This is a genomic window from Luteibacter mycovicinus (genome assembly GCF_000745235.1).
GTDB lineage: Bacteria > Pseudomonadota > Gammaproteobacteria > Xanthomonadales > Rhodanobacteraceae > Luteibacter > Luteibacter mycovicinus.
This window is the reverse complement of sequence record NZ_JQNL01000001.1, coordinates 4569979-4625266: the sequence shown is the minus strand read 5'-3', so window position 1 is coordinate 4625266 and position 55288 is coordinate 4569979. Positions and strand designations below refer to the sequence as shown.

Below are 55288 nucleotides of genomic sequence, written 5' to 3'. Positions count from 1 at the left end.
GCGAGCTGGCCGTGGTTTCCCAAGTACCCGAGCATATTGAAGCCAGCTCCGCCTGGGTGGTGGAGATTATTGCTTCCCCAGTGGATGCGCTTCATTTCTTCGTTAGCCCGCCAATGACGAGCCAAATGCAGGAGCCAGTAACCACGACGGCTATTGCGAGGAACGATGTAGAAAGGCGTGCTAAACGCTGCACCGGAACTTGCACGAATTTGACCGGTCATCAGCGTCTGGATGGCACGCCGCCAGGCGAGGTCACCGTCATGTCCGGCACCTGTCTGCTTGATCGCCAGCAGCTGTTCCGCCGTAATTGCTTTCCCCAGGCCTGTGCGTTGCAACGCGGGATTGAGTTTGTCGATCATCTGCTCGGACAGGAAATTGATCAGATTATCGATCATCCAGGTGAGGAACACCTCTGCATACGGAAGTTCCGTGAAAATTTGCTTGACGGCGTCGAGATTGACTTGGCTCCAGCCGTATTGGTCGAGGATGAAAACGCTCCGGCCGTTGCGCCGCTGCCGATCCTGGATGTCCTTCAGAATGCCTGGAAGCGCTCGATGAAAATCGTTTCCATGAATCGTGACTCGCGTATCTAATGAGTTCGTCAGTGAGCTGTCCGCTATCAGCTTCCGGAAACGCACATGTCGATCGATTTTGTTCGACCAAATGGACATGAGCGTCAATGACGTAGGGCGTACGGATACCGCGCTGCTTCCGGTCCATAGCAACTAGTGCGCGCGCCTCTTGAAGTGCCTCCAGCAGCACTATCGGAGAGCCACTCACTTGTTCGCCCGATTCCGTGCGATACCGGCCGCCGCCAGCAAAGCCGTCAACAAGAGTGACGCGAATCCCCTCACTGCGCGGGTGCTGCGCAAGAATTCGCAGGTAGTTGATCAAATACGCTCGCAGCACGTCGTGCTTGGCGCGACTATGGTCCTCTATAACGGGCAACGCTCCATCGAGCGACCACTCGTAGCCCCTTTTGCCATGACAGGTCATCCTCCTGATTATCCCCAAGAATGCAGCGTAGCAGGCATTTCATCCCATGTGCGACCGTTCAGAAGACGGCCATTCTTGGACTTTGCACGCCGCATTCCGTCCGCCCCCCAGCCACCCCATTGCTTGAAGAAGAAGGCAACTTTCTGCTTCTTGCACTGGACGCGCACGGATTCGGCCCACTCAGGAGCCATGGGACGTGCCTTAGGCCCTGACTCGCCGCCGACGATGACCCAATGAATGTCCGAGAGATTGAGTGCACCTAAATCCTCTAACAGAGGCTCGATGGACAAAAACCGAATGCGCGCATTGATGCTGCGTAAGTGATCGATTCGAGGCAGTCCATGCTTTCTATTTCAACCGATACTCCTAGCCAAACGTTGTCAGGCACAGCGCGTGCTTTGAAGAAGCGCGCCATTCGAGCAGCGCGCTTGGTCAGCACTTGAAAAGAGTGATGTGGTGTCCGTGCCATGACATCCACGATGCGCTCGATATAGTCATCTGGGACCTTTTCATGGAATAGGTCGGACATGGAATTGACAAAGTAAATCGTGGGCTTCTTGCGGCGCAGTGGCTCCTCAAGGCGTTGAGGCATCAAGGTCAACGCGAAACCGTTCTCGTAGCCCGGTGTGCCCATGGCCTCCAGACGGCGGGCGAGCGTCTCCGCATAACAATGCTTGCAGCCAGCCGATAACTTGGTGCAACCCGTAATCGGATTCCACGTCTGCTCGGTCCATTCGATCTTTGACGTCGTGGCCACAAAAAGTGTCCCTCCTCGAGAACTATGCCCAATTGGCGTCGCAATGCCTGAGACCACAGAATAAACGTCAGCGCTCGCTCGGCCAACGACCCGTTATCCGTTGTTTGCAGAATCAAGCAAGTACACGGCGGGATTATCTGCGACACCTGAGTCTGGTAGTACCCCATCACGCTAGACACCGCACGGTGCTCGGTCATCGCCATGATTGCCTGCAATGGCACCCCTTGGCGGCTCGCCTTGATCGCGAACCCCGAGCGCAGACTATGCCGCCAAAGTTGCCTTCCAGTCCCCAGCTTGGCGCGCCGCTGCACGATCTCGCCCACCGCGGCCGGTGAGAGGCGGGGCCGACGGGCTGCTTCCACAATCGCCGAAAAATCGCTCCCTCGGTGATGCCGGCGGTGACCAACCAAACCTCCAGGCCTGGGCGGCGCGATCCAAGACGGGCTTGTCCGGGGGCGACGTCGCGGTTATGCGGCTTGTTGCGTCGTGCTGTGTTCTAGCCGGTAGATGAATCCTGTGGGCCGATGCGGCGTAGGTCGCGCAGGTCGGCCGCCGCTACCTCGCTGCGTCGCCGGCCGCCACTGGACAAGGCGAAGCAGAGTACGGCGCAGTCGCACAAGCATTCCAGGCTGTCGTCGCAAGTCGCCAGCATCGACTCCAACTCAGCCAAAGTGATCGCCGTCTTCTTGCGCGGTCGCTCGCCGCGCTTGACTTCCGCCGAGCGGCCCGGCTCAGTACCATGCGAATGGCCGACTGCTCGCACGGGTTGATTAGCTGCTTGAGCCGTGCGCCGTCGACAGCAGCGCCACCCGATGACCGACGGTGGCAAGTACCCAAGGGCCCAGCTTAGCCTGAGGCCAGCGGCCACCAAGGACAGGTGACGACAACGGAGCCATGAAGACACCGCGAGAATGAATTCGCAATTTGACATAATATACATTATGCGAATACCTGAAAAGCTTCGCAGGCAATTGACACGCCCCACGCGCATGCTGTACCGCCGACAGAAAGGAAGACCTGATGCCCTCGGCTACATGGCAACTTGAACCCGGAGAACTGATCACCCCTCAGGGTCGACACATACCACTGCGCGAGATCCTGAACTGGGCCATGGCGCGACACGATGGCCGACAGGACATCCAAACCGACAAATGGAGAGGATGGCGGATCGTACAGCAGTACCTCGTTCCACCGGGACGCACGATGGCGGACGGCGGAATCCACATCAACGCGATAAAGTCGCTATTGTTCCACGACGACCAAGAGCAGGTTTTGCGGCATTGGATGAGGCATGAAGAAAGACCCGGCCAGCGATGGCCGGGTCTTCTTCGTTGAATGGTCGAGAGCGTATCCGCAGGGGAAACCCCTGCACCCCAGACCTTCGGTTGCCCGGGCGAAGCGACAAATCGATTTGCAGTCTCGCCCGGGCGACCGAAGGACGCTCAGTCACCGACGACGATACAGCCACCGCTTGACGAGTACCCCCGCGACGACGCAAGCGACAGTACAAATCACCCGATAACCCACGTGACTCCAATTCACTTGGACGCACCAGCGCGCAGCGGAAGCGGCGCCGGGATACCGTCCGGAACGACCCCAGCGACCGCCGTAGCGAGCGCCGGACGCCTCTGGCGTGGAGGGCTTGACGCCATCGCGCGATGCGTGTCGTCCTTACGCCGCTCTGGCTTAAACGGGTCATAAGCCGGGCCGTTCTTCGCTACGTTCAGACAGATATCGAGGGCCAGCGTGTAACGCGTGCCCTGCTCCGTGATGCAGTGGCAATCCGAATCGTCGCCTTTCGCCACGCAATAGACCTGGGATGCGTGGTGACCTGCTGGCCGTCGTACAGCGCGCGCTCCAAGGCTGGCTAGGGATACGCGGCATCTGCTGCTCGACGTACTCACCAGCTGTCTTCGGGGCCTTTGAAACCTGCGCAGACGGCTTGGACGGGGAGACTGCAGGCACGGGCTTGACATCCTCCTTCTTCGTCCCCGTGCCCGCGAGCACTTCGCCGTGGCGAAACACGTAGATGCCAACCCCAACGACCAGAACGAACATGGCGATCGACACGACAGCGGCGATGCGACCCTTCACCTGCGCCCACGGGCGCTTGGCCCGTTTCGTGTGCATCGTGGCCGACTTGTAGAACGGGTAAAGGTGAGCCGGTACTTCCATTCCTTGAACTCACCCAACATGCGCAAGGCGCTGTCCTGCACGTCGTCGTGAGCCTCACGCCATTCGTACCTCAACGCGCTCGCTTTCGTGTGCGCGACAAGATGGATATGGACGTTCACCAGCTTTCGGATGTTCGCGTGTAGAAACGTTGGGTGCTGCGTCATCAACACGATATCGATGCCATCGTGACGATGCGTCTCCATCTCGATGATCGCCTGCGACGGATCGCCACCACGAGACGCGCGCCAATAGCGCTGCGCCTCGTCCACCACGACAAGCGAATCCTTCTCGCAGTGCTTGTGCCACTCAAGGACGCCAGCGTCGTCGAGAGGAAGCACGCCCGGATAGCACTGCCCGTCGATGTTCGCCGAGTAGATCAGACGCCCTGCCTTCTCCTTGCCCCACTGCTCGATCAACTCCATCGCGGCGAGGGTCTTGCCGGAACCGGGGTGCCCGTTAACAGGTAAATCATGACTTGGGTCCTATCGCTTGAGAATCATTCGACTACCCGCCGCCGAGGCGAACGCCGACAAAATAATCGTGATTGACCGATCAACGTTGAGGTATGCCATCCACGCAACGGTGTCCGCCGACAACCCGCGAAAGCCGACTGAATCGCCGACAACGCGGGCTCTACGATAAATTTCTGCGACCCGAACTGGATGCCGAGGAACAGCAACGCAGTGAGCAACCACTGCCCTGCCCTCGTGAAGAAAAGTCGCGACAACGCTGCGCCGCACACTTCAATCAACGGGATAAGAAACGCAGGCACCGTCAGCTCCCCTTAACCGATTTGCCGATGATCACAGCGGCAACGATGTATGCCGCGACCAATGCCCACGCGGCCAGCAATGCTGCCGTGTCGCAAATGCCCGGGCCACCCATAAGATCGTGATCGAGAAACATGACGGGCTTTACAGGGCACGGCCGCGCCCCCCCAGCCAGCCCGCATCGTTAAGCTGCACGGGAGCATCGTCGCCGTTGTCGATCAAACTCGACACATCCGGGTCGCCGCCCTCCTTCCCGCTGTCCTTATTGCCCCCTTGGATCTCTGCCTGAATTCCAAGCGACTGGCACCGCTGACGCTGAGCCTCTACCGCCATCGTGGCAAGCAACGGGTCGCCAGCGGTAGCAGGACTCGCGCCGCACGCAGCTTCCGTATATGCGTCGTCGCACAGCTTGCCCGCCGTGCAATCACCATCACCGTCACCGTCGCCGTCACCGCCACCGGTCCCGTTACCCGGCGTAGTCGTTCCACCACCGGGCGTGGTTGAACCGCCGTTGCCGCCTGTCCCCGTCGTGGTTCCCTGATACGTCCCGGTCGTGATCGTGATGCCACCGCCAACACCGGAGCCGGAAAAGGAGCCGCTACCCGTCTGCTGCTGCTGAGGGTCGGACACAGGAGGGTTAGGCGGCGTAGGCGGCGGCTGGCCGGCGTCGCCTGCGCAGGAAGCCGCAGAACCGTTGACAGCGCAGCCGGACGGCTGCTGAGGGGGTGCACCACCACCCGGATCGGTCGGCCGCTCACGCACGTTTGCGCGCCCGAACTGCTGACCGAGCAGAACTGATTCGAATTGGGGTCGTAACAGGAACCGCCGCTGCACACCTGAGCGGAGAAGACGCCGGAGGCGGGGGCGTACTGTCGCTAGAACAGCTATTTCCGGTAGGCGAAAACGTGCCGAGCGAGCGACCGATGCCGCTTCCGGGAACACTGACCGTAATAGTGCCGGGCTGCTGGGTGAAAACGAACTCGCAAGAGTCGGCGCATACCGTCGAACCCTGCGAATAGCCGGAATCCCAGACGCTACCGCTAGGCGACGCGTGCGACGCGCACTGATTGGCGGGCGGAACCACTGGGCAACTAACGCGACCTACCACATACGACGCGTCGACCCAAGCATCGTTGTTGTCTTTCTGCTGATACTTAAGATCCACTTCGACGGACGTCGAGTTAATCCGCCTCGTGACGCACTGCACGTTACGGTAGGCACTGTTACCGTTCATTTCCGCTGCGTTAGCGCGCACGCCGACTGGTAACTCTGCAAACTAGGACACGTCGGCGACCAATCGTCTGCGGATACAGACGCAGAGAACAGCGCTAACAAACACCCCGCAATCGTCAGCGCGTAACCGCTGCGCCGAACATAATCCACGCGGCCAAAATAATGTATCCCGTCATACGGGAGCACCTCGTTTGAGAGGAGAAGGGGGCGGCGACGGGGTTCAGCAAGCTGGACCCGCGTGCCGACGCCGCCCCTCCTGACTGAAAGGCGGGCCACCGCGCGCAGGAAGGCAAGAATGGCCCGCATGGATCACGCGCCCCGGCGCGGCAGCTTCGACGACTTGATGCCGATGTAGCCGGACGTGAACGCGACCGAGATGGTGACCGCGACCACAACGCAGCAGCGATCTTGGCGACATCGGCGGTGGGATCGTACGCGTCGCCGTCGGCGGCATACGCGCTACCCCCGATGCGACCATCAGGAACGCGGTGGCAGCGAGCATGCGAACGCGGGGGTTCTTGGCGAGACGATTCTTCGTGGTCTTGACGAGCTTGAGCATGGTTTTCTCCTGAAATGGGCGCCGGAATGGCGTCCCCTGATCGATCACATTCCGCGCCTGGGCAACTTAGAGACAGCGATGGCAACGAGACCTGAAAAGATCGCGATACCAAGGGTCTGTCCCGCTTCCGACGACATCGGCGGGATTAACGTCGGCGGAGGCATCCACGCGGTCTGCGTGCATGTGGAGGTCGCTGCGTCGAACTGGACGCAGGTCAGGTACATCCCTGCGCCCACGTCCATCACGCAGCCTGCGAACGTGCAACCGGCTTAGCCGGGACGAAATCGGGAAAGATCACGAGGCGACCATCGACGATCTTCGGCTCGCTCGCCTCGATGGTGTAGTCACCCGGCTCGCGAGCGAACGAGGCCTTCGACGGGTCGAAATACACCTCAAACTTCTCGTAACCGCCGTCGGCGTCAACGAGCCGGGCGCTCTGGAAACCGTGATTTTTGCCCTGCTGTTTCTTATTCGGGACGAGCTTGATCTCGGCGGTGAAACGAACGATACGCTTGGACATAACTGACTCTCCTACGACGTTTGGACGTCTACTTGACTTGGCCGGAAGTGGCCGGTTTTCCGGTCCGAGACCGGGCTAAAACGGTGCTGCGAACGGATGCGCGTCGAGCGCGACGGCTCGACCGAATGGGTTTTCGCCGACCCACTTGGGAGGGCGTCGCGGGTGAGGAACGAGGAAACGAGGTCGCCGAGATCCGTGGTGTCGTCCGCGATGCAGGCGAGGTAGTTCAGCAAGCCGCCGTACTGGCGCTTGCAATGCCGCATCGCGTTTTGAAGGTTCGCCTTGGCGCGGACAACGCTGGACTTGATGCGGCACATCACAGCGCTGACCCACGAGAGCGCCGGGTAGCGGCCGACCAGAAACAGAGCGGGTTCGACCAACACGTCGAGCGGAATTTCATAGCCCTTGCGGTGATAGAAACGACCTTCCCAGCGGACCCACTCAGCGTATTCCTCACGTCGCGGTAGCCCTGCTCCCTACCCTTCTCGTACACCACCAATTGGCTGCGACCGGTGGGCTTGCCGATGTACATCGTCATGCCACTACCGTCGTTCCAGCCCTGTACATTGGACGCAGGAGGGCGACCGCCGTCACGAATTCGCCCAGGTCGTACAACTCCTTGGCAAGCTCGAGACCACGCTCACCCTTGTAATCATCGTGAGCGACATCGACCCGCGTGATCTTGGCGGCGATGGTGTCGAGCATTTCACGGACTTGTGACCACGCCACGTCGTGGTCAAGCCCGCTTCAACGAGGGCGCATGCTGCGCCCGTCATCTCCACGGACACCGTTCCGCGCTGATTTTCGCCACCCCAACAGACGTCGCGCAAGCACTGCCGTCAGGCGTGAGAAGAACCACGTGATGCGCGTAGCCGCGACGGCCGCCCTTCATGCGGGCTCAACGTGGATACCGGACTTCGGTGCCAAGGTACGAACGAACCGCTCGGCGGACCAGATCATCGCATCGCCTTCGGTCTCTGACCCGAAGACGTAACCGGCGCCTGCGCTGAAACGAAGGAAGTCGATATTGGCAGCTACCTGCGAACGCTTCGTAGGGAGCGCCTTCTTCGCGTTCAGGTACTTTGATCCCCTGTTAGCCGACGGGATCACCGGCGCTTCGCGCCGGATCACAGGTGGTCCCCGAAAAGCACGAGCAGCACGCCACCGACGACGTACGTGAAAAACACGCAGACCTTGACCACACCGCGAGCGTTCACAGGCCAGCCTCCAGCAACTCACGCTCGCGAGGGACGAGGTGGGCGTAGGGCCCCTGCCCCACAGCGCTATACGCGCCTCACGAACACGGCGACGGTCGTACGACGAGAGGCCGGGGTACGTCGAGTGAGGATCGACAGGCACGGATGACATGCCACCCGGTAGCAAACCATGCTTCGTGATGGACTCGACCGGCCCGGGAATAACGACCGGTCGAGACGTGTAGTAGTGGCCGGTTAGGCTCGAAAGCCTCTGGAAGTCCGCGTAAGCGCATATCAGGCCTCGTCGCCGGTTTCGTACGGCATGCCGCGATGCCCGCAAGCGGGGCACTCCGTGTCACTCCACTCAAACTGCTCGCGCTCGATATCCGCGCCGCAGTCCGTGCATTCGATATGACGGTGCTTCTTCTCCAGCTTGTCGAAGAAGTTTTCAGTGTCCCACTCACGCTGGCGTTTCTCGTCCCACGGTTCGTTAGGCTCGACGTCATCGGTCTCACCGGCAGCGCCGACGTAGCCGCATTCGTCGCACTCGACTTCGCCAAACGGCTCGTCCGGCTCGACCTGGGCGCCGCACTTCTGGCAGTACGCCGCCATACCCTTCGAATCGAGATAGTCCGCATAGGTGCCAACGCCTGAGCCGTGGCGCGGGACCTTCGAAGAGATGATCGAGATGAGGCCCGACGTCCACGCAACCGAAACGACGACGGCGGTGACAGCCGCGGCGGCGATCAGCCTGACGCCAGTGGTCGAAAGAGCCTGCAATGCGTCCCCATCGACGATCACAGCCAGCCCTCGGCGACCAGCTGAGCGCGGTGATCGGCGTATGCGCGCCACGCGACGAACGCCCGGGCACATGAGACGGTGAACAGGAAAATCCCGGCCGAAAGGACGAAGGCAAGCATGACGGGCCCTCCCCTCACGACTTGGCGATGCGGAACGCGGCCAGCGCAGTGCGCTCGGCGGCTTCGGCATGGATGGAGGCGCACTCGAAGTCCTGCGCGTCCAGCGAAACCAGCTCCATGCGGAGGGCGGTTTCACAGTCCTCGGCGAGCGAAACGATGCACTCGCGGGCGAAGTTGTCGATCATGGCTGGCCCCTGAACGGGTAACACGTCCCGTTATGGGTCGGCACGTTACACTGCCCGTGTTACCTACGTCAACACAGGGTGTTTTATGTCCGCCACGCACGATCTCATGGACAGGGTTAAGGAGCGCCGGGGCCTTACGTCTGACTCGGCGCTAGCACGCTTGCTCGGTGCAACACAAGCGACGGTGAGCACTGGCGTCAGGGAACGCGGCATCCCCAGCCGCACTACATCGAAAGATGTCTAACGCTCTCGGCGAAAGGGCAATCGTATGGGCACTGCGCATCCAAGCAGAACGAGACGCCAAGGTAGACCCCACGAACTCAAAGGTGTGGCTTCGATGGGCTGACGAGATCGGGAAATCGGCAGCGGCCATCCTCCTAGTATTCGGTTTAGCCGTCTATACGCCTAAAGCGTCTGCATTTAGCGGTGAAACACCTGTTTTACAGAACGTTGGCCTATATACATTATGCGAATACCTGAAAAAGCTTCGCAGGCAATTGACACGCCCACGCGCATGCTGTACCGCCGACAGAAAGGAAGACCTGATGCCCTCGGCTACATGGCAACTTGAACCCGGAGAACTGATCACCCTCAGGGTCGACACATACCACTGCGCGAGATCCTGAACTGGGCCATGGCGCGACACGATGGCCGACAGGACATCCAAACCGACAAATGGAGAGGATGGCGGATCGTACAGCAGTACCTCGTTCCACCGGGACGCACGATGGCGGACGGCGGAATCCACATCAACGCGATAAAGTCGCTATTGTTCCACGACGACCAAGAGCAGGTTTTGCGGGCATTGGATGAGGCATGAAGAAAGACCCGGCCAGCGATGGCCGGGTCTTCTTCGTTGAATGGTCGAGAGCGTATCCGCAGGGGAAACCCCTGCACCCCAGACCTTCGGTTGCCCGGGCGAAGCGACAAATCGATTTGCAGTCTCGCCCGGGCGACCGAAGGACGCTCAGTCACCGACGACGATACAGCCACCGCTTGACGAGTACCCCCGCGACGACGCAAGCGACAGTACAAATCACCCGATAACCCACGTGACTCCAATTCACTTGGACGCACCAGCGCGCAGCGGAAGCGGCGCCGGGATACCGTCCGGAACGACCCCAGCGACCGCCGTAGCGAGCGCCGGAGACGCCTCTGGCGTGGAGGGCTTGACGCCATCGCGCGATGGCGTGTCGTCCTTACGCCGCTCTGGCTTAAACGGGTCATAAGCCGGGCCGTTCTTCGCTACGTTCAGACAGATATCGAGGGCCAGCGTGTAACGCGTGCCCTGCTCCGTGATGCAGTGGCAATCCGAATCGTCGCCTTTCGCCACGCAATAGACCTGGGATGCGTGGTGACCTGCTGGCCGTCGTACAGCGGCGCGCTCCAAGGCTGGCTAGGGATACGCGGCATCTGCTGCTCGACGTACTCACCAGCTGTCTTCGGGGCCTTTGAAACCTGCGCAGACGGCTTGGACGGGGAGACTGCAGGCACGGGCTTGACATCCTCCTTCTTCGTCCCGTGCCCGCGAGCACTTCGCCGTGGCGAAACACGTAGATGCCAACCCAACGACCAGAACGAACATGGCGATCGACACGACAGCGGCGATGCGACCCTTCACCTGCGCCCACGGGCGCTTGGCCGTTTCGTGTGCATCGTGGCCGACTTGTAGAACGGGTAAAGGTGAGCCGGGTACTTCCATTCCTTGAACTCACCCAACATGCGCAAGGCGCTGTCCTGCACGTCGTCGTGAGCCTCACGCCATTCGTACCTCAACGCGCTCGCTTTCGTGTGCGCGACAAGATGGATATGGACGTTCACCAGCTTTCGGATGTTCGCGTGTAGAAACGTTGGGTGCTGCGTCATCAACACGATATCGATGCCATCGTGACGATGCGTCTCCATCTCGATGATCGCCTGCGACGGATCGCCACCACGAGACGCGCGCCAATAGCGCTGCGCCTCGTCCACCACGACAAGCGAATCCTTCTCGCAGTGCTTGTGCCACTCAAGGACGCCAGCGTCGTCGAGAGGAAGCACGCCCGGATAGCACTGCCCGTCGATGTTCGCCGAGTAGATCAGACGCCCTGCCTTCTCCTTGCCCCACTGCTCGATCAACTCCATCGCGGCGAGGGTCTTGCCGGAACCGGGTGTGCCCGTTAACAGGTAAATCATGACTTGGGTCCTATCCGCTTGAGAATCATTCGACTACCCGCCGCCGAGGCGAACGCCGACAAAATAATCGTGATTGACCGATCAACGTTGAGGTATGCCATCCACGCAACGGTGTCCGCCGACAACCCGCCGAAAGCCGACTGAATCGCCGACAACGCGGGCTCTACGATAAATTTCTGCGACCCGAACTGGATGCCGAGGAACAGCAACGCAGTGAGCAACCACTGCCCTGCCCTCGTGAAGAAAAGTCGCGACAACGCTGCGCCGCACACTTCAATCAACGGGATAAGAAACGCAGGCACCGTCAGCTCCCCTTAACCGATTTGCCGATGATCACAGCGGCAACGATGTATGCCGCGACCAATGCCCACGCGGCCAGCAATGCTGCCGTGTCGCAAATGCCCGGGCCACCCATAAGATCGTGATCGAGAAACATGACGGGCTTTACAGGGCACGAACCGCGCCCACCCAGCCAGCCCGCATCGTTAAGCTGCACGGGAGCATCATCGTCGCCGTTGTCGATCAAACTCGACACATCCGGGTCGCCGCCCTCCTTCCCGCTGTCCTTATTGCCCCTTGGATCTCTGCCTGAATTCCAAGCGACTGGCACCGCTGACGCTGAGCCTCTACCGCCATCGTGGCAAGCAACGGGTCGCAGCGGTAGCAGGACTCGCGCCGCACGCAGCTTCCGTATATGCGTCGTCGCACAGCTTGCCCGCCGTGCAATCACCATCACCGTCACCGTCGCCGTCACCGCCACCGGTCCCGTTACCCGGCGTAGTCGTTCCACCACCGGGCGTGGTTGAACCGCCGTTGCCGCCTGTCCCCGTCGTGGTTCCCTGATACGTCCCGGTCGTGATCGTGATGCCACCGCCAACACCGGAGCCGGAAAAGGAGCCGCTACCCGTCTGCTGCTGCTGAGGGTCGGACACAGGAGGGTTAGGCGGCGTAGGCGGCGGCTGGCCGGCGTCGCCTGCGCAGGAAGCCGCAGAACCGTTGACAGCGCAGCCGGACGGCTGCTGAGGGGGTGCACCACCACCCGGATCGGTCGGGCCGCTCACGCACGTTTGCGCGCCCGAACTGCTGACCGAGCAGAACTGATTCGAATTGGGGTCGTAACAGGAACCGCCGCTGCACACCTGAGGCGGAGAAGACGCCGGAGGCGGGGGCGTACTGTCGCTAGAACAGCTATTTCCGGTAGGCGAAAACGTGCCGAGCGAGCGACCGATGCCGCTTCCGGGAACACTGACCGTAATAGTGCCGGGCTGCTGGGTGAAAACGAACTCGCAAGAGTCGGCGCATACCGTCGAACCCTGCGAATAGCCGGAATCCCAGACGCTACCGCTAGGCGACGCGTGCGACGCGCACTGATTGGCGGGCGGAACCACTGGGCAACTAACGCGACCTACCACATACGACGCGTCGACCCAAGCATCGTTGTTGTCTTTCTGCTGATACTTAAGATCCACTTCGACGGACGTCGAGTTAATCCGCCTCGTGACGCACTGCACGTTACGGTAGGCACTGTTACCGTTCATTTCCGCTGCGTTAGACGCGCACGCCGACTGGTAACTCTGCAAACTAGGACACGTCGGCGACCAATCGTCTGCGGATACAGACGCAGAGAACAGCGCTAACAAACACCCCGCAATCGTCAGCGCGTAACCGCTGCGCCGAACATAATCCACGCGGCCAAAATAATGTATCCCGTCATACGGGAGCACCTCGTTTGAGAGGGAGGAAGGGGCGGCGGCGACGGGGTCCAGCAAGCTGGACACCCGCGTGCCGACGCCGCCCCTCCTGACTGAAAGGCGGGCCACCGCGCGCAGGAAGGCAAGAATGGCCCGCATGGATCACGCGCCCCGGCGCGGCAGCTTCGACGACTTGATGCCGATGTAGCCGGACGTGAACGCGACCGAGATGGTGACCGCGACCACAACCGCAGCAGCGATCTTGGCGACATCGGCGGTGGGATCGTACGCGTCGCCGTCGGCGGCATACGCGCTACCCACCGATGCGACCATCAGGAACGCGGTGGCAGCGAGCATGCGAACGCGGGGGTTCTTGGCGAGACGATTCTTCGTGGTCTTGACGAGCTTGAGCATGGTTTTCTCCTGAAATGGGCGCCGGAATGGCGTCCCCTGATCGATCACATTCCGCGCCTGGGCAACTTAGAGACAGCGATGGCAACGAGACCTGAAAAGATCGCGATACCAAGGGTCTGTCCCGCTTCCGACGACATCGGCGGGATTAACGTCGGCGGAGGCATCCACGCGGTCTGCGTGCATGTGGAGGTCGCTGCGTCGAACTGGACGCAGGTCAGGTACATCCCTGCGCCCACGTCCATCACGCAGCCTGCGAACGTGCAACCGGCTTAGCCGGGACGAAATCGGGAAAGATCACGAGGCGACCATCGACGATCTTCGGCTCGCTCGCCTCGATGGTGTAGTCACCCGGCTCGCGAGCGAACGAGGCCTTCGACGGGTCGAAATACACCTCAAACTTCTCGTAACCGCCGTCGGCGTCAACGAGCCGGGCGCTCTGGAAACCGTGATTTTTGCCCTGCTGTTTCTTATTCGGGACGAGCTTGATCTCGGCGGTGAAACGAACGATACGCTTGGACATAACTGACTCTCCTACGACGTTTGGACGTCTACTTGACTTGGCCGGAAGTGGCCGGTTTTCCGGTCCGAGACCGGGCTAAAACGGTGCTGCGAACGGATGCGCGTCGAGCGCGACGGCTCGACCGAATGGGTTTTCGCCGACCCACTTGGGAGTGGCGTCGCGGGTGAGGAACGAGGAAACGAGGTCGCCGAGATCCGTGGTGTCGTCCGCGATGCAGGCGAGGTAGTTCAGCAAGCCGCCGTACTGGCGCTTGCAATGCCGCATCGCGTTTTGAAGGTTCGCCTTGGCGCGGACAACGCTGGACTTGATGCGGCACATCACAGCGCTGACCCACGAGAGCGCCGGGTAGCGGCCGACCAGAAACAGAGCGGGTTCGACCAACACGTCGAGCGGAATTTCATAGCCCTTGCGGTGATAGAAACGACCTTCCCAGCGGACCCACTCAGCGTATTCCTCACCGTCGCGGTAGCCCTGCTCCCTACCCTTCTCGTACACCACCAATTGGCTGCGACCGGTGGGCTTGCCGATGTACATCGTCATGCCACTACCGTCGTTCCAGCCCTGTACATTGGACGCAGGAGGGCGACCGCCCGTCACGAATTCGCCCAGGTCGTACAACTCCTTGGCAAGCTCGAGACCACGCTCACCCTTGTAATCATCGTGAGCGACATCGACCCGCGTGATCTTGGCGGCGATGGTGTCGAGCATTTCACGGACTTGTGACCACGCCACGTCGTGGTCAAAGCCCGCTTCAACGAGGGCGCATGCTGCGCCCGTCATCTCCACGGACACCGTTCCGCGCTGATTTTCGCCACCCCAACAGACGTCGCCGCAAGCACTGCCGTCAGGCGTGAGAAGAACCACGTGATGCGCGTAGCCGCGACGGCCGCCCTTCATGGCGGGCTCAACGTGGATACCGGACTTCGGTGCCAAGGTACGAACGAACCGCTCGGCGGACCAGATCATCGCATCGCCTTCGGTCTCTGACCCGAAGACGTAACCGGCGCCTGCGCTGAAACGAAGGAAGTCGATATTGGCAGCTACCTGCGAACGCTTCGTAGGGAGCGCCTTCTTCGCGTTCAGGTACTTTGATCCCCTGTTAGCCGACGGGATCACCGGCGCTTCGCGCCGGATCACAGGTGGTCCCCGAAAAGCACGAGCAGCACGCCACCGACGACGTACGTGAAAAACACGCAGACCTTGACCACACCGCGAGCGTTCACAGGCCAGCCTCCAGCAACTCACGCTCGCGAGGGACGAGGTGGGCGTAGGGCCCCCTGCCCCACAGCGCTATACGCGCCTCACGAACACGGCGACGGTCGTACGACGAGAGGCCGGGGTACGTCGAGTGAGGATCGACAGGCACGGATGACATGCCACCCGGTAGCAAACCATGCTTCGTGATGGACTCGACCGGCCCGGGAATAACGACCGGTCGAGACGTGTAGTAGTGGTGCCGGTTAGGCTCGAAAGCCTCTGGAAGTCCGCGTAAGCGCATATCAGGCCTCGTCGCCGGTTTCGTACGGCATGCCGCGATGCCCGCAAGCGGGGCACTCCGTGTCACTCCACTCAAACTGCTCGCGCTCGATATCCGCGCCGCAGTCCGTGCATTCGATATGACGGTGCTTCTTCTCCAGCTTGTCGAAGAAGTTTTCAGTGTCCCACTCACGCTGGCGTTTCTCGTCCCACGGTTCGTTAGGCTCGACGTCATCGGTCTCACCGGCAGCGCCGACGTAGCCGCATTCGTCGCACTCGACTTCGCCAAACGGCTCGTCCGGCTCGACCTGGGCGCCGCACTTCTGGCAGTACGCCGCCATACCCTTCGAATCGAGATAGTCCGCATAGGTGCCAACGCCTGAGCCGTGGCGCGGGACCTTCGAAGAGATGATCGAGATGAGGCCCGACGTCCACGCAACCGAAACGACGACGGCGGTGACAGCCGCGGCGGCGATCAGCCTGACGCCAGTGGTCGAAAGAGCCTGCAATGCGTCCCCATCGACGATCACAGCCAGCCCTCGGCGACCAGCTGAGCGCGGTGATCGGCGTATGCGCGCCACGCGACGAACGCCCGGGCACATGAGACGGTGAACAGGAAAATCCCGGCCGAAAGGACGAAGGCAAGCATGACGGGCCCTCCCCTCACGACTTGGCGATGCGGAACGCGGCCAGCGCAGTGCGCTCGGCGGCTTCGGCATGGATGGAGGCGCACTCGAAGTCCTGCGCGTCCAGCGAAACCAGCTCCATGCGGAGGGCGGTTTCACAGTCCTCGGCGAGCGAAACGATGCACTCGCGGGCGAAGTTGTCGATCATGGCTGGCCCCTGAACGGGTAACACGTCCCGTTATGGGTCGGCACGTTACACTGCCCGTGTTACCTACGTCAACACAGGGTGTTTTATGTCCGCCACGCACGATCTCATGGACAGGGTTAAGGAGCGCCGGGGCCTTACGTCTGACTCGGCGCTAGCACGCTTGCTCGGTGCAACACAAGCGACGGTGAGCAACTGGCGTCAGGGAACGCGGCATCCCCAGCCGCACTACATCGAAAAGATGTCTAACGCTCTCGGCGAAAGGGCAATCGTATGGGCACTGCGCATCCAAGCAGAACGAGACGCCAAGGTAGACCCCACGAACTCAAAGGTGTGGCTTCGATGGGCTGACGAGATCGGGAAATCGGCAGCGGCCATCCTCCTAGTATTCGGTTTAGCCGTCTATACGCCTAAAGCGTCTGCATTTAGCGGTGAAACACCTGTTTTACAGAACGTTGGCCTATATACATTATGCGAATACCTGAAAAAGCTTCGCAGGCAATTGACACGCCCCACGCGCATGCTGTACCGCCGACAGAAAGGAAGACCTGATGCCCTCGGCTACATGGCAACTTGAACCCGGAGAACTGATCACCCCTCAGGGTCGACACATACCACTGCGCGAGATCCTGAACTGGGCCATGGCGCGACACGATGGCCGACAGGACATCCAAACCGACAAATGGAGAGGATGGCGGATCGTACAGCAGTACCTCGTTCCACCGGGACGCACGATGGCGGACGGCGGAATCCACATCAACGCGATAAAGTCGCTATTGTTCCACGACGACCAAGAGCAGGTTTTGCGGGCATTGGATGAGGCATGAAGAAAGACCCGGCCAGCGATGGCCGGGTCTTCTTCGTTGAATGGTCGAGAGCGTATCCGCAGGGGAAACCCCTGCACCCCAGACCTTCGGTTGCCCGGGCGAAGCGACAAATCGATTTGCAGTCTCGCCCGGGCGACCGAAGGACGCTCAGTCACCGACGACGATACAGCCACCGCTTGACGAGTACCCCCGCGACGACGCAAGCGACAGTACAAATCACCCGATAACCCACGTGACTCCAATTCACTTGGACGCACCAGCGCGCAGCGGAAGCGGCGCCGGGATACCGTCCGGAACGACCCCAGCGACCGCCGTAGCGAGCGCCGGAGACGCCTCTGGCGTGGAGGGCTTGACGCCATCGCGCGATGGCGTGTCGTCCTTACGCCGCTCTGGCTTAAACGGGTCATAAGCCGGGCCGTTCTTCGCTACGTTCAGACAGATATCGAGGGCCAGCGTGTAACGCGTGCCCTGCTCCGTGATGCAGTGGCAATCCGAATCGTCGCCTTTCGCCACGCAATAGACCTGGGGATGCGTGGTGACCTGCTGGCCGTCGTACAGCGGCGCGCTCCAAGGCTGGCTAGGGATACGCGGCATCTGCTGCTCGACGTACTCACCAGCTGTCTTCGGGGCCTTTGAAACCTGCGCAGACGGCTTGGACGGGGAGACTGCAGGCACGGGCTTGACATCCTCCTTCTTCGTCCCCGTGCCCGCGAGCACTTCGCCGTGGCGAAACACGTAGATGCCAACCCCAACGACCAGAACGAACATGGCGATCGACACGACAGCGGCGATGCGACCCTTCACCTGCGCCCACGGGCGCTTGGCCCGTTTCGTGTGCATCGTGGCCGACTTGTAGAACGGGTAAAGGTGAGCCGGGTACTTCCATTCCTTGAACTCACCCAACATGCGCAAGGCGCTGTCCTGCACGTCGTCGTGAGCCTCACGCCATTCGTACCTCAACGCGCTCGCTTTCGTGTGCGCGACAAGATGGATATGGACGTTCACCAGCTTTCGGATGTTCGCGTGTAGAAACGTTGGGTGCTGCGTCATCAACACGATATCGATGCCATCGTGACGATGCGTCTCCATCTCGATGATCGCCTGCGACGGATCGCCACCACGAGACGCGCGCCAATAGCGCTGCGCCTCGTCCACCACGACAAGCGAATCCTTCTCGCAGTGCTTGTGCCACTCAAGGACGCCAGCGTCGTCGAGAGGAAGCACGCCCGGATAGCACTGCCCGTCGATGTTCGCCGAGTAGATCAGACGCCCTGCCTTCTCCTTGCCCCACTGCTCGATCAACTCCATCGCGGCGAGGGTCTTGCCGGAACCGGGTGTGCCCGTTAACAGGTAAATCATGACTTGGGTCCTATCCGCTTGAGAATCATTCGACTACCCGCCGCCGAGGCGAACGCCGACAAAATAATCGTGATTGACCGATCAACGTTGAGGTATGCCATCCACGCAACGGTGTCCGCCGACAACCCGCCGAAAGCCGACTGAATCGCCGACAACGCGGGCTCTACGATAAATTTCTGCGACCCGAACTGGATGCCGAGGAACAGCAACGCAGTGAGCAACCACTGCCCTGCCCTCGTGAAGAAAAGTCGCGACAACGCTGCGCCGCACACTTCAATCAACGGGATAAGAAACGCAGGCACCGTCAGCTCCCCTTAACCGATTTGCCGATGATCACAGCGGCAACGATGTATGCCGCGACCAATGCCCACGCGGCCAGCAATGCTGCCGTGTCGCAAATGCCCGGGCCACCCATAAGATCGTGATCGAGAAACATGACGGGCTTTACAGGGCACGAACCGCGCCCACCCAGCCAGCCCGCATCGTTAAGCTGCACGGGAGCATCATCGTCGCCGTTGTCGATCAAACTCGACACATCCGGGTCGCCGCCCTCCTTCCCGCTGTCCTTATTGCCCCCTTGGATCTCTGCCTGAATTCCAAGCGACTGGCACCGCTGACGCTGAGCCTCTACCGCCATCGTGGCAAGCAACGGGTCGCCAGCGGTAGCAGGACTCGCGCCGCACGCAGCTTCCGTATATGCGTCGTCGCACAGCTTGCCCGCCGTGCAATCACCATCACCGTCACCGTCGCCGTCACCGCCACCGGTCCCGTTACCCGGCGTAGTCGTTCCACCACCGGGCGTGGTTGAACCGCCGTTGCCGCCTGTCCCCGTCGTGGTTCCCTGATACGTCCCGGTCGTGATCGTGATGCCACCGCCAACACCGGAGCCGGAAAAGGAGCCGCTACCCGTCTGCTGCTGCTGAGGGTCGGACACAGGAGGGTTAGGCGGCGTAGGCGGCGGCTGGCCGGCGTCGCCTGCGCAGGAAGCCGCAGAACCGTTGACAGCGCAGCCGGACGGCTGCTGAGGGGGTGCACCACCACCCGGATCGGTCGGGCCGCTCACGCACGTTTGCGCGCCCGAACTGCTGACCGAGCAGAACTGATTCGAATTGGGGTCGTAACAGGAACCGCCGCTGCACACCTGAGGCGGAGAAGACGCCGGAGGCGGGGGCGTACTGTCGCTAGAACAGCTATTTCCGGTAGGCGAAAACGTGCCGAGCGAGCGACCGATGCCGCTTCCGGGAACACTGACCGTAATAGTGCCGGGCTGCTGGGTGAAAACGAACTCGCAAGAGTCGGCGCATACCGTCGAACCCTGCGAATAGCCGGAATCCCAGACGCTACCGCTAGGCGACGCGTGCGACGCGCACTGATTGGCGGGCGGAACCACTGGGCAACTAACGCGACCTACCACATACGACGCGTCGACCCAAGCATCGTTGTTGTCTTTCTGCTGATACTTAAGATCCACTTCGACGGACGTCGAGTTAATCCGCCTCGTGACGCACTGCACGTTACGGTAGGCACTGTTACCGTTCATTTCCGCTGCGTTAGACGCGCACGCCGACTGGTAACTCTGCAAACTAGGACACGTCGGCGACCAATCGTCTGCGGATACAGACGCAGAGAACAGCGCTAACAAACACCCCGCAATCGTCAGCGCGTAACCGCTGCGCCGAACATAATCCACGCGGCCAAAATAATGTATCCCGTCATACGGGAGCACCTCGTTTGAGAGGGAGGAAGGGGCGGCGGCGACGGGGTCCAGCAAGCTGGACACCCGCGTGCCGACGCCGCCCTCCTGACTGAAAGGCGGGCCACCGCGCGCAGGAAGGCAAGAATGGCCCGCATGGATCACGCGCCCCGGCGCGGCAGCTTCGACGACTTGATGCCGATGTAGCCGGACGTGAACGCGACCGAGATGGTGACCGCGACCACAACCGCAGCAGCGATCTTGGCGACATCGGCGGTGGGATCGTACGCGTCGCCGTCGGCGGCATACGCGCTACCCACCGATGCGACCATCAGGAACGCGGTGGCAGCGAGCATGCGAACGCGGGGGTTCTTGGCGAGACGATTCTTCGTGGTCTTGACGAGCTTGAGCATGGTTTTCTCCTGAAATGGGCGCCGGAATGGCGTCCCCTGATCGATCACATTCCGCGCCTGGGCAACTTAGAGACAGCGATGGCAACGAGACCTGAAAAGATCGCGATACCAAGGGTCTGTCCCGCTTCCGACGACATCGGCGGGATTAACGTCGGCGGAGGCATCCACGCGGTCTGCGTGCATGTGGAGGTCGCTGCGTCGAACTGGACGCAGGTCAGGTACATCCCTGCGCCCACGTCCATCACGCAGCCTGCGAACGTGCAACCGGCTTAGCCGGGACGAAATCGGGAAAGATCACGAGGCGACCATCGACGATCTTCGGCTCGCTCGCCTCGATGGTGTAGTCACCCGGCTCGCGAGCGAACGAGGCCTTCGACGGGTCGAAATACACCTCAAACTTCTCGTAACCGCCGTCGGCGTCAACGAGCCGGGCGCTCTGGAAACCGTGATTTTTGCCCTGCTGTTTCTTATTCGGGACGAGCTTGATCTCGGCGGTGAAACGAACGATACGCTTGGACATAACTGACTCTCCTACGACGTTTGGACGTCTACTTGACTTGGCCGGAAGTGGCCGGTTTTCCGGTCCGAGACCGGGCTAAAACGGTGCTGCGAACGGATGCGCGTCGAGCGCGACGGCTCGACCGAATGGGTTTTCGCCGACCCACTTGGGAGTGGCGTCGCGGGTGAGGAACGAGGAAACGAGGTCGCCGAGATCCGTGGTGTCGTCCGCGATGCAGGCGAGGTAGTTCAGCAAGCCGCCGTACTGGCGCTTGCAATGCCGCATCGCGTTTTGAAGGTTCGCCTTGGCGCGGACAACGCTGGACTTGATGCGGCACATCACAGCGCTGACCCACGAGAGCGCCGGGTAGCGGCCGACCAGAAACAGAGCGGGTTCGACCAACACGTCGAGCGGAATTTCATAGCCCTTGCGGTGATAGAAACGACCTTCCCAGCGGACCCACTCAGCGTATTCCTCACCGTCGCGGTAGCCCTGCTCCCTACCCTTCTCGTACACCACCAATTGGCTGCGACCGGTGGGCTTGCCGATGTACATCGTCATGCCACTACCGTCGTTCCAGCCCTGTACATTGGACGCAGGAGGGCGACCGCCCGTCACGAATTCGCCCAGGTCGTACAACTCCTTGGCAAGCTCGAGACCACGCTCACCCTTGTAATCATCGTGAGCGACATCGACCCGCGTGATCTTGGCGGCGATGGTGTCGAGCATTTCACGGACTTGTGACCACGCCACGTCGTGGTCAAAGCCCGCTTCAACGAGGGCGCATGCTGCGCCCGTCATCTCCACGGACACCGTTCCGCGCTGATTTTCGCCACCCCAACAGACGTCGCCGCAAGCACTGCCGTCAGGCGTGAGAAGAACCACGTGATGCGCGTAGCCGCGACGGCCGCCCTTCATGGCGGGCTCAACGTGGATACCGGACTTCGGTGCCAAGGTACGAACGAACCGCTCGGCGGACCAGATCATCGCATCGCCTTCGGTCTCTGACCCGAAGACGTAACCGGCGCCTGCGCTGAAACGAAGGAAGTCGATATTGGCAGCTACCTGCGAACGCTTCGTAGGGAGCGCCTTCTTCGCGTTCAGGTACTTTGATCCCCTGTTAGCCGACGGGATCACCGGCGCTTCGCGCCGGATCACAGGTGGTCCCCGAAAAGCACGAGCAGCACGCCACCGACGACGTACGTGAAAAACACGCAGACCTTGACCACACCGCGAGCGTTCACAGGCCAGCCTCCAGCAACTCACGCTCGCGAGGGACGAGGTGGGCGTAGGGCCCCCTGCCCCACAGCGCTATACGCGCCTCACGAACACGGCGACGGTCGTACGACGAGAGGCCGGGGTACGTCGAGTGAGGATCGACAGGCACGGATGACATGCCACCCGGTAGCAAACCATGCTTCGTGATGGACTCGACCGGCCCGGGAATAACGACCGGTCGAGACGTGTAGTAGTGGTGCCGGTTAGGCTCGAAAGCCTCTGGAAGTCCGCGTAAGCGCATATCAGGCCTCGTCGCCGGTTTCGTACGGCATGCCGCGATGCCCGCAAGCGGGGCACTCCGTGTCACTCCACTCAAACTGCTCGCGCTCGATATCCGCGCCGCAGTCCGTGCATTCGATATGACGGTGCTTCTTCTCCAGCTTGTCGAAGAAGTTTTCAGTGTCCCACTCACGCTGGCGTTTCTCGTCCCACGGTTCGTTAGGCTCGACGTCATCGGTCTCACCGGCAGCGCCGACGTAGCCGCATTCGTCGCACTCGACTTCGCCAAACGGCTCGTCCGGCTCGACCTGGGCGCCGCACTTCTGGCAGTACGCCGCCATACCCTTCGAATCGAGATAGTCCGCATAGGTGCCAACGCCTGAGCCGTGGCGCGGGACCTTCGAAGAGATGATCGAGATGAGGCCCGACGTCCACGCAACCGAAACGACGACGGCGGTGACAGCCGCGGCGGCGATCAGCCTGACGCCAGTGGTCGAAAGAGCCTGCAATGCGTCCCCATCGACGATCACAGCCAGCCCTCGGCGACCAGCTGAGCGCGGTGATCGGCGTATGCGCGCCACGCGACGAACGCCCGGGCACATGAGACGGTGAACAGGAAAATCCCGGCCGAAAGGACGAAGGCAAGCATGACGGGCCCTCCCCTCACGACTTGGCGATGCGGAACGCGGCCAGCGCAGTGCGCTCGGCGGCTTCGGCATGGATGGAGGCGCACTCGAAGTCCTGCGCGTCCAGCGAAACCAGCTCCATGCGGAGGGCGGTTTCACAGTCCTCGGCGAGCGAAACGATGCACTCGCGGGCGAAGTTGTCGATCATGGCTGGCCCCTGAACGGGTAACACGTCCCGTTATGGGTCGGCACGTTACACTGCCCGTGTTACCTACGTCAACACAGGGTGTTTTATGTCCGCCACGCACGATCTCATGGACAGGGTTAAGGAGCGCCGGGGCCTTACGTCTGACTCGGCGCTAGCACGCTTGCTCGGTGCAACACAAGCGACGGTGAGCAACTGGCGTCAGGGAACGCGGCATCCCCAGCCGCACTACATCGAAAAGATGTCTAACGCTCTCGGCGAAAGGGCAATCGTATGGGCACTGCGCATCCAAGCAGAACGAGACGCCAAGGTAGACCCCACGAACTCAAAGGTGTGGCTTCGATGGGCTGACGAGATCGGGAAATCGGCAGCGGCCATCCTCCTAGTATTCGGTTTAGCCGTCTATACGCCTAAAGCGTCTGCATTTAGCGGTGAAACACCTGTTTTACAGAACGTTGGCCTATATACATTATGCGAAGTTGTGATAACCATTACAGCGCTACGCTGGGAACTCACGCGCTGATGATTAACCACTCAGCACAACGGCTCCCAGCCATGTCCTCCGCGCCCGGGTGAATCGCGTAAGCGACCACCCTCTCCATTCCTCAGTCATCAACCGTGCGCGTGACCGCGGATGTGCTGACAGACGAGATGCGCCACTTCCATGGGGGCTTCACGCGCAGGGAAATGACCCACCCCAGAAAGCACCTGACGTCGATAGCCGCCACTGAAGTAGGATTCGAGCCCTTCGGACTCTTCGGGCGGGTCGCATTCATCGGCGCCGCCCTGCAAGAACAGCATCGGCACCTCGAGCGTTTCGGTCGCATCGACCATGGCGCGCGCCGCGTCGTAGTCGGGGTCCATTGGACGGAGTTCCCAGCGCGACTGGTAGCCGTGAAGAGTAATCGCGACCCAGTCCGGATTTGAAAAGGCTTGTGCCGCCACCGCGAAGGCGTCTTCGGTGATCCACGCCGTCGGCCCCCACGTGTCCCATTGCCGTCGGGCAAAGCCGATGGGATCGTTGCGCACCGCTTGCGCGCCCGCTTCCGCCGTCATGAACCACTGATACCACCAGCGAGCACATTGTGGGTAAGCCGGAACGGTGAACCGCCCGCGAGGTGAATAGCCGATGGCAATGACGGTGGCGGATAAGAGGCGCGCAGGCGCCATCGCCGCCATATGGTAGGTGGCGCGGCCGCCCCAATCGTGGCCGACAATATGGAAGGCGCCGATACCCAGGGCGTCCATGAGATCGAACGCGTCCTGAGCAATGGCGACCCCCGAGCCATCGCGAATGGTTGCGCCGTCGCGAAACTGCGTTTTGCCAAACCCCCGCAGGTCCGGGGCAATCCACCTCAAACCTGCCGCTTCCAGATTCGGGACGACCCCGCTCCACGCGCTGGCATCGTCCGGCCAGCCGTGAAGAAGCAGCACGGTTTGGCCGTCCCGAGGTCCACCCTCGGCATAGTGAATACGAAGCTTTGCGGTGTCGACCAATGGCATCTGGAGTTCCTCGACGGATGAAAGTGCCATCGCCGCGCGGCGGTGGACTGACGCGCATCCCGATGGGCGGAAGCTGACTATCCGTGGCTCGACCCGAAGGCCGCATGAATTCCCTGCCGTTCCCTCGCGATTCTTGAATCGTTGCTGGTCTGCATGGCTAAACGTTCCACCCGGCCGCGATCGCGAAAAGAAAGTGTAAATTCTTCAACACCGAAAGATTCGGGAAAAATCCGTACGCATACACTTAGCCACTTGCTGCTGAAGTGCGGATCAATCGTGCCCGTCATCAGTGCGTCTGAAACGACAGAGGAGCACGCCTGGCATCCCCCCGTCACCCAACGGGCTTAGGTTTCCAACCGGAATATATGGACAGTTATCCCAGTCGAATGATCATCGCGATCGATGTATCGCTGATGGCCACCCATCATCCAACCCCCTGCGCGCAAGGCGTGGGCCGGATCCGCCTGGGCTGATCCCGCTCGCTCCCGGCCGCTGTCGGAGCAGAGCGATGTACAACATCAAACATAGCGTGCCGGCCACCCTGGCCCGGCGCGGATGCCGGTGCGTGCGCGTACCCGGTCGTGCCATGAACCACCCTGCCCTCATCGCTGCCGCTCTGGCGGCTGCGCTCCTGCTGGCCGGTTGTGACCGGGCCACAACCGATGTCGCGTCCGATGCCGCGCCGGCTTTCAGTGTCCATGGCAACCGCATTGAGGTCGGCCCGCGCTCACCGCTGCGGAGCGAGCTTCGTATCGCGCCGGTCGCTGTCGACACTGCGCCCATGCATGTCACCTGGCCCGCGACGGTGGAGATCGACCCTGCCCGCTCGGTGACGGTGCTCGCACCGGGTGCCGGGCGGATCGCCCGGGTCGACGTCGTCCTGGGTGAAAAAGTGCGGGAAGGACAGGTCCTGCTGACGATGACCTCCGGCGATGTCGCGCAGGCCCGGTCCGACCAGGCCCGGGCGCGCGACGCCGAAGCCCTTGCGAAGCAGGCGCTGACTCGCGCTCAGCGGGTGACTGAAGCGGGTGGCGCAGCCACGAAGGATCTCGAGGCGGCCAGGAGCGCGTATGCGCAGGCGTCGGCCGAACGTACCCGGGCGGATACCCAGGTGGCGGCACTCACCGGTACCTCACGCACGGCGTCAAACGCGTCCGTCCTCGACATTCGTGCACCTATGGATGGCGTCGTGACCTCGCTCGGTGTCGCGGCGGGTTCGTGGATCAACGACACCAGCACCGTGCTGATGGCGGTCACCGACCTCGATCGGATGTGGGTCACCGCCAACGTGCCGGAGGCGGACAGCGCATCGGTGTCCGGCGGGAGTAATGCAACGCTCACTTTCACCGCACTGCCAGGCGTGACCTTGCAGGGCAAGGTCGATGTCATCGATCCGGTGCTCGACAGCACCACGCGACGCATCAAGGTTCACCTCAGGGTGGACAACGCCGGGCACCGCCTGCTGCCAAACATGTTCGGGACGGCGGCATTCGCGGTTCCGGGTGGCCCTCGCCTCTTCGTACCGCAGACGGCTCTGGTCATGGATAACGACCGGCGCAGTGTGTTCGTCGAGCGCGCGCCCTGGCAGTTTGAGCGTCGCGACATCGATACGGGCCGCGACGAAGGCGCGACCGTGGAAGTCGTTCACGGCCTGCAAGCCGGCGATCGTGTCGTCGTGCGTGGCGGAGTGCTGCTGCAATGATCGCGCGCCTGATCGCCTTTTGCTTCCACCGCCGTGGCGTGGTGTTCGCCGTGATGCTGCTGACCCTGGGCTACGGCTACTACGCCTCGACCCAGCTGGCCATCGAAGCCTACCCCGAGCTGAGCGACGTCACCGCCCAGGTAACTACCCAGGCCCCCGGGCTGGCCGCCGAAGAGGTGGAGCAGCAGATCACGACGCCGATCGAGCGTGCGCTCGCCGGTGTGCCCGGGCTCGCCTCGATGCGGTCGAGCAGTTCATTCGGGCTGTCCCTGATCACGATGACGTTCAGCGAGGGCAGCGAGGATTACTGGGTACGTTCACGCATTCGTGAGCAACTGGAAAACGTGACACTGCCGGCCGGCGTGTCTGCGGGACTGGATGCCGTGACCGGCCCGGCGGGCGAGATCTACCGTTACACGCTCGAATCCCCATCGAAGAACCTGATGCAGCTATCGGAACTGCAGCGCTGGACCGTCATCCCGGCGCTGCAGAAGGTGCCCGGTGTGGCCGCCGTCAACAACTTCGGCGGCTTTACGAGGGAGTACCAGCTCACGGTCGACCCCGATGCGTTGCAGCGCTACGGCGTGGGCATGAACGATGTCATCGCCGCCATGAGCGCCAACAACGCCAACGCCGGCGGCGGCCGGATCTCGCGTGGCGAGCAGTCGTACGTCGTGCGTGGTATCGGTCTGGTCCGGACCCTGGACGCCATGGGTGCCATCGTTGTCAGTCACAGCAACGGCGTGCCCGTTATGCTGCGCGATCTTGGGCAGCTGTCCTACGGTCACCAGACACGCGAAGGCATCCTGGGCAAGGACGGCAATCCCGATGCGATAGAAGGCATCGTGGACATGCTGTTGCACGAGAACGCCTCGCGCGTGCTCCAGGGCATTCACACGACCGTCGATGAGCTGAACCGGAAGCTCGCGGCGGAGGATGTCCGTATCGTTCCCTATATCGACCGCGACGATCTCGTGCAGGCGACGGTGCACAAGGTCGAGCATACGGTCATCGAGGGTGTGGGCCTCGTCTGTATCGTGCTGATCCTGTTTCTGGGCAGCCCACGCAGCGCGCTGATCGCCGCCGTCACGATCCCGTTTTCGCTGGTCGTGGTGTTCATCCTGATGCATCTGACGCACACGCCGGCGAATCTGTTTTCCCTGGGTGCCATCGATTTCGGCGTGATAGTCGACGGTGCGATCGTGGTGACCGAAACCATCCTGCGTCGCCGCGAGGCCGATCCGGAGGCGACGCTCACGCCCGAAACCGTGCTGGATGCGACGGGCAAGGTGGCGCGTCCGATCTTCTTTGCCACGCTCATCATCATCACGGCCTATGCGCCGCTGCTCGCGTTCGAGCATGCCGAAGGCAAGCTGTTCGCTCCCATGGCGTACACCGTGGGCTTCGCCCTGCTCGGCGCGCTGGTGACGACGCTGGTGCTCGTCCCCTCGCTTGCCTACATGGCGTTCCGCAGGCCGAGGAAAATCTTCCACAACCGACCGCTGGAACGCCTGCAGGATGCCTATGGACGTGCGCTGAAGCGTCTGATTGGCCGGCCATCGGTGGCGGTGATCATCGTTGTGGCGGCCCTGGTCTGCGTCGTATCGCTGGGCGCCAGCGTCGGCCAGGAGTTTCTGCCGGAGCTGGACGAAGGTGGACTGTGGGTGCAGGTGCAGTTGCCCTCGGGCCTTTCCCTGGAGAAGGCCAGCAGCATGGCCAGCCAGTATCGCGACGCGGTGCGCGAGTTTCCCGAGGTGTCGTATGTGGTGACCCAGCTGGGTCGCAACGACGACGGTACGGACCCGTGGACACCCTCGCACATCGAGTCCGGTGTTGGCCTCAAACCCTATGACAGCTGGCCGCATGGCGAGACGAAGGCGCAGTTCATCACCAGGCTCAACCGCCGCCTGCAGGCCATTCCCGGCATCAGCGTGGGCATCAGCCAGCCCATCATCGATGGCGAGAACGACAAGATAGGCGGTGCGCACAGTCCCCTGGTGCTGCGCATCTACGGCGACGATTTCAGGGAGCTTCGCCGCATCGGCGATGCCGTGGTCGGCGTGCTGAAGGGCCTGGACGGAACGGCCGACGCCTCGGTGTTCCAGGAGCCGCCGGTGCCGCAGGTGGCGATCGAGATCGACCGCGAAGCCGCCGCGCGCTATGGCATCAACGTAAGCGACGTCGACGCGCTGATCCAGACGGCCCTGGGCGGCGCCCCCGTGTCGCAGGTGTACGTGGACGACCGGGTTTACAACATGACGGCCAAGGTCTCGCGCGACATCGCCAGCAGCCCGGACAAGCTGGGTGCCCTGACCTTGCGCAGCGCGGAGGGCGCGCAGATTCCCCTGTCCTCGGTCACGCGGATCCGGGAGCAATCCGGTGAGGCGACGGTGGCGCACGAAATGGGCGAGCGGAACCTGATCGTGCGGATCGACAACCGTGGCCGCGCGCTGTCGGATTACCTCGCCGACGCGGATCGCCAGATCGCAGCGAAGGTGACTTTCGACAAGAGCCGGTACCGGCTGCAATGGGGTGGCCAGTTCGAAAATCAGCGACGCGCGCAGTCGCGGCTGGCGTTGGCGCTTGTCATGGTGCTCGCCGTGATGACGATCTTCCTCTTTTCCGAATTCGGCAGGCTGCGCCAGGCGGCGCTGGTGCTTGGCGTCGTGCCGCTCGCGGCCGTGGGTGGACTGATCGCCATCACCGTGCGCGGTGAGACACTGAACATCGCGACCGCCGTGGGCTTCATCGCGCTGTTCGGTGTGGCTGTTCAGAACGGCGTGATCATGGTCTCCAACTTCAACCGGGTGCGAGAGAAAGGTGCATCCATCGAAGCCGCGGTGCTGGCGGGTGCCACGCAGCGATTCCGCCCGGTGCTGATGACCGCTACCGTGGCCACGGCAGGCATGCTCCCGGCCGCGTTGGCCACGGGAATCGGAACCGATGTTCAGCGCGGTCTGGCCACCGTCGTGGTCGGTGGTCTGGGCATTGCCACGTTGCTGACCCTTTTCGTCCTGCCTTCGCTTTACTGCCTGATCGAAGAGCGCGCGCAGCGCCGCGCCGCCCGGTCAAGGAGCATCGTATGAACCTGTGCAAAGTCCTGTTTGCGTCTCTCCTGATGGGTGGGCTTCTCGTGTCGATGGCCGGCTGTGCGGTCGGCCCCGACTTCGCCAAACCGGACCTGGCGAAGGCCTTTCCGTCGCCCACCGTCCCGGCCACGGTCTCGCCCGATGAGCGGGACCACTGGTGGTCATCGTTCGGCGCGCCAGCGATGGACGAGCGCGTGGCGCGGGCGCTGCGCGACAGCCCCGATATCCAGGCGGCGCAAGAAGCTCTGCTGGCGGCGCAGGAGACGGCGCTCGCGCAGCGGGGCGCATTCTTTCCTGCCGTCACGGCTGGCGTGAACCCCACCCGGCAGAAGACATCGGGCGCGCTGTCCAGCGTGCCCGCCGACGGGAGCTATGTGTACAGCCTGCACACGGCGCAGCTGTCGATCGGCTACTCCCCCGATCTCTTCGGCGCGAACCGGCGCGCCGTCGAATCGTTGGTCGCGCAGGCGGACGAGCAGCGCTACCAGTGGCAGGCGGCACGCCTCACCCTGATCGCCAACCTGTGCGTCGGTCTTATCGAGGAGGCCAGCCTGCAGGCGCAACTTGACGCCATCGATCAGTCGGTCAGGGTCCAGCAACAGTCCCTGGAGATCGCCCGCAAGCGGTATGCCCTGGGCGATGCGGCGCAGAGCGACGTACTGCTCCAGTCAGCGACATTGACCGCCACACAGGCCCAGCGCCCCGCGATCGAGAAACAGTGGCTGAAGCAGCGTGACCGCAACGCGGCACTGGAAGGTCGCCACACGGTCGATGCTGGGGAGCGCTCCCTCGCACTGGGCGATTTCACCTTGCCGACGGATCTGCCCACCAGCGTGCCGTCGGCATGGCTGGAGCAACGACCCGATATTCAGGCAGCCGAGGCGCAATGGCATGCGGCCTCGGCCCAGGTGGGTGTCGCGGTCGCCGCCCGCCTGCCCGCTCTGACCCTTAGCGCCAGCGGTGGCTCGTCCGCAGCGCGGTTCGGCGATCTGTTCGGGCCCGGCACGGCCTTCTGGAATCTGGCCGGCGATCTGGCGGCGCCAATCCTCGACGGTGGCACGCTCCGGCATCAGCAGCGCTCCGCCGAGGCCAACAACCGCCGGGCGGCTGCGTTGTACCGCAGCACGGCCATCAATGCGTTCGCCGACGTCGGTGAGGCGCTGCATGCCGTCGAAGCGGACAGGCGCGCCTTCGACCTGGCGCAGGCGGCCAGGGAAACCGCGCTGGCCAGCTACCGCATCGCCCAGACCCAGTACGCCGCCGGCGACATGAGCCTCATCGCGCTCCTTACCGCCGAACAGGCCTGGCGCGACGCGGAGCTGTCACTGATCACCGCGCGCGCGGCTCGTCTCGAGGATGCCGTCGCCCTGAAGCAGTCCATCGCCAGCGGCAGCGAAGATCCGGTCCGCGCCGCAGGCAAGGAGCAACCACATATCTGACTCAGCTCACGCCGGTCGGGCCATCGAGCACGAAGCGTATCTTCCGTAAAAGGTCGATGCGGGAATACGGTTTGCTCAGCACATCGAACGCGATGCCTCCCGCATCGGTCCGCTGAAGCGACTGCGACGCATAGCCTGTTGTCAGGAGCACCTTCACCCCAGGACGAATGGCCCTCGCCCTGCGGGCGAGCGACACGCCGTCGAGGTCGCCCGGCATGACGATGTCGGTGAAAAGGATATCGAACGGGAGATCGTCCCCAATGCGCTGGAGCGCCTTCTGCGGATCCGTAAAGGCTTCGACCCGATACCCATGAGACTCGAGGATTGTCCGGGCAAGCTCGGCAAGATCCTCCCTGTCGTCGACGACCACGACACGCTCGTGCCCCTCTCGGTCGGCAGCCCGGTCGATGCGTCGGACCGGCTGCGGACCGCGACCGTCGGTTTCCGTGGCCACGGGGAAATACATGGTCAGGGTCGTTCCCCTGCCCTCCTCCGAAGAAACGGCCACGGCGCCGCCCGACTGCTTCGCGAAGCCGTAGACCATCGAAAGGCCAAGGCCCGTTCCCTTGCCCTCGGGCTTGGTCGTAAAGAAGGGATCCATGACGCGGGCCGCGACGTCCGGCGCCATGCCCGACCCGTTGTCGATGACGTCGATCGCCACGAAGGCGTCGCCACGCGTGGCAAGTTCCCCCTGATTGTTGATTTCCAGCGGCGTCGCGTTTCTCGTGCGAAGCGTCAGACGCTTGCCGGCCCGCCCCTCCATCGCATCACGCGCGTTGATCGACACGTTCAGCAATGCGACTTCCAGCTGCGTTGGATCGAGGCGCGCGTTTTGCGTATCCGGAGCGAGGTCGAGTTCCAGATCGATGTCGGCGCCGATGGAGCGCTCGAGCATGTCTTGCATGTCGGCGACAATCTGGTTGGGATTGACGACGCGACCCTGCAACGTCTGCTTTCGCGAAAAGGCAAGAAGCTGGGAAGTGAGCGTCGAGGCCCGCTGAATACCGGACTTGGCGCCAGCGATGAAGCGCAGCAGCTTGTCGCGCTCGATCTGCGGCCGGGTCAGTCCCACTTCGACGGATTCGACGTAGCCGATCATCAGCTGAAGAAGATTGTTGAAGTCGTGCGCGATGCCACCCGTCAGCTGCCCGAGGGCTTCCATCTTCTGCGCCTGACGCAGCGCGTCTTCCGCATCACGTCGCCGGCTGACATCGAGCTGAGACGCAAAGAAATAGACCACCTCGCCTTTGCCATCGTAGACAGGTGAAACGAAAAGCGCGTTCCAGAACGTCGACCCATCGCGGCGGTAGTTAAGAATTTCGGTAGCGATTTCCTGCTTGGCGGCGACCGCATCGCGGATGGCCGCGATGGTCACCCGGTCGGTTCCGGGGCCCTGCAGAAGCCGGCAGTTCCGACCGATGAGCTCATCGGTCGAATATCCGGTCATCCGAAGAAACGCGGGGTTCGCGAAGATGATGGGGTTGTCCGGCTTTCGCGGGTCGGTGACGATCATCGGCATACGTGTCGTCGAGACAGCCGCAAAGAAGATGTCACTTCCCGGATGGTCCATTCCCTCGTAATCGATACGGGTAGGCACCCGCTCTGTCGGGTCACTCATGCAGCGGTCTCCTGAGACGAGCATCGATTGTCCCGACGACCCTGAAAAGGATCGATGAAGGCTCGCTCTTTCGGGTAGCGCATGCGCCGCCTCGCGGCACCGTCTGCCCATCAAGCCGATGGCTTCGTCGACGCAGGCGGCGGCTCGATGCTCCCACTGGGCGCCATTACGGAAGAACACTTCGATGACACCTTCAACCGCAACGTCAAGGGCACCCTGTTTACGGTCTGGCACCCGTCAGTATGTATGGGCGGAACCGTGCACGGACGCACGTGTCATCGATGTCCGAGACGTCGGCCACATCGGCTTTAACGGGCCGGACGTCGGCTGCAAGCAGGCATGTTCTCTACCGTGAAGAACGCCCGCCGGAACTGATCGGCCAGCGGTACCGACTCGTCCTCGAACCAGGCACCGAGCGCATGGCCAGCGATGGCCATACCCGTCGACGCAGTCAAGGCGGCAACTGTCGGGTCGACTCCGCGGCCAAGCAACGCTCCCGCTACAGTCCGGGTAACCGCCGCCGACTTGGTCAACTGTCGCTCCTGAAGCGCCGGCGTCTGCGCGATGACCGACTGCGCCGGTCCGGCGAGCGGACGGTTCTCCTCGAACAGCGTGACCGTCGCCTCGAATGCCCAGAGCACGATCCGAAGCGGACCGAGTTCGGCCGGCGCCCTTGCGATCGCTTCCCCCAGCCTGGCGTGCAGTTCGGCCTCGTCGAACAGCACTTCCCGCTTATCCGGGAAATGTCGGAAGAATGTCCGCTCCGTCACTCCGGCTCGCGCCGCGATTTCGGCCGCGGTCGTGCCGTCGTAACCCTTCTCGAGAAAGAGTTCGAGGGCCGCCTCCTGCATGCGGCGGCGCACATTGTTTCGACTTTTCGGCACGTTCGGACTCTCTATTGTCAGTGACTGACATAACGGCTATAAATGTCAGTCACTGACTTTAGCGCATTCCGCCGGATGGAGAACCTCTGTGACCACGAAAACAATGCACGCGCTGTCCTTCCACGCTCATGGCGAACCGACCAAAGTCCTGAGACTCGACGAGACGCCTCTCCCCGTGCCGCAAGCCGGCCACATTGCGGTGCAGGTCCACGCCTGCGGGCTGAATCCCGCAGACTGGGCGCTTTGCCGCGGCCTGTCCGCCCGCAAATTGCCTTGCGGCGTCGGGCTGGATGTTTCGGGCACGGTTCTGGCCGTCGGTGAGGGCGTCACTAACTTAGCCATCGGTGATGCGGTGTACGGACCGGCAGATTTCAGGAACTACCCCACGGCAGGCGCCGCCCGCGTCGCCATCCTCTATTACTGGAACCGACTCCCTAACCGCCTCCCGCATGTCGATGCCGCCGCGCTACCCATGGTGGTTGAGACAGCAGCGCGATATCTGACCTGGTCGGGCGCCGAGAAAGGCCAGACGCTCCTCGTCAACGGCGCCGGGTCGATGGTGGGTTTCGCCGCAGTGCAGATGGCGCTGTTCGAAGGCATCCGTGTCATCGCCACGGCCGGTGACACCTTCGCCGATCGATTGCGTGCAATGGGAGCCACCGTGGTCGCGCATGGAGACGGAATGGTCGATCGCGTTCGTGCGCTTGGACAGCGCCCAGACGTGATTCTCGACACGGCCCCCATCAACTTGAAACCAGGATCGGTCGGCGCTCTTCCCGACCTCATCGACATCGTGGACGGCGATCCGAGCCGAGTCATCACCGCGGCCGATTTCGAGGGCGCGGCGAAAACGGGGGCACGCACCGGAGCGGAACGTGTGCAGGCAGAGGGCGGCTTCCGGCTTCGCTGGGACGTTTTGGAGCGCTACGGCGAACTGGCCGCCGAAGGGCGTTTCAATATCCCTGTTGCCCGTACCTTCGCCCTGGAAAACTGGCGCGACGCACTCGAGATAAGCCTGGCGGGTCAGGCTCGAGGCAAACTCGTGCTGACGGTCAGCGACGCGATCGCACTCTGAAGAAGACGTCACTTCCCGCCGTTGATACTCAGCGCCACCGCTTCCGCCACGCGGATCCCGTCGACCGCTGCGGAAAGGATGCCGCCCGCGTACCCCGCGCCTTCACCCGCGGGGAACAACCCTTGCGTGTTGAGGCTCTGGTACGTCTCATTCCGGCGGATACGTACCGGCGATGACGTACGCGTCTCGACGCCTGTCAGCAGCGCGTCGTTCATGCCGAAGCCCTTGATCTTCCGATCGAACGCCGGCAAGGCTTCACGAATGGCCTCGATGGCGTATCCGGGAAGCGACGGTGCAAGATCGGTCAGACGCACACCCGGCTTGTACGACGGCTGCACGCTGCCAAAGTCTTCGGACGCCCTGCCCTTGATGAAGTCGCCCACCAGCTGAGCGGGTGCACTGTAATCGCGACCACCCAGCTCATACGCGCGCGATTCGAGCGCACGCTGCAGGGCGATGCCGGCCAGCGGGCTACCGCTGTCATCGAACGCGGCGAAGTCTTCCGGGTCGATGCCGACCACGATCGCGGCATTCGCGTTGCGCTCGTTGCGTGAGTACTGGCTCATGCCGTTGGTCACCACGCGCTCCGGCTCGGAGGCCGCGGCTACCACGGTGCCGCCAGGGCACATGCAGAAGCTGTACACCGAGCGGCCGTTCTTGCAGTGATGCACGAGCTTGTAATCGGCGGCACCGAGGAGTGCATGCCCCGCCTGCGGCCCGAACCGGGCCTGATCGATGATCGACTGCGGATGCTCGACGCGAAAGCCGATGGAGAACGGCTTGGCTTCCATGTACACACCGCGATCGTGCAACATGAAGAACGTATCGCGCGCGCTGTGTCCCACGGCCAGCACGACATGATCGCTCAACAGTTGCTCACCGCTGGCCAGCGTGACGCCGCGCAGCTGACGCGAGCCATCGGCGGCGGTGTCGATGAGCAGATCCTCGACACGCTGGTTGAAGCGGATCTCGCCCCCCAGCGATTCGATCGTCTCGCGCATCGACTCCACCATCGTCACCAGACGGAAGGTGCCGATGTGAGGCTTGCTGACGTACATGATCTCTTCCGGCGCGCCGGCCTTGACGAACTCGGTGAGCACCTTGCGACCGTGGTGCAGCGGATCGGAGATCTGGCTGTACAGCTTGCCGTCGGAGAACGTCCCTGCCCCGCCCTCGCCGAACTGCACATTGGACTCCGGCTCCAGCTTGCGCTTGCGCCAGAGTGCCCACGTGTCGACCGTGCGTTCGCGCACGGCTTTGCCGCGATCGAGAATGATCGGTCGGTACCCCATCTGCGCGAGCAGGAGGCCGGCGAACAGGCCGCAGGGCCCAAGACCGATGACAATCGGACGCTGCTTCAGATCGGCCGGCGCGTGGGCGACGAACCGGTAGCTGGTGTCCGGCGTCGGCTGCACGTGCTTGTCGTCGGCATGGCGCTCGAGCAGGCCCTTTTCGTCCGCCACCTCCACGTCCAGCGTGTAGATCAGTTGGATGTGGCCGCGCTTGCGGGCATCGTGACCGCGGCGGAACACCGTGAAACCGAGCACGCCGCCCTTGCCGAGCCCCAGCCTGGCGCGGATGGCCGCCTCGATCGCGCCTTCGGCGTGGTCGAGCGGGAGCTTGATGTCGGTGAGTCGGATCATGAGGGCGGTCTGGCGGCGTGACCGGGTATTTTCGCATGTTGGGCAGGGGAATGCTGCGCGCGGCTGTCCCACTGCCAGGACCCGAACTACACTGGTCGACGAACCCCGACAACCGATAGCGACGCGACGTGAACCAGAACGGCGCAAGACAAAAAGCAGCGAACCGGTATGAATGCCGCCAGCCATAACCCCGGGGCGCACCCCTCTGGAGTTTGAAATGACCAACGAAGCAAACAGCCCCGCCGCGATCTACGCCAACGGCGGCGTGTCCCGGAATCCCGCCAGCGACGAGCTCATCGCGACTTACCCCTACCAGACCCCGGACGAAGTCGAGCGGCTGCTCGATAACAACGCCTCCGCGTTCCGCCTGTGGCGTGCTACGCCGATGACCGAGCGAGTGGCAGCCTACCGTCGGCTGGCATCCACCTTGCGGGAACGTTCGGAAGCGCTCGCTTCGCTCATCACCGCCGAGATGGGCAAGACGATCGGCGAAGCGCGTGCCGAAGTCGCCAAGTGCGCGGTGACGATCGACTGGATCGCCGGGAACGGACCGGCCATTCTCGCCGACGAACCCGTTACCGTGGACGGCGACGACGAGGTCTACGTGTCTTACCTTCCCGTCGGCAGCATTCTCGCCGTGATGCCGTGGAATTTTCCGATCTGGCAGGTTCTTCGTGCTTCAGGGCCGGTCATGCTCTCAGGCAACGGCTTCGTTCTCAAGCATGCGCCCAACGTGATGGGTGCCGCTCACGCCTTGCAGGAAATCTACGAGGCGGCCGGCTTTCCCAAGGGGTTGTTCGCAAACCTCAACGCCGATAACGAGACGGTCGCGCACGTCATCGAAGACTCCCGCATCGCCGCTGTCACCTTGACCGGCAGCATGCGCGCGGGCGCCGCGGTCGCTTCGACGGCAGCCAGGGCGTTGAAAAAGAGCCTGCTCGAACTGGGTGGCAGCGACGCCTTCATCGTCCTGGCCGACGCGAACATCGATGGTGCGGTCGAGGCGGCAATCCGCGGTCGCTTCCAGAATGCCGGACAGGTCTGCCTGGCGGCCAAGCGCTTCATCCTCGAGCGTCCCGTCGCAGAGGAGTTCACGCGCAAGTTCGTCGAGGCGGCAAAAACCCTGAAAGTCGGCGATCCCATGGACGCCGCAACACGAATTGGCCCGATGGCGCGTAAGGACCTGCGCGACGAACTGCATGATCAGGTCGAACGAACCATTGCGGCGGGAGCCAAGCTGCTGTTGGGTGGCAAGAAAGTGCCGGGAGCCGGAAACTTCTACGAGCCCACCGTATTGAGCGATGTCGCCCCGGGCATGGCCGCCTTCGACGAAGAGACCTTCGGTCCGGTCGCCGCGATCACCATCGCGAACGATGTGGAGCACGCCATCGAACTGGCGAACACAAGCGATTACGGGCTATGCGGCAACCTGTGGACCGGTGACGTCGCCCGGGCGCAGCGCGTGGCACGTCGGCTCGAGACCGGCGGCGTCTTCATCAACGGCTTCAGTGCGTCGGACGCGCGCATCCCCGTCGGTGGCGTCAAGAAAAGCGGCTACGGGCGTGAGCTTTCGCACTTCGGCCTGCGCGAATTCACCAACGCGCAGGCGGTCTGGGCGAAAACGGTTAGCTGAGTACCGGCCTGAGTCCGCTCACCGGGACGGACTACGTCCCGGACAGGCCAAGGAAATGGCGTCCGCGTTCCCATCGACGCACGACGAACCGTTCAAGCAGCAGTATGAGCAGCAGCGTGACCCCAAAGAGCGGCAGAAAGACCGCCAGCAAGACGATCAGCGCCACCAGGACGCCTCCCGCCCGTGTATCCGGACGCGCGGGAGGCGCACCAAGGACCCCCACCGGACGGCGTCGCCACCAGAGCACGACCGAGCTCACCGACATCGTAAGCAAGCCGAGGGCCGTGATCACGCCAAGTATCTGGTTCAGTGGCGCGAACAGCTGACCCTCGTGCATCGCCACGCCGTAGCCAATCAGACGATCGAGGAACGGCCGATCGGCAAAACGCACCTGGGAAACAACGGCGCCGGTCAGCGGATCCAGCCGCGCCTCGATACGTCGAGGGCGGTTCTGCGTATCGCTGCGCGCCGACCAATGCGGGTTCAACGCCGACGGCGGACTGATCAGCACCGGCGCTGGCCACCCGAGTGCGGCGACCTTACGCGCCAGTACGTTGACCGGGCTATAGGCATCCGGATCGACCATGACGGTGCCGGTCGCGGCACCCATGCCTGCCATGTGCGCGTGCTCGTCCATGACAGGCGTATTCGCCGCGCGGTTGGTCTTGCGCTCGGCGGCGCTGCCGATGGTCCAGTCCTGCGTGATCGTGGACTGTGCATACAGCCGACGACCTTCCTTGAGCATGCCGCCCCATGACTTTGCCCAGGGCAGGCCCGAGAGCAACAACGTGAGGGCCATCAGCGATATCCAGACGCCCGTCACCGCATGGATGTCGCGCCAGAAGATCCGCGAGCCGCTGGCGAGGCGGGGAATCAGCACGCCACGCAAACGGCCTCCACGAGGCCACCACAGGTAAAGCCCGGTGAGCAGCATCACGATGGTCCAGCTCGCCGCCAGCTCGACCAGCATCGAGCCGGGCGTCCCCGCCATCAGTTCGCCATGGAGATAGAAAACGATCTGCATGAAACGGTCGTTTTCATCGACGACATGCAGCACGGTCGCCGTCGAAGGATCGACGAACACCCGAATGACCCGGGGCCCCTTGCCGATCAGCACACGGGTGGCCTGGTCGGGTGTGGCAGGCAGTTCATAGGCGTTGAGCACCCCGCCCGGCACCGCCGCGAGAGCCGCGGCGATCTGGACGAACGGCGCCTGCGGCGCGCCATGTGCCACGTGCGCGTAGTCGCGCTCGAGCCACGGCTGAACCTGCGGCTTGAACAGATAGATCATGCCGGTGGTCGCCAGCCACACGATGAAAGGCAGGCAGAACAGTCCGGCGTAGAAGTGCCATCGCCAGATCATGCGGTAACGCGAACCCATCGATGGTCCTTGGCTGGAAATAAGTCTGGACCCACGTCCAGAGATCGCGATTATCCTACCCTTCGGCTGCTCACGTACGCGGCAACATGCCGCGCACGCCGTGTCCTGGCAAGCCGTGCGTCGTCCACGGCGACAGCCCACGATGCCGGGCCGTGCGATTAATTGAACCCGCTGGTATAGTTTATTGCCTGCCCCCGCATCCCTCCCCGCCCCGGAACCTCGAGTGACCACCTTAGCCCTCTGCCGCCAGCGCCCGCTTCCGAACCACGACCGCTCGCCGCAGTATCGCGAGGGGCGTTTCACCAATCCCCGGCCTCGTCCAGCGATGGGGTTCTGGGAAGGACTGAAACTTACCTGGCTGTTCGTCCGGGGCAAGCCCGCAGGCACGGTGCCGGACCGCCCGATTCCTGTGCGCCCGGTGACGCGAAGCGAACTCGAGGCCGCGCCCGACCGCAGCCTTTATCGACTGGGTCACTCCACCATGTTGATGAAGCTTCGCGGCCAGTTCTGGCTGACCGACCCGGTGTTCTCCGAGCGTGCCTCGCCCGTCAGCTGGGCCGGCCCCGCGCGCTTCCACGCCCCGCCGATCACTATCGACGAGCTGCCGCCCATCGCTGGCGTGATCCTGTCGCACAACCATTACGATCATCTGGATCGCGCCGCCGTGCTGCAACTGGCGGCGAGGACGGCCCGCTTCATCGCTCCGCTGGGTGTGGGCGACCAGCTGGTGGCCTGGGGCATCGACCCGGCCAAGGTTGAACAACTCGACTGGTGGCAGTCCACCGACGTCCAGGGCCTGCGCCTCACCGCCACCCCAGCCCAGCACTTCTCGGGTCGTGGACTGCACGACAGCGACCATACGCTGTGGGCATCGTGGGTCATCCAGGATGACGAGATGCGCGTGTTCTTCAGCGGTGACAGCGGTTACTTCGACGGCTTCAAGGCCATCGGTGACGCGTACGGGCCGTTCGACCTCACGCTGATGGAAACCGGTGCGTACGACGAACGCTGGGCGTTCGTCCATATGCAGCCTGAGCAGACCTTACAGGCGCACCTCGATCTGCGCGGCCGATGGTTGCTGCCGATCCACAACGGCACCTTCGATCTCGCACTACATCCGTGGGAAGAACCGTTCGAACGCATTGTCGCGCTGGCCAGCGCCGCGGACGTGCAGATCACCACGCCGATGATGGGCGAGCGCGTGGACATGAAGGCACCAGACGAGATGGTCGCCTGGTGGCGCTGATTCCGGCACGTCCGTCGTCAGGGCATCAGTGCGGCCTGGGCTTGCGCTTGTCCATGTAATCGCGATACGCCTCGATGCCCGTATCGCGGCGGAGCAGCTTCGAATCCGGATCGACGGTGTAGGAGGCGCCCTCGGGCAGCGTGACGTCACCCCGTCCATCGGTCATCGGCAGGCTCACGATGCGATCGCCGACTCGTACGTCCACCGGCATCGGGAACGGCCCCTTCCCCGGCACCGACCAGGCCAGGTGCAGTTGCTGCCCCTCACGGGTCGTGACGATCTCCGGCAAAGCCGCCTGGTAGAGATACACGTTGAAGAACCAGTGCATGTCCTTGCCGGTGACCCTGTCGACGATGTCGATGTATTCCTTCGTCGTACCGTAACGCGGCGCGAAGTTGCCCGGCACCGGATGATCCGTGCCGTACACCAGCTCGCGTGCCGCCCGGTAGAACGCCTCGTCGCCGATCAGGTTGCGCAGGGTGTGCAGCATCAGCGCACCCTTGTTGTAGATGTCCTGGCCCGGACCACCGCGCTCGTCCTCGTACACGTCTTCCTCGCGACGCGGCGTGCCGGACACGATCGGATGGTGGTTGGCGATCCGGCTGCGGATCTGCATCAGGCTCGCGAAATACGACATCTTCCCGCCGATGGACTCGGCGTAAGCGGGCTGCATATAGGTCGCGAAGGCCTCATGCAACCACATGTCGTCCCAGTTCGCATTGGTCATCTGATTGCCGAACCACTCGTGCGCCAGCTCATGCTGCAGCAGGTCGTCGTAGCCATAGACGTTTTTCGCGTACTCGTTGCCGTAGGCGTTGACGGTCTGGTGCTCCATGCCTTTGAACGGTGTCTCGGCGACGCCCATCTTCTCCGTGCCGAAAGGATACGGACCGACGGCGCTTTCGAGGAAGTCGAGCATGGCGGGGAACTCGGCGAACAGCTGCTTCGCCTTCTTCTCGTCGTCCACGTACCAGTAGTGCAGCGGGATGACGTTGCCGAAGCGACTTTTATACGACGCGGACAGCTCGCGATACGGCGCGATGTTCAGGGCGACGCCATACGTGCTCACGTCGTGGCTGCGCCAGTGATACGTACGCATGCCGTTCGCTTCGTCCATACCCATGGCCACGCCATTGCCGACAGCCACCAGCGGCGCGGGGACGGTGATGTGCTCGTCCACCAGCTTCGGGCGGCCCTGCGGATGGTCGATGCAAGGCCAGAACAGGTCGCAGCCCTCGCCCTCCACCGCGGTGGCCACCCAGGGCTTGCCGTCCGGCGTGGTCGCCCAGACGAATCCACCGTCCCACGGCGCATGGACGGCCGTATGCGGACTGCCGTGATAGACGACACGCACGGTGGTTTTTGCGCCCGCCCCGAGCGGACGCGGCAGGTCGATGGAAAGACGGCCGTCCGGATTGCGATACCCGCTCACCGTTAACGCCTTGCCGTCGACCTCGACCGAGTCGATGGGCAGGTTCCGGTCAAGGTCAAGCACGACGCGCTTCAGCGGCGCGGTCACCCCGAAGGTCAGCCGGGCGTCGCCCTCGATCCAGTGCCTGACGGGGTCGACGCGAATGCCCAGATCGGCATGGTCGAACGTCACCGCCAGCTGCTCGGGTGCGCGCGGCGCACCGGAGTTACGGGTGTAGTCGGTCAGCGGCGGCGGCGCCGGAGGAGCCGAAGGGGTGCAGGCTACGGTGCCGAGCGCAAGGCCGAGACCCAGCAGGAGGGGGTATCGCATACCGGAAAAGACCGTCAGGACAGGCGGAATCGCGCGGCAACGATACCGGCCCGGTCCGTTCCGGTCATGGGTCGTTAGACAGGTAGATTTATTCCGGCGGTTCCCACAGCTCGACCTTGTTGCCCTCCGGATCCATCACCCAGCCGAACTTGCCGTACCCGGAGTCGTCGGCCTTCTCGAGGACCTCGCAGCCCTCATCGCGCAGCAGCTGGAGCAAGGCGTCCAGGTCGTCCACACGGTAATTGATCATGAAAGGTGCGGCGCCGACGGGGAACTGGTCGCCCCCGGCGGCACCTATCGACCAGATCGTGCTACCCGCGGCAGGATCGGTCGCCGCATCGGCCCAGCGGAGTTCCGCGCCGCCCCAGTCCTGCACGTCGATGCCCAGGTGCGCCTTGTACCAGGCGCGCAGCGCGACGGGGTCGCGTGCCTGAAAGAAGATTCCGCCAATACCGGTGACTCGCTTCATCCGATCCTCCTCGACACGCGTTGCGGTTAGGTGGCCCTCAGTCAGTCTGAGCCTCAGCGGCGATACCGCGCAACTGCCGCTCGAACTCCTCGGGAGGCTGTCCGCCAGAGATCAGGTAGCGGTCGTTAACGATCACGGCCGGGACGCCGGAGATGCCCCGGCTCTGCCAGAGCGCCTCATCGCGGCGCACCTCTTCCGCGTAACGGTCGGAATCCAGCACGGCCCGGGCGGCGTCGCGATCCAGACCCACCTTCGCGGCGGCGTCGACCAGCGCGTCGTGGTTGCCCGGGTCGGTCTGCTCGGTGAAGTTCACGACGAACAGCTGACGCTTGAGTTCGAGCTGCCTGCCCTGCTCACGAGCCCAGGCCAGCAGACGGTGCGCGTCGAAGGTGTTGTAGATGCGACTGGCATCCGAGGTGCTCATGGTGAAACCCAGGTCCGCCGCCCGTGCCGCGATCCGCTCGCGGTTGACCCGCGCCTCGTCAGCCGAGATGCCGTACTTGCCGACGATATGCTCCAGCGTGTTCTCACCACCCGCGACCATGTTCGGGTTCAACTCAAAGGGATGGAAGACCAGCGACGGCTCAACCTCGTCCTTCAGACGCTCGAGGGCGATTTCGAGGCCGCCCAGGCCGATGACGCACCAGGGGCAGGCAATGTCGGAGACGAAGTCGATTTTCAGGGGCGTGGGCATGACGCGGTAACCTTCTCGTTTGCGCCATCGGGGACGCGACCCTCGGGACATGGCTACACCGCCCCTGCACTTCAACCCTTCTACGCTCCGCCCTCACTCTGCTTGCACACATCGAAAATGACCGACGAAACCCAGGATTACGTGGCATGGCTGCTCGAGCGTTCCATGCTGATGAAGGCGCGCGAGCGCGCGAGGCTCTACGGCGGCCAGTCACGGCTGTGGGCGTTTCCGTATGCCGAAAGCCGGGGCCGTAGCGCGTCGGAGATGGCGTCCGTCTGGTTCACCGCCTATCCGGCGTCCCTCGTGACGCGCCCCGGCCAGTCTGTGCTGGCCGCTCTGGGTCAGCACGACCTGTGGCACGCGCTGTCCGTGCTCGGCGTGCAGGGCATGCACGTGGGTCCCACCAAGGAGGCCGGCGGTCTGCGCGGGCGCGAAAAGACGCCGACGATCGATGGTCACTTCGACCGCATCGGTCTGGATACCGACGAAGAATTCGGCACGAGCGCGGAGTTTTCGGACATCTCGCGCATGGCATCGGTATTCAGCGGCATCGTCATCGACGACGTGATCCCATCGCATACCGGTAAGGGTGCCGATTTCCGTCTCGCGGAAATGGCGTATGGCGACTTCCCCGGCCTGTACCACATGGTGGAAATCCGCGAGGACGACTGGAGCCTGCTGCCGGACGTGCTGGAGGGGCGCGACTCCGTGAACCTCGGACCCCTGGTCGTGGATGCCCTGCATGAGAAGGGTTACATCGTCGGGCAGCTGCAGCGGGTCATTTTCCTGGAGCCCGGGGTCAAGGACACCGACTGGAGCGCGACGGCACCTGTGACGGGCGTCGACGGCAAGGTCCGCCGCTGGGTCTACCTGCATTACTTCAAGGAAGGCCAGCCGGCGCTCAACTGGCTCGATCCGTCGTTCGCCGCCCAGCAGCTGGTGATTGGCGATGCCTTGCACAGCCTCGATGTCATGGGCGCACGCGGCCTTCGCCTCGATGCCAACGGCTTTCTCGGCATCGAGCGACGGGCGGGCGGCCCGGCCTGGTCGGAGAGCCACCCGCTGTCGATCACCGGCAACCAGATCATCGCCGGCATGGTGCGCAAGGCGGGCGGCTTCAGCTTCCAGGAGCTCAACCTGACGGTCGACGATATCGCGGCCATGTCGCGTGGCGGCGCGGACCTGTCCTACGACTTCATCACCCGACCGGCGGTGCAGCACGCACTGGCGACCGGCGACACCGAGTTCCTGCGGCTGATGCTGCGTAGCGTGCACCAGCATGGCATCGATCCCGCCTCGCTGATCCACGCGATGCAGAACCACGACGAGATGACGCTGGAGCTGGTCCATTTCTGGACGACGCACGCGACGACACCCTTCTTCTTCAAGGGCCAGACGATGCCCGGCGCCATGCTTCGCGAGCAGATCCGCGAAATCATGTATGAGCGACTCAGCGGCGAGCACGCGCCTTACAACCTGCGTTTCGTCACCAACGGCATCGCCTGCACCACCGCCAGCCTTGCCGCCGCCGTGCTCGGCCTGCGTGACATGGACGCCCTCACCGAGGACGACATCGAGCAGATCCGCAAGCTGCATCTGCTGCTGGTGATGTTCAACGCGCTGCAGCCCGGGGTCTTCGCCATTTCCGGCTGGGATATCGTCGGCGCCCTCACCCTTCCGCCCGACGAGGTCGCTTCCCTGATGGCCGACGGCGACACGCGCTGGATCAACCGCGGCGCCTACGATCTGATGGATCTGGATCCCGAGGCCACCGCGTCGAGTCAAGGCCTGCCACGTGCGCGCGCGCTTTACGGCAGCCTTCGCGAGCAGCTGGAGCAGCACGATTCGTTCGCCAGCCGCGTGCGTCGCATCCTCACGGTACGCCAGGCCACCGGCTTGCCCGGTGGTCACCAGCGTCCCATTCCCGACGTGATCGCCCCCGGACTGCTCGTCATGTTGCACGACCTGCCCGCCGGGCGCGGCGTCCAGATCACCGCACTTAACTTCAGCGCCGAGCCGATCGACGAGCAGCTGATTCTCGAGAACGTCTCCGCCGGTCCGGTCGTGGATCTGCTCAACGAGACCCTGGAGGGCGATGTCGGCGAAGACGGTGTCTTGCAGATTCACCTGGATCCGTACGAAGGCCTGTGCATGAAGGTGGTCGGCGTGGCGCCGCATCCGACGTTCTGAGGCGCCACGCCAGCCTGCTCATTTGAGGACACCCGCCTCGATCGGAAACGGCGACAGCTGATGGTTCTCGCGCAGTCCGTCGCGCACATCGATCTCGATGCCGCGGGTGACCGCGCTCATCGGAACATCGTTGACGCCGTTTTCGAACGGGTCCTGCAGATCGTTACCGGACTGCAGAAGGCCGAGGAAGAGCACGCCGGCGACCGTCGAACCCAGTGGGGTCAGCAGGCCCAGCTGTTCGACCAGGCCGAACGGCAGCAAGGCGCAGAACAGGTGCGTGAACGCCACCGGGTAAACCGAGTATTGCTGCGGCAACGGCGTGTTCTTGATTCGCTCCATCCCGCCCTGCGCGTTCGAGATCTCCGCCAGCGTCCGCGCGAAGGCGGCACGGATGATGGAGTCGGGCGACGCATCGCTCAGGAGCGCGCCGGTACGCAAAGCGATGGCATTGGGCGCGTTGGCCACGGACGACAGGTCCGCGATCTCTTCTTCCGACAGCAGACCGTCCAGCTCGCTACGATCCTTCTGTCGGCGAAGATGCAGACGGAGGGCGTGGACGAAGGCGATCTGCCGATAGGAGATTTCGCGGGCCACGCGGGCGTCGTCGAGCAAGGTCCAGGCGTCGCGAACGAGGGTGCGTGAGCAGTTGACCATCGCGCCCCAGAGCGTCCGCGCCTCCCACCAGCGCGCGTACGCGGTGGCGTTGCGAAAACTCAGGTAGATCGCCACGGCGGTGCCGAACAGTGTGAGCGGTAGCGCGGGAAACGTATCCCACGACTCCTGCGTGACGTACCAGGCGGCCGTCACCAGTACGTCCCAGCAGAACAGGATCAGGAGTGGAACGCCGACATACCGCCAAAGGTGACTCACGTGCGCATGGCCGGGAACGAGCATGGTTTTTCTCCTCGATGGTTGGCGTCAGCTGCTGCGCGACGTGTCGGGGGTTTTCGTATACGCGCCAAACCCGTCCGAAGCGGTCGGCAGCGACTTGCTCTGCGTCGCGGGTGTCTGCACAGCGGGTTTCCGCGCGTCGTCGTCGGCGCCCCGACCTGTTTCACGCGCCTGAACGAGGCCCAGCGCGAGCACCAGCGTCAGAATCAGCATGGGGACCGAATCGCGGATGCCGAACCAACGCATGAGAATCGCGGGCGGTGCCGCGAGCACGACCATCGTGCCGAACCATTCAGCCGTCCAGAGGTCCAGCCGGTTCGGCGCATCGGAGGCGACGACGAACGTGGCGCACGCCGCCACCGTGGCGATGAGCGGCAAATGCGGACGAGCGCGGTGGAGCACGTAGGCCGCGGGGTCGATCTGTGAAGGCTGTGTTGGCATGCAAGGCTCGCTTTGCAAGGGGACGTCCCGAACTTGCAAGAGGCACTCGCGCGTTTGCAACCCGTGATTGGCATCGAAGTTCAGGCAGGGACGCGTTCGCTCCCCACGGTTTCACCGGTCAAGGGTCGCCAAAGCGCGTCGTGATGCGGCATCGCACCATCAGGACGCGACTTGAAGACGGGCCGCGATAACCCCTCGCGTGGTCGGAGTCGATTCAGACACGGGATGGCGTTGGCGGCCTCTGCCGATTGCGAGCGTGAGGTTCTTCTGATCCCCCGCCTCAAGGGCACCGCCAGAGGCCAGCGACACAAACTTGCGAAAAGGAGCCCTCGTTGGCCGTCGCAGACTTACGTTGAGGAAAATCGTGCAAGACATTGATCCATATCCTTTGACGGAGCGCCCATCCCGACTGCGTTAGCGCTTTAGTTTTTTTTACGCAACTCAGGCTTGCTGAGGGCTTTGCGCTCCGCTAGATTTCGCGGCCAGACCACCGTACAGGGGGCGCCGCATCCGTGGTGCTTGCGGGGGTCTGTCAGGGGCAATGGATTGAAGCTTCGTCACGATGATGATGCGCTGCGGGCATGGCCCCGGCCGGAAGGACGCACCTGGCGACTGGCGTGGGCCGTGAGCGCGGCCGTCGCTCTCGCCCTGCCCCTCCGCGCCGCGCCGGCGACACCGCCCGGCCCGTCTTACGATTGCCTGATCGAACCGGCGCAGACCGTCGAGCTCGGCACGCCGGTCACCGGTATGGTCGAGAAAGTCTTCGTATCCGGAGTAGAGCACGCTGTCGGCATAAGCGTCGGTGCCGAACAGGGTTGCGCACTGTTAGAAGGTGGTGGTGTCCGCTGCTGGGGACGAAACAGCTATGGGACGTTGGGAAGTCTTGCAAATCGAGACGCCCCTACCTATGGAGACGCGCAATTCGTCTCTCATGCACCCATTGGCTTCGTAAACTATCCAGGCAACGGCCGTTTACTGAGGAAAGCAAGCAAATGAACGGTTCGATGCCAAGGGAGTCCCAGATCCTCAACCGGCATCTATTAACGCTTCTGGCGCTTCTCGTGCTCGCCTTGCATTCCGCACAGGCAAAGAGCCAGATCTACTTTGGTCACGTTGTCGAAAGTACGTTGTGCAAAGAGAACGAGACCATCATGTTTGCGTGCAACATCAAGAAAAAGAAGGTCGCCGTATGCGCCTCACCTCGAGCCGACAATCCTTTTGGAGTACTTCAATACAGGTTCGGATCGTCAAGCCAGAGCCTTGATCTGGCGTTTCCGTCGAACGACGTCCCGGCACAGGCCAGCGCGTCGGGCGGCAGCCGCGGAAATATGGGGCGTGGCTCCATGCAGTTCCTGCGCATGAAGAACGCCGACGTGACATACACCGTCTATCACGATGCGTTTTCGTCGTCATACGGGCGAGAAGACGGTACGGAAGGAGGCGGCATACTTATCGAACGAGCAGGAAAACTTCTCGCGAATAAGCAGTGCGAAGCCGATCAAGTCATCTATTCGGGAATGCTTCAGGACGAACGTTTCTTTGGGCCCGCTATTCCTATCGACAAAACCCCGGTCACGACCTTCGAATCATTCGGCTACTGACACCACTGGTGCCTGAGGCACTCGCCTGAGACAAGAGTCATATGAAGCCTGGAAGCAGACCACTAGTAGTTCGACAATGCGTTCTCATGCTCACGGCTCTCCTATGCGGTGCCGTATCGGCTACCGACCGGACGTCAGACGGGAGCGTGCGGTCTGTGCTCGCAGATGCCGCACATACACACACGTACATGGGGGCTCTGGGCAAGCGGTGGCGTATGCCACTGGAGGCAGAGGTTCCCAAGGTCGATCTTTATCTCGGCATGAGCGAAGACGACCGGCCTGAGCCGTTGCTTTACGCAGTCGCCGCGACGACGTCGCAAGGATGGCCGGTCGAACGAAGCGACGGTTCCGTTCAGGTCGACTCGTGCCGACCACAATCGTGCGAGGAAAAGAGCCTGATCTGGGCGTCCAGTGACGGCGTGGTCGTTGGTGCGCTCGTCCATTTCTTCTACCAGGATGCCAAGACGTCGGCGCGCCGTTCGCTTCTCATCTGGTCCAGCGAAACCGGCCTCGACACGCTGCCACATGGCTTCGTCATGGCTCTCACGGAATGGCTTCGCCAGCCAGCGTCGGTCGCCGGCTTCAACGCCATCCGCATGGTCGGTCCAGGCGGAAGAGTCGTCGACGTTCCTCCCGGAAGGCTTTTGCCATGAAACATCCCGCCTTCATCGCCGGTCTTTCCCTCGCGCTCCTACTTTGCGCCGTCCCGTTCCCGGCGGTCGCAGACGAGCCGTGCTGCGACAATGCGCACGGATACCACCACTCTGGCCCCCTTTACCTCGGCGTGCCCGTGGCCTTCGATGGTGGCGAGAAAACACCCGGACGCTACGGGGTTCTCGTGCCAATGGACGGTTCCGATGCGCTGTTCGCTGCTTGCTCGAGTCACGGTGGTGTATGGGTAGCTGGCGAAACCAACCCGGTCGCTTGCAACCGTGTCACCAAGGGGGACACCCTCGCAGTGCTTGGAGTCGATCCGGCGGCTCTCGGTGGCGCGGGTCAGGGCCTTGCGCTCCCGGTGGTTTTTTCGACGACCGCGTTCAAGCTATTCGAGCCCTCCATAGCTAAAGCCGTGCCCGTGGATGTTGCGTCCGTACGAGCACTCGACCCGTCCCTCGATTCTGCGGCGATCGAAACGATCAGCCTGCCAGACGGCTCATCCCTGTTGTTCATGGCAGGTACGCGACACGTTCCCGACGGTAATGGCGAAAACGACTGCGCAACGACCGCCGAGACCGTCTTCACTCGCGAACACGGGATACTCCGTCGGGCTGCCGAACTGCCCGCTCGCCCCACGGGCCTTGTCCTTGCCGACAAACCCTATCTCATCGTTCCTGTCGATTGTGGCAAGCGCGTGGGCATTTGGGCCGTCGGTAAAATAGTCGAACAGGTTGGGTACTTCGACAACGGCTACGAGTACGGCGGTTGACGATCGGCAAAACTTCGCTGCTATCGCAACAGAAAGGATCAGAGTTGTTAACTCAACGGCCGGCCTTACTCAATAATGCAAAGCTGCGCTGGATTGTTCTGGCACTCGTTGCACTCGCGGCCTGCGGGCTATGCCTGATCGGCTCCTGGCAAAGCGGGCGCCATTTTCTCCAGGTGCAGGGGACGCGTCCTGCCGGCGCCGCTTGTCCACATGAACGCACCCAGCCCTGGAAGATCCCTGGCCTCGATCACATCGTATCTATCGCCTACCAGGGCGGCTGGCTGGCGGCAATCGACAGTGAAGGCCGCACCTGGTCGTATCGTGCGCAACCAACCGAGTATTGCATCGGCACGCCACAACATGTCTATTTAGGACGTCACGCTGGCGACGACGATCCGTCAGCCACCCGGATGTATAAACTCGCGTCGTCGACATCGGAAGCCATCGGGCTGTCCGACGACGGGCGCGTTGTGCGCTGGTACCACGACCGCGTCAACGATGCATGCCCACATGGCAGTCATCATCCCGGAACCTGCCAGGATCGAATTACTGACGTTCGCCGAGACATGACGGATGTGTCGCGAAGTCACGAGCATCTGCTCGCCGTTGATCGAGAGGGCGCTGTCTGGAGCGAGGGAATGAACGATTGCGGCCAGTTGGGCCGCTTCGACCGCCAGGGGCAGTTCTCTTCCGAATCGCGCGGTTATGGCCGTGTGCCTGGCTTGCCGAAGATCACCGCCGTGGCGACCGGAAGTCGCTACAGTGCGGCGCTAGATGAAGAGGGACGCGTATGGGGCTGGGGCAGTCTCTCGACATCGTGGGCTCTTGCAGGCGGAATCTACCACGCCGAGCCGATGGCCCCGCTATGCCGACCCGCAGGAAGGAGTGCCATGGGCCTGGACGAAACCCCGCATGTGTTACCCGTGCAGGTCACGGGGCTTCCATCTGTTCGTTCGATCGATATGTTCCAGAATTTCGTACTTGCGATCGATCGCGACGGCCACCCGTGGGCTTGGGGCTACGACGAATGTGGCGTCACCGGGCGTGATCCGAAGGCCCTCGCGGCGCAGGCGACGTTTCAGAGGCAGCCACAACGCATCGAGGGCATGCCGTCTCTGCTCGCAGTCAGCGCGGGCGTCCGACATGCGCTATTTCTCGACAAGAACGGCGTGGTCTGGGCGACGGGTAATGACGGCGCGGGGCAATTGGGAGCGATGGTTCCCCGACATACGGATCCACGACAGTGTGCGTCGAGCGAAGAACTCGGTGCCGACGAGAACTATTCAGAAGTGCCGGTGAAGGTACCCTCTCTGCCCGTTATCGTGGGTATCGCGGCGGGACGCGACCGCAGCGCCGCACTCGATCGCGACGGACATGTATGGATCTGGGGCCGTTATCCGTAAAGAAACTTACATGACACGGTTATGAGGACCTACTCGATGACCGCAGGCACCTTATGGTCCCTGTCGACCGCGGCAAGCGGGTAGCATCTGGATGATGGAAAGAAGCGCCGAAAAGATCGGCTATTTTGACAAGGGATACGAATACAGTGGGAACTGAACACACCATCGGTTTTATCGCCGGCACGCCCGTGTGGACCAGGTCTGGCCTGGTGCCCATCGATCAGATCGGCGTCGGAGACGTGCTTCTTGCGCCTCCCAATGAGTATGGCGCCGACAACGAGCACGCCTCTGTCACCTACGTCTCGACAACTCCGTGCGATGCGATTGTCGCGCTGATCTATGCCGATCCCGCCACGCCAGGCCGATCCGCAACGACGTTCACAACGACGAACGAGAGCGTCTGGCTTGAGCAGCACGGTTGGCGACCGACTCGAGCGGTACGTCTCGGAGACCGCTTGCGGTGCCACGACGGCAAGTTGATGTCGGTTGAACTGGTCTCGCCGGTGTTCGAGGTACGGCCCGGCGTCGGCTGGTTTCCGGTCGCGCCCACGATGGACACGATCGGTCACGTGATCGATTTTTCTGGACCGACATGGCGACTTCTGAAATCGTATGTCAACCAGCCGCTTGATATGCCGGATGATGGGACGCGTCTATCCGTGAAAGTATTCACGCTTGGAGTCGCGGGCGGTGGTGCTTACTTTATTGGAAGCGCGGGAATTCGCGTGAGCGGAGCATCTAATCTCAAATGACTCGACATCCGCATTCTCCCGTCAGCGGTATCCCCTCGCCCTCGCTCAGGTCACTCGCATTATCGACATCGGTACTAACGCTCATCACCCTGAGCCCGGTGTCCAGGGCGGATGTCGTTACCGAAGGCGCGGCAAACGCTGTTCACGCCATCTGCCCTAACGCGTCAATCGATGCGCCGAACGATGCGGCGGGCGCGCTGATGCCTGGCGGGGCGATGGCTGTCCCGATGGTTGTGGATTGCGATCGCGACCAGACCGTGGAGATCATGGTGGCAGTGAGGACATCGCAGGGTGATTACCGCATCGCGTACAGAACGAAGCGATGGGGTGCCTCAGAGCGGCGCTGGGACCGCGTCTCGATACGGAACTTCGTGCTCGTCTATTCGAAGGGTTGCGCGGCATCGTGCGAGCTCGTCTGGGAAAGCAACTATAAGTTCAAGCTCATTGAAGGCAAGCTCACTCTCATTGGTGAGAAACGGCGCGACCAGTCACGTGCTGACGACGCGACCGGAACCGTGTCGGACTATGGAAGCAGCATCAATTACTTGACAGGAAACGAACTTGTCTGGCGGACCCTGCTCAGGAAAAGAGTGGAGAAAATGACGCACTTCGTCCTGGCCGATCTAGTGACTTTTGAGAACTTCGATAGCGACGAAGTGGATGAGATGCACTTCCACGTCAAAGGCATGAATGGCTTCATTGATGCCAACCTCCAGTACAAAGAGCAGCCATAGTGATGTTCCAAGGACTCCATTTGGGGCGACGAGCCCACATTTGAGTAGTCACTAACTTATCGCCCGGAAGAATCCAGCGCTCCTCACCAGTGCGCGATACGAATGCGTCAGTCCAGGGCTATATCAACCCCTCATCTGTCGCCTGTCGCAGCTTTTTCAGACGTTCCAAAACTGCGACCATTCGAACTGAAAACAAAGAGACAAATGGCGTTGCCTGCGATCAAGAGGAGGAGTAAAAACGAGTCGCGGGGCACTGCCACATTTGGGTGGGCGAGAAAAACAGCCCACGGCAATGCCAATACCATCTGCACAAGCGTAGTCACCGTTCCGCCCATTGGTCCCGCACTTGGGCGATCCACAATGCTCAGGAGCAGCATGAGAACAACCATCGCCAGGTAAAACACAAACAGTGAGCGTGGAATAATTCGACGCCTGCCGGAGACCAGGTGGCGACCCGCCCAGAGACCGAGCAGTGAAAACGACGCTATGAGCATGCTCAACACGGAAGTGGGAAGGTAGAGTTGACCGGAAGGCCGAAGATTTCTACATCTACACTTGCGACGCTTTCGCCAAGCCCCTTGTCGATCACGCCAAGCTTGCGCTCCCAGGCAGTTGGCGCGCTGTCCAGCTGAATGAGCCAGATGTGCAATGGAACAGTACCCATGGCAATGTCCGACCTTAGCTTCAATTTGGTATCACTGGCATCATCACGGTCTCGCATAAGATCGACGAGCATCCCGGCAAGATACGGCTGGCTGGCGGCTCTGCACCACGTTGTTGCCGAGGCGCGAGCCGCGACAAATACAGGCTCACACTGCAGCCACACGCCATCAGGCTGGGAAGTGCCGCGTGATAAGGTGACCGTGACCCCAGGGGTAAGCAGCGAGGCGTCCGCGGATGCGTTGTTCTTGATCTCCAGCGACACGATGTATGTGCCCCGATCCGAAGTTCCGCGAGAATAGTAACCGTCAGGCTCCCTTCGAAAACCTACGTCCGCCGGTGCTTGTCCGGCCGGACGCAGCCGTAGGGTGAACGTCTCGTCTACATACGCGGCAGCTGCCTCGCGATATGCCTTCTCGTCCGCCTGAGGCGAAGCAATAGCATCCTCCACTGTCGGTGACTGAGGTAGCGATGCCCCTTGAAGCGCTAAGAGATCGCGCCGCCACAACCAAACTCGCAACGCCGTCGATGCGGCAGGGTCGCGGAGATTCTGAAGTTCGGCCACCAGCGTATACGACTCGCGAACGTCAGTCGGCACTTTCTGCGACCGCAAGTCGCCTAGTTCTGTGGCTCGCGCGCGATCCGCGTGGACCGTTAGGCTCAAAAATGTTGTGGCCAAGGCAGCCAAAGCACAAAGCATCCGTTTCATTGTCTTCCCCTAGATTTCGGTCGGCGCCTTCGGCTGGCCGCGAATGATTGTAATGTTGCGAACACGCACTTGGCACGCCACCTTGCGGGTGCGAACATGACCGCATCACAGGGGATCGTTCACCGAGTATCCGACCCGCGCCCGGCTCTGCCAGGCGGCCGGTGACGTGCCGTCATGCTCGGGACGGACTGGATCCTCCGCACGTCACGAAGGGATTTGAACTAGGGATTCGACGGATGAAAAATATCAAACCCATTCACGGGGTCTCGGCGCTTGCCGCCATCCTGATCATCTGGATCGGCACGGCACTCATCGGCTCATGGAAATCCGGCCATGCCTCCCGCACCGGTGCCCCGGAGGCGGCCTTAAACTGCATGGGCGTACGCCGTGAACCCTTCCGAATTCCTGGCATGGAAGGTGCGACGGCAATCGCCTTCCAGAGTAGCCATCTTGTCGTCCTCGATGGCGAAGGAAGGATGTGGTCGTACCTCGTCACACAGTCACCTACGTGCGAAGGGCAAGCCACGTCCATCGATCCCGCGCATTCCCCGATGAGTCGGATCGCCCCTTCGGCGGTTGACGCCATTGGAATAACGTCCACAGGGACCCTTGCGACTTGGGAAGCGCAGGAGAGAACCCGGATGTGTCCCTCGGGAATCCGTGGCAGTGTTTGCGGCGCCTTCCTGAAAGAACATATCACTGGCCTTCGCGAAATCACGGGCAGCGCGTCGCACTTACTCATGGTCACACAGGACGGTAGCGTCATGAGCACTGGCATGAACGACTGCGGACAAACCGGCCGACCGTTGCCCCACCTGGCTGCACCG

General features: G+C 62.5%; 61 protein-coding genes and 2 pseudogenes (1 of these 63 cut by a window edge). 18 read left to right on the top strand and 45 right to left on the bottom strand.

What is annotated here, in order from left to right; all coding sequences use genetic code 11:
• The 24 genes and pseudogenes from tcmP (FA85_RS22070) to FA85_RS22050 all read right to left on the bottom strand — a co-directional run.
• Positions 1-638: three-Cys-motif partner protein TcmP (tcmP, locus tag FA85_RS22070; RefSeq protein ID WP_197056623.1), on the bottom strand; the 638-nt coding region annotated here is incomplete at its 3' end.
• Positions 639-681: 43 nt separating this feature from the next.
• A pseudogene (gene tcmP, locus FA85_RS22820) lies at positions 682-996 on the bottom strand (three-Cys-motif partner protein TcmP); the annotation flags it as partial.
• Positions 997-1264: 268 nt separating this feature from the next.
• On the bottom strand, positions 1265-1753 hold the full coding sequence (locus FA85_RS20630; protein ID WP_197056621.1) for a DUF5131 family protein: 489 nt from the start codon (positions 1751-1753) through the stop codon (positions 1265-1267).
• A gap of 206 nt (positions 1754-1959) precedes the next feature.
• Positions 1960-2064, bottom strand: a pseudogene (locus FA85_RS22815) (hypothetical protein); the annotation flags it as partial.
• A gap of 1227 nt (positions 2065-3291) precedes the next feature.
• Complete coding sequence (locus tag FA85_RS20620) at positions 3292-3558, bottom strand: hypothetical protein (RefSeq protein ID WP_036129318.1); 267 nt, start codon at positions 3556-3558, stop codon at positions 3292-3294.
• 285 nt (positions 3559-3843) lie between these two features.
• A complete protein-coding gene (locus FA85_RS20615) occupies positions 3844-4350 on the bottom strand; it encodes a zonular occludens toxin domain-containing protein (RefSeq protein WP_036129317.1) in 507 nt (168 codons plus the stop codon).
• Positions 4351-4842: 492 nt separating this feature from the next.
• Positions 4843-5328, bottom strand: a complete 486-nt coding sequence (locus FA85_RS22065; protein ID WP_156110302.1) for a hypothetical protein — start codon at positions 5326-5328, stop codon at positions 4843-4845.
• Positions 5329-6731: 1403 nt separating this feature from the next.
• Positions 6732-7010 carry a hypothetical protein gene (locus FA85_RS20600; RefSeq protein WP_036113297.1) on the bottom strand — a complete coding sequence of 93 codons (279 nt, stop codon included), beginning with the start codon at positions 7008-7010 and terminating at the stop codon, positions 6732-6734.
• Between the two features lie 11 nt (positions 7011-7021).
• On the bottom strand, positions 7022-7393 hold the full coding sequence (locus tag FA85_RS21260) for a hypothetical protein (protein ID WP_051974368.1): 372 nt from the start codon (positions 7391-7393) through the stop codon (positions 7022-7024).
• A 151-nt stretch (positions 7394-7544) separates the two neighbouring features.
• Positions 7545-7715 (bottom strand): hypothetical protein, encoded by a 171-nt coding sequence (locus FA85_RS22060; RefSeq protein WP_156110301.1) that lies wholly within the window; start codon positions 7713-7715, stop codon positions 7545-7547.
• A gap of 183 nt (positions 7716-7898) precedes the next feature.
• Positions 7899-8141, bottom strand: a complete 243-nt coding sequence (locus tag FA85_RS20590; RefSeq protein ID WP_036129313.1) for a hypothetical protein — start codon at positions 8139-8141, stop codon at positions 7899-7901.
• Positions 8142-8500: 359 nt separating this feature from the next.
• Positions 8501-9007, bottom strand: a complete 507-nt coding sequence (locus tag FA85_RS20585) for a TFIIB-type zinc ribbon-containing protein (RefSeq protein WP_036113300.1) — start codon at positions 9005-9007, stop codon at positions 8501-8503.
• Positions 9004-9126 (bottom strand): hypothetical protein, encoded by a 123-nt coding sequence (locus FA85_RS22605; RefSeq protein ID WP_255349718.1) that lies wholly within the window; start codon positions 9124-9126, stop codon positions 9004-9006. The genes FA85_RS20585 and FA85_RS22605 overlap by 4 nt, the downstream gene beginning before the upstream one ends.
• A gap of 14 nt (positions 9127-9140) precedes the next feature.
• Positions 9141-9311 (bottom strand): hypothetical protein, encoded by a 171-nt coding sequence (locus FA85_RS22055; protein ID WP_156108733.1) that lies wholly within the window; start codon positions 9309-9311, stop codon positions 9141-9143.
• 1063 nt (positions 9312-10374) lie between these two features.
• Positions 10375-10644 carry a hypothetical protein gene (locus FA85_RS20575; RefSeq protein WP_036129309.1) on the bottom strand — a complete coding sequence of 90 codons (270 nt, stop codon included), beginning with the start codon at positions 10642-10644 and terminating at the stop codon, positions 10375-10377.
• Between the two features lie 284 nt (positions 10645-10928).
• Positions 10929-11486, bottom strand: a complete 558-nt coding sequence (locus tag FA85_RS20570) for a zonular occludens toxin domain-containing protein (RefSeq protein WP_036129307.1) — start codon at positions 11484-11486, stop codon at positions 10929-10931.
• On the bottom strand, positions 11483-11788 hold the full coding sequence (locus FA85_RS20565; protein ID WP_051943664.1) for a DUF2523 family protein: 306 nt from the start codon (positions 11786-11788) through the stop codon (positions 11483-11485). The genes FA85_RS20570 and FA85_RS20565 overlap by 4 nt, the downstream gene beginning before the upstream one ends.
• 2 nt (positions 11789-11790) lie before the next feature.
• Positions 11791-12012: a hypothetical protein gene (locus FA85_RS20560; RefSeq protein ID WP_036129305.1), complete on the bottom strand. Its 222-nt coding sequence runs from the start codon at positions 12010-12012 to the stop codon at positions 11791-11793.
• A gap of 1327 nt (positions 12013-13339) precedes the next feature.
• Positions 13340-13591 (bottom strand): hypothetical protein, encoded by a 252-nt coding sequence (locus FA85_RS20555; protein ID WP_036113293.1) that lies wholly within the window; start codon positions 13589-13591, stop codon positions 13340-13342.
• Between the two features lie 241 nt (positions 13592-13832).
• Positions 13833-14111 (bottom strand): hypothetical protein, encoded by a 279-nt coding sequence (locus tag FA85_RS20545; protein ID WP_036113297.1) that lies wholly within the window; start codon positions 14109-14111, stop codon positions 13833-13835.
• A gap of 75 nt (positions 14112-14186) precedes the next feature.
• Entirely contained in the window at positions 14187-15248 is a 1062-nt protein-coding gene (locus FA85_RS21255; RefSeq protein WP_051943666.1) for a replication initiation factor domain-containing protein, read from the bottom strand.
• A gap of 362 nt (positions 15249-15610) precedes the next feature.
• A complete protein-coding gene (locus tag FA85_RS20535) occupies positions 15611-16117 on the bottom strand; it encodes a TFIIB-type zinc ribbon-containing protein (RefSeq protein WP_036113300.1) in 507 nt (168 codons plus the stop codon).
• Positions 16114-16236, bottom strand: a complete 123-nt coding sequence (locus tag FA85_RS22600; protein ID WP_255349718.1) for a hypothetical protein — start codon at positions 16234-16236, stop codon at positions 16114-16116. The genes FA85_RS20535 and FA85_RS22600 overlap by 4 nt, the downstream gene beginning before the upstream one ends.
• Positions 16237-16250: 14 nt before the next feature.
• Positions 16251-16421, bottom strand: a complete 171-nt coding sequence (locus FA85_RS22050) for a hypothetical protein (RefSeq protein ID WP_156108733.1) — start codon at positions 16419-16421, stop codon at positions 16251-16253.
• 85 nt (positions 16422-16506) lie between these two features.
• Between FA85_RS22050 and FA85_RS22810 the strand changes: the two genes are divergently transcribed.
• Both FA85_RS22810 and FA85_RS22265 read left to right on the top strand, forming a co-directional pair.
• Positions 16507-16995, top strand: coding sequence for a helix-turn-helix domain-containing protein (locus FA85_RS22810; protein ID WP_081908606.1), 489 nt, complete (start codon positions 16507-16509; stop codon positions 16993-16995).
• Positions 16970-17245 carry a hypothetical protein gene (locus FA85_RS22265; RefSeq protein WP_036113279.1) on the top strand — a complete coding sequence of 92 codons (276 nt, stop codon included), beginning with the start codon at positions 16970-16972 and terminating at the stop codon, positions 17243-17245. Before FA85_RS22810 ends, FA85_RS22265 begins: the two co-directional genes overlap by 26 nt.
• 243 nt (positions 17246-17488) lie before the next feature.
• Here FA85_RS22265 and FA85_RS20525 read toward each other — a convergent pair whose 3' ends face one another.
• The 9 genes from FA85_RS20525 to FA85_RS22040 all read right to left on the bottom strand — a co-directional run bounded on the left by FA85_RS20525 (position 17489) and on the right by FA85_RS22040 (position 23540).
• Entirely contained in the window at positions 17489-18604 is a 1116-nt protein-coding gene (locus tag FA85_RS20525) for a zonular occludens toxin domain-containing protein (protein WP_036113283.1), read from the bottom strand.
• Positions 18601-18906: a DUF2523 family protein gene (locus FA85_RS20520; protein ID WP_051943664.1), complete on the bottom strand. Its 306-nt coding sequence runs from the start codon at positions 18904-18906 to the stop codon at positions 18601-18603. The genes FA85_RS20525 and FA85_RS20520 overlap by 4 nt, the downstream gene beginning before the upstream one ends.
• Before the next feature lie 2 nt (positions 18907-18908).
• Positions 18909-19538 (bottom strand): hypothetical protein, encoded by a 630-nt coding sequence (locus tag FA85_RS22045; RefSeq protein WP_156108732.1) that lies wholly within the window; start codon positions 19536-19538, stop codon positions 18909-18911.
• A gap of 920 nt (positions 19539-20458) precedes the next feature.
• Positions 20459-20710, bottom strand: coding sequence for a hypothetical protein (locus FA85_RS20510; RefSeq protein WP_036113293.1), 252 nt, complete (start codon positions 20708-20710; stop codon positions 20459-20461).
• Between the two features lie 241 nt (positions 20711-20951).
• Positions 20952-21230 carry a hypothetical protein gene (locus FA85_RS20500; protein WP_036113297.1) on the bottom strand — a complete coding sequence of 93 codons (279 nt, stop codon included), beginning with the start codon at positions 21228-21230 and terminating at the stop codon, positions 20952-20954.
• 75 nt (positions 21231-21305) lie between these two features.
• Positions 21306-22367 carry a replication initiation factor domain-containing protein gene (locus FA85_RS21250; protein ID WP_051943666.1) on the bottom strand — a complete coding sequence of 354 codons (1062 nt, stop codon included), beginning with the start codon at positions 22365-22367 and terminating at the stop codon, positions 21306-21308.
• Positions 22368-22729: 362 nt separating this feature from the next.
• Complete coding sequence (locus FA85_RS20490) at positions 22730-23236, bottom strand: TFIIB-type zinc ribbon-containing protein (RefSeq protein WP_036113300.1); 507 nt, start codon at positions 23234-23236, stop codon at positions 22730-22732.
• Entirely contained in the window at positions 23233-23355 is a 123-nt protein-coding gene (locus tag FA85_RS22595; protein ID WP_255349718.1) for a hypothetical protein, read from the bottom strand. The genes FA85_RS20490 and FA85_RS22595 overlap by 4 nt, the downstream gene beginning before the upstream one ends.
• Positions 23356-23369: 14 nt before the next feature.
• Positions 23370-23540, bottom strand: a complete 171-nt coding sequence (locus FA85_RS22040; protein ID WP_156108733.1) for a hypothetical protein — start codon at positions 23538-23540, stop codon at positions 23370-23372.
• Between the two features lie 85 nt (positions 23541-23625).
• Between FA85_RS22040 and FA85_RS22805 the strand changes: the two genes are divergently transcribed.
• On the top strand, positions 23626-24060 hold the full coding sequence (locus FA85_RS22805) for a helix-turn-helix domain-containing protein (protein ID WP_081907484.1): 435 nt from the start codon (positions 23626-23628) through the stop codon (positions 24058-24060).
• A gap of 89 nt (positions 24061-24149) precedes the next feature.
• On the opposite strand, the gene FA85_RS20485 is transcribed toward FA85_RS22805, so the two are convergent.
• On the bottom strand, positions 24150-25040 hold the full coding sequence (locus FA85_RS20485; RefSeq protein WP_036113303.1) for an alpha/beta fold hydrolase: 891 nt from the start codon (positions 25038-25040) through the stop codon (positions 24150-24152).
• A gap of 586 nt (positions 25041-25626) precedes the next feature.
• On the opposite strand from FA85_RS20485, the gene FA85_RS20480 reads away from it, so the two are divergent.
• Genes FA85_RS20480 through FA85_RS20470 form a run of 3 tightly spaced genes read left to right on the top strand, consistent with a single transcriptional unit; the run spans position 25627 to position 31270 of the window.
• Positions 25627-26742 carry an efflux RND transporter periplasmic adaptor subunit gene (locus FA85_RS20480; protein ID WP_036117628.1) on the top strand — a complete coding sequence of 372 codons (1116 nt, stop codon included), beginning with the start codon at positions 25627-25629 and terminating at the stop codon, positions 26740-26742.
• Complete coding sequence (locus FA85_RS20475; RefSeq protein ID WP_036113307.1) at positions 26739-29828, top strand: efflux RND transporter permease subunit; 3090 nt, start codon at positions 26739-26741, stop codon at positions 29826-29828. The genes FA85_RS20480 and FA85_RS20475 overlap by 4 nt, the downstream gene beginning before the upstream one ends.
• Positions 29825-31270, top strand: a complete 1446-nt coding sequence (locus FA85_RS20470; RefSeq protein WP_036113310.1) for an efflux transporter outer membrane subunit — start codon at positions 29825-29827, stop codon at positions 31268-31270. Before FA85_RS20475 ends, FA85_RS20470 begins: the two co-directional genes overlap by 4 nt.
• A 1-nt stretch (position 31271) precedes the next feature.
• On the opposite strand, the gene FA85_RS20465 is transcribed toward FA85_RS20470, so the two are convergent.
• Together FA85_RS20465 and FA85_RS20460 are read right to left on the bottom strand one after the other, a co-directional pair.
• Positions 31272-32888 carry a histidine kinase famiy protein gene (locus FA85_RS20465; RefSeq protein ID WP_036113314.1) on the bottom strand — a complete coding sequence of 539 codons (1617 nt, stop codon included), beginning with the start codon at positions 32886-32888 and terminating at the stop codon, positions 31272-31274.
• A gap of 308 nt (positions 32889-33196) precedes the next feature.
• Complete coding sequence (locus FA85_RS20460; protein WP_197056619.1) at positions 33197-33772, bottom strand: TetR/AcrR family transcriptional regulator; 576 nt, start codon at positions 33770-33772, stop codon at positions 33197-33199.
• Between the two features lie 88 nt (positions 33773-33860).
• Between FA85_RS20460 and FA85_RS20455 the strand changes: the two genes are divergently transcribed.
• Positions 33861-34847, top strand: a complete 987-nt coding sequence (locus FA85_RS20455; protein WP_197056617.1) for an NADP-dependent oxidoreductase — start codon at positions 33861-33863, stop codon at positions 34845-34847.
• An 8-nt stretch (positions 34848-34855) separates the two neighbouring features.
• Here the strand turns inward: FA85_RS20455 and FA85_RS20450 are convergent, their stop codons facing one another.
• Positions 34856-36490 carry an NAD(P)/FAD-dependent oxidoreductase gene (locus tag FA85_RS20450; RefSeq protein ID WP_036113318.1) on the bottom strand — a complete coding sequence of 545 codons (1635 nt, stop codon included), beginning with the start codon at positions 36488-36490 and terminating at the stop codon, positions 34856-34858.
• Between the two features lie 217 nt (positions 36491-36707).
• On the opposite strand from FA85_RS20450, the gene FA85_RS20445 reads away from it, so the two are divergent.
• Entirely contained in the window at positions 36708-38123 is a 1416-nt protein-coding gene (locus FA85_RS20445; RefSeq protein ID WP_051943669.1) for an NAD-dependent succinate-semialdehyde dehydrogenase, read from the top strand.
• A gap of 31 nt (positions 38124-38154) precedes the next feature.
• Here FA85_RS20445 and FA85_RS20440 read toward each other — a convergent pair whose 3' ends face one another.
• Entirely contained in the window at positions 38155-39504 is a 1350-nt protein-coding gene (locus tag FA85_RS20440) for a PepSY-associated TM helix domain-containing protein (protein WP_036113320.1), read from the bottom strand.
• Between the two features lie 223 nt (positions 39505-39727).
• Here FA85_RS20440 and FA85_RS20435 point away from each other — a divergent pair, with 223 nt between their 5' ends.
• Positions 39728-40750 (top strand): MBL fold metallo-hydrolase, encoded by a 1023-nt coding sequence (locus FA85_RS20435; protein WP_036113322.1) that lies wholly within the window; start codon positions 39728-39730, stop codon positions 40748-40750.
• 25 nt (positions 40751-40775) lie between these two features.
• Here FA85_RS20435 and FA85_RS20430 read toward each other — a convergent pair whose 3' ends face one another.
• The 3 genes from FA85_RS20430 to FA85_RS20420 all read right to left on the bottom strand — a co-directional run bounded on the left by FA85_RS20430 (position 40776) and on the right by FA85_RS20420 (position 43654).
• Complete coding sequence (locus FA85_RS20430) at positions 40776-42491, bottom strand: M1 family metallopeptidase (protein WP_036113324.1); 1716 nt, start codon at positions 42489-42491, stop codon at positions 40776-40778.
• Between the two features lie 88 nt (positions 42492-42579).
• Positions 42580-42960 (bottom strand): VOC family protein, encoded by a 381-nt coding sequence (locus tag FA85_RS20425; protein WP_036113326.1) that lies wholly within the window; start codon positions 42958-42960, stop codon positions 42580-42582.
• A 37-nt stretch (positions 42961-42997) separates the two neighbouring features.
• The gene (locus tag FA85_RS20420; protein WP_036113329.1) at positions 42998-43654 is read right to left on the bottom strand and encodes a DsbA family oxidoreductase; all 657 of its coding nucleotides are present in this window, start codon (positions 43652-43654) and stop codon (positions 42998-43000) included.
• Positions 43655-43771: 117 nt separating this feature from the next.
• Here FA85_RS20420 and treS point away from each other — a divergent pair, with 117 nt between their 5' ends.
• On the top strand, positions 43772-45844 hold the full coding sequence (gene treS / locus FA85_RS20415; RefSeq protein WP_036113331.1) for a maltose alpha-D-glucosyltransferase: 2073 nt from the start codon (positions 43772-43774) through the stop codon (positions 45842-45844).
• A gap of 18 nt (positions 45845-45862) precedes the next feature.
• Here treS and FA85_RS20410 read toward each other — a convergent pair whose 3' ends face one another.
• Both FA85_RS20410 and FA85_RS20405 read right to left on the bottom strand, forming a co-directional pair.
• Entirely contained in the window at positions 45863-46738 is an 876-nt protein-coding gene (locus FA85_RS20410; RefSeq protein WP_036113334.1) for a bestrophin family protein, read from the bottom strand.
• 24 nt (positions 46739-46762) lie between these two features.
• The gene (locus FA85_RS20405) at positions 46763-47176 is read right to left on the bottom strand and encodes a hypothetical protein (protein ID WP_036113337.1); all 414 of its coding nucleotides are present in this window, start codon (positions 47174-47176) and stop codon (positions 46763-46765) included.
• A gap of 546 nt (positions 47177-47722) precedes the next feature.
• Between FA85_RS20405 and FA85_RS21665 the strand changes: the two genes are divergently transcribed.
• The 7 genes from FA85_RS21665 to FA85_RS20375 all read left to right on the top strand — a co-directional run bounded on the left by FA85_RS21665 (position 47723) and on the right by FA85_RS20375 (position 53092).
• Positions 47723-48172, top strand: a complete 450-nt coding sequence (locus tag FA85_RS21665; protein ID WP_156108734.1) for an RCC1 domain-containing protein — start codon at positions 47723-47725, stop codon at positions 48170-48172.
• Positions 48169-48777, top strand: a complete 609-nt coding sequence (locus FA85_RS20400) for a hypothetical protein (protein WP_036113341.1) — start codon at positions 48169-48171, stop codon at positions 48775-48777. Before FA85_RS21665 ends, FA85_RS20400 begins: the two co-directional genes overlap by 4 nt.
• A gap of 215 nt (positions 48778-48992) precedes the next feature.
• Positions 48993-49430 carry a hypothetical protein gene (locus tag FA85_RS20395; protein ID WP_036113344.1) on the top strand — a complete coding sequence of 146 codons (438 nt, stop codon included), beginning with the start codon at positions 48993-48995 and terminating at the stop codon, positions 49428-49430.
• A complete protein-coding gene (locus tag FA85_RS20390; protein WP_036113347.1) occupies positions 49427-50203 on the top strand; it encodes a hypothetical protein in 777 nt (258 codons plus the stop codon). The genes FA85_RS20395 and FA85_RS20390 overlap by 4 nt, the downstream gene beginning before the upstream one ends.
• The gene (locus tag FA85_RS21660) at positions 50200-51606 is read left to right on the top strand and encodes an RCC1 domain-containing protein (protein WP_156108735.1); all 1407 of its coding nucleotides are present in this window, start codon (positions 50200-50202) and stop codon (positions 51604-51606) included. The genes FA85_RS20390 and FA85_RS21660 overlap by 4 nt, the downstream gene beginning before the upstream one ends.
• Positions 51607-51815: 209 nt before the next feature.
• Positions 51816-52358, top strand: a complete 543-nt coding sequence (locus FA85_RS20380; protein WP_156108736.1) for a hypothetical protein — start codon at positions 51816-51818, stop codon at positions 52356-52358.
• Complete coding sequence (locus tag FA85_RS20375) at positions 52355-53092, top strand: hypothetical protein (protein WP_156108737.1); 738 nt, start codon at positions 52355-52357, stop codon at positions 53090-53092. The genes FA85_RS20380 and FA85_RS20375 overlap by 4 nt, the downstream gene beginning before the upstream one ends.
• Positions 53093-53223: 131 nt before the next feature.
• Here the strand turns inward: FA85_RS20375 and FA85_RS22030 are convergent, their stop codons facing one another.
• Positions 53224-53469 (bottom strand): hypothetical protein, encoded by a 246-nt coding sequence (locus tag FA85_RS22030; protein WP_156108738.1) that lies wholly within the window; start codon positions 53467-53469, stop codon positions 53224-53226.
• Between the two features lie 119 nt (positions 53470-53588).
• The gene (locus tag FA85_RS22025; protein ID WP_156108739.1) at positions 53589-54017 is read right to left on the bottom strand and encodes a hypothetical protein; all 429 of its coding nucleotides are present in this window, start codon (positions 54015-54017) and stop codon (positions 53589-53591) included.
• Positions 54018-54697: 680 nt separating this feature from the next.
• On the opposite strand from FA85_RS22025, the gene FA85_RS20365 reads away from it, so the two are divergent.
• Positions 54698-55288, top strand: partial view of an RCC1 domain-containing protein gene (locus FA85_RS20365; protein WP_036113361.1) — the 5' end (the start) only. The gene runs 705 nt beyond the window's last position; 591 of the gene's 1296 nt are visible here — the first part of the coding sequence; the start codon lies at positions 54698-54700; its stop codon lies off the right edge, out of view.

Excerpts from the sequence above, each read along its gene's own strand:
- FA85_RS20615 (WP_036129317.1), bottom strand. The coding sequence starts at position 4,350 with ATGGAGTTGATCGAGCAGTGGGGCAAGGAGAAGGCAGGGCGTCTGATC.
- FA85_RS20600 (WP_036113297.1), bottom strand. The coding sequence starts at position 7,010 with ATGTCCAAGCGTATCGTTCGTTTCACCGCCGAGATCAAGCTCGTCCCG.
- FA85_RS22060 (WP_156110301.1), bottom strand. The coding sequence starts at position 7,715 with ATGCTCGACACCATCGCCGCCAAGATCACGCGGGTCGATGTCGCTCAC.
- FA85_RS22605 (WP_255349718.1), bottom strand. The coding sequence starts at position 9,126 with ATGCTTGCCTTCGTCCTTTCGGCCGGGATTTTCCTGTTCACCGTCTCA.
- FA85_RS22055 (WP_156108733.1), bottom strand. The coding sequence starts at position 9,311 with ATGATCGACAACTTCGCCCGCGAGTGCATCGTTTCGCTCGCCGAGGAC.
- FA85_RS20570 (WP_036129307.1), bottom strand. The coding sequence starts at position 11,486 with ATGATTTACCTGTTAACGGGCACACCCGGTTCCGGCAAGACCCTCGCC.
- FA85_RS20555 (WP_036113293.1), bottom strand. The coding sequence starts at position 13,591 with ATGCTCAAGCTCGTCAAGACCACGAAGAATCGTCTCGCCAAGAACCCC.
- FA85_RS20545 (WP_036113297.1), bottom strand. The coding sequence starts at position 14,111 with ATGTCCAAGCGTATCGTTCGTTTCACCGCCGAGATCAAGCTCGTCCCG.
- FA85_RS22600 (WP_255349718.1), bottom strand. The coding sequence starts at position 16,236 with ATGCTTGCCTTCGTCCTTTCGGCCGGGATTTTCCTGTTCACCGTCTCA.
- FA85_RS22050 (WP_156108733.1), bottom strand. The coding sequence starts at position 16,421 with ATGATCGACAACTTCGCCCGCGAGTGCATCGTTTCGCTCGCCGAGGAC.
- FA85_RS22810 (WP_081908606.1), top strand. The coding sequence starts at position 16,507 with ATGTCCGCCACGCACGATCTCATGGACAGGGTTAAGGAGCGCCGGGGC.
- FA85_RS22265 (WP_036113279.1), top strand. The coding sequence starts at position 16,970 with ATGCCCTCGGCTACATGGCAACTTGAACCCGGAGAACTGATCACCCCT.
- FA85_RS20525 (WP_036113283.1), bottom strand. The coding sequence starts at position 18,604 with ATGATTTACCTGTTAACGGGCACACCCGGTTCCGGCAAGACCCTCGCC.
- FA85_RS20510 (WP_036113293.1), bottom strand. The coding sequence starts at position 20,710 with ATGCTCAAGCTCGTCAAGACCACGAAGAATCGTCTCGCCAAGAACCCC.
- FA85_RS20500 (WP_036113297.1), bottom strand. The coding sequence starts at position 21,230 with ATGTCCAAGCGTATCGTTCGTTTCACCGCCGAGATCAAGCTCGTCCCG.
- FA85_RS22595 (WP_255349718.1), bottom strand. The coding sequence starts at position 23,355 with ATGCTTGCCTTCGTCCTTTCGGCCGGGATTTTCCTGTTCACCGTCTCA.
- FA85_RS22040 (WP_156108733.1), bottom strand. The coding sequence starts at position 23,540 with ATGATCGACAACTTCGCCCGCGAGTGCATCGTTTCGCTCGCCGAGGAC.
- FA85_RS22805 (WP_081907484.1), top strand. The coding sequence starts at position 23,626 with ATGTCCGCCACGCACGATCTCATGGACAGGGTTAAGGAGCGCCGGGGC.
- FA85_RS20485 (WP_036113303.1), bottom strand. The coding sequence starts at position 25,040 with ATGCCATTGGTCGACACCGCAAAGCTTCGTATTCACTATGCCGAGGGT.
- FA85_RS20480 (WP_036117628.1), top strand. The coding sequence starts at position 25,627 with ATGAACCACCCTGCCCTCATCGCTGCCGCTCTGGCGGCTGCGCTCCTG.
- FA85_RS20475 (WP_036113307.1), top strand. The coding sequence starts at position 26,739 with ATGATCGCGCGCCTGATCGCCTTTTGCTTCCACCGCCGTGGCGTGGTG.
- FA85_RS20470 (WP_036113310.1), top strand. The coding sequence starts at position 29,825 with ATGAACCTGTGCAAAGTCCTGTTTGCGTCTCTCCTGATGGGTGGGCTT.
- FA85_RS20465 (WP_036113314.1), bottom strand. The coding sequence starts at position 32,888 with ATGAGTGACCCGACAGAGCGGGTGCCTACCCGTATCGATTACGAGGGA.
- FA85_RS20450 (WP_036113318.1), bottom strand. The coding sequence starts at position 36,490 with ATGATCCGACTCACCGACATCAAGCTCCCGCTCGACCACGCCGAAGGC.
- FA85_RS20445 (WP_051943669.1), top strand. The coding sequence starts at position 36,708 with ATGACCAACGAAGCAAACAGCCCCGCCGCGATCTACGCCAACGGCGGC.
- FA85_RS20440 (WP_036113320.1), bottom strand. The coding sequence starts at position 39,504 with ATGGGTTCGCGTTACCGCATGATCTGGCGATGGCACTTCTACGCCGGA.
- FA85_RS20430 (WP_036113324.1), bottom strand. The coding sequence starts at position 42,491 with ATGCGATACCCCCTCCTGCTGGGTCTCGGCCTTGCGCTCGGCACCGTA.
- FA85_RS20425 (WP_036113326.1), bottom strand. The coding sequence starts at position 42,960 with ATGAAGCGAGTCACCGGTATTGGCGGAATCTTCTTTCAGGCACGCGAC.
- FA85_RS20420 (WP_036113329.1), bottom strand. The coding sequence starts at position 43,654 with ATGCCCACGCCCCTGAAAATCGACTTCGTCTCCGACATTGCCTGCCCC.
- treS (WP_036113331.1), top strand. The coding sequence starts at position 43,772 with ATGACCGACGAAACCCAGGATTACGTGGCATGGCTGCTCGAGCGTTCC.
- FA85_RS20410 (WP_036113334.1), bottom strand. The coding sequence starts at position 46,738 with ATGCTCGTTCCCGGCCATGCGCACGTGAGTCACCTTTGGCGGTATGTC.
- FA85_RS20405 (WP_036113337.1), bottom strand. The coding sequence starts at position 47,176 with ATGCCAACACAGCCTTCACAGATCGACCCCGCGGCCTACGTGCTCCAC.
- FA85_RS20400 (WP_036113341.1), top strand. The coding sequence starts at position 48,169 with ATGAACGGTTCGATGCCAAGGGAGTCCCAGATCCTCAACCGGCATCTA.
- FA85_RS20395 (WP_036113344.1), top strand. The coding sequence starts at position 48,993 with ATGCCACTGGAGGCAGAGGTTCCCAAGGTCGATCTTTATCTCGGCATG.
- FA85_RS20390 (WP_036113347.1), top strand. The coding sequence starts at position 49,427 with ATGAAACATCCCGCCTTCATCGCCGGTCTTTCCCTCGCGCTCCTACTT.
- FA85_RS20375 (WP_156108737.1), top strand. The coding sequence starts at position 52,355 with ATGACTCGACATCCGCATTCTCCCGTCAGCGGTATCCCCTCGCCCTCG.
- FA85_RS22030 (WP_156108738.1), bottom strand. The coding sequence starts at position 53,469 with ATGCTGCTCCTGAGCATTGTGGATCGCCCAAGTGCGGGACCAATGGGC.